The organism is Bradyrhizobium frederickii (assembly GCF_004570865.1).
GTDB classification, from domain to species: Bacteria; Pseudomonadota; Alphaproteobacteria; order Rhizobiales; family Xanthobacteraceae; genus Bradyrhizobium; species Bradyrhizobium frederickii.
In genome coordinates this window covers 57292-113565 of the sequence record NZ_SPQS01000025.1, presented here as the reverse complement: position 1 = coordinate 113565, position 56274 = coordinate 57292, and the positions used below count along the sequence as shown (strand labels likewise).

54 protein-coding genes and 1 tRNA gene (1 of these 55 only partly in view) are annotated in these 56274 nt (G+C 65.8%); 27 read left to right on the top strand and 28 right to left on the bottom strand.

Annotated features, from left to right (window positions below):
• Positions 1 to 194: hypothetical protein (locus E4K64_RS40905; protein ID WP_209311955.1), on the bottom strand; the 194-nt coding region annotated here is incomplete at its 3' end.
• A 486-nt stretch (positions 195 to 680) separates the two neighbouring features.
• Entirely contained in the window at positions 681 to 1640 is a 960-nt protein-coding gene (locus tag E4K64_RS32635; protein WP_135167063.1) for an N-carbamoyl-D-amino-acid hydrolase, read from the bottom strand.
• A gap of 274 nt (positions 1641 to 1914) precedes the next feature.
• Here E4K64_RS32635 and E4K64_RS32630 point away from each other — a divergent pair, with 274 nt between their 5' ends.
• Positions 1915 to 2139 (top strand): hypothetical protein, encoded by a 225-nt coding sequence (locus E4K64_RS32630; RefSeq protein WP_135167062.1) that lies wholly within the window; start codon positions 1915 to 1917, stop codon positions 2137 to 2139.
• A 221-nt stretch (positions 2140 to 2360) separates the two neighbouring features.
• The gene (locus E4K64_RS32625; RefSeq protein WP_135167061.1) at positions 2361 to 2687 is read left to right on the top strand and encodes a hypothetical protein; all 327 of its coding nucleotides are present in this window, start codon (positions 2361 to 2363) and stop codon (positions 2685 to 2687) included.
• Positions 2688 to 2724: 37 nt separating this feature from the next.
• Here the strand turns inward: E4K64_RS32625 and E4K64_RS32620 are convergent, their stop codons facing one another.
• From E4K64_RS32620 to E4K64_RS32610, 3 genes are all read right to left on the bottom strand, one after another.
• A complete protein-coding gene (locus E4K64_RS32620; RefSeq protein ID WP_135167060.1) occupies positions 2725 to 3468 on the bottom strand; it encodes a DUF5131 family protein in 744 nt (247 codons plus the stop codon).
• Between the two features lies 1 nt (position 3469).
• Positions 3470 to 4300 carry a three-Cys-motif partner protein TcmP gene (gene tcmP / locus E4K64_RS32615; RefSeq protein ID WP_135167059.1) on the bottom strand — a complete coding sequence of 277 codons (831 nt, stop codon included), beginning with the start codon at positions 4298 to 4300 and terminating at the stop codon, positions 3470 to 3472.
• A 241-nt stretch (positions 4301 to 4541) separates the two neighbouring features.
• A tRNA-Pro gene (locus tag E4K64_RS32610) sits at positions 4542 to 4618 on the bottom strand.
• 68 nt (positions 4619 to 4686) lie between these two features.
• Here E4K64_RS32610 and E4K64_RS32605 point away from each other — a divergent pair.
• The 6 genes from E4K64_RS32605 (at position 4687) to E4K64_RS32580 (ending at position 11008) form a co-directional block, all read left to right on the top strand.
• Positions 4687 to 5676 (top strand): L-threonylcarbamoyladenylate synthase, encoded by a 990-nt coding sequence (locus E4K64_RS32605; RefSeq protein ID WP_135167058.1) that lies wholly within the window; start codon positions 4687 to 4689, stop codon positions 5674 to 5676.
• Between the two features lie 96 nt (positions 5677 to 5772).
• On the top strand, positions 5773 to 7200 hold the full coding sequence (locus E4K64_RS32600; RefSeq protein WP_135167057.1) for an FAD-binding oxidoreductase: 1428 nt from the start codon (positions 5773 to 5775) through the stop codon (positions 7198 to 7200).
• Positions 7197 to 7640, top strand: coding sequence for a GNAT family acetyltransferase (locus tag E4K64_RS32595; protein WP_135167056.1), 444 nt, complete (start codon positions 7197 to 7199; stop codon positions 7638 to 7640). The genes E4K64_RS32600 and E4K64_RS32595 overlap by 4 nt, the downstream gene beginning before the upstream one ends.
• Before the next feature lie 9 nt (positions 7641 to 7649).
• Entirely contained in the window at positions 7650 to 8231 is a 582-nt protein-coding gene (locus E4K64_RS32590; protein ID WP_135167055.1) for an NUDIX hydrolase, read from the top strand.
• 617 nt (positions 8232 to 8848) lie between these two features.
• On the top strand, positions 8849 to 9778 hold the full coding sequence (locus tag E4K64_RS32585; protein WP_135167054.1) for a glycine/sarcosine/betaine reductase selenoprotein B family protein: 930 nt from the start codon (positions 8849 to 8851) through the stop codon (positions 9776 to 9778).
• Between the two features lie 36 nt (positions 9779 to 9814).
• A complete protein-coding gene (locus E4K64_RS32580) occupies positions 9815 to 11008 on the top strand; it encodes a CaiB/BaiF CoA transferase family protein (RefSeq protein ID WP_135167053.1) in 1194 nt (397 codons plus the stop codon).
• 79 nt (positions 11009 to 11087) lie between these two features.
• Here the strand turns inward: E4K64_RS32580 and E4K64_RS32575 are convergent, their stop codons facing one another.
• Positions 11088 to 11846: an SOS response-associated peptidase gene (locus E4K64_RS32575; RefSeq protein WP_135167052.1), complete on the bottom strand. Its 759-nt coding sequence runs from the start codon at positions 11844 to 11846 to the stop codon at positions 11088 to 11090.
• A gap of 63 nt (positions 11847 to 11909) precedes the next feature.
• On the opposite strand from E4K64_RS32575, the gene E4K64_RS32570 reads away from it, so the two are divergent.
• The 4 genes from E4K64_RS32570 to E4K64_RS32555 all read left to right on the top strand — a co-directional run bounded on the left by E4K64_RS32570 (position 11910) and on the right by E4K64_RS32555 (position 14018).
• Entirely contained in the window at positions 11910 to 12410 is a 501-nt protein-coding gene (locus tag E4K64_RS32570) for a hypothetical protein (protein WP_135167051.1), read from the top strand.
• 49 nt (positions 12411 to 12459) lie between these two features.
• Positions 12460 to 12894, top strand: a complete 435-nt coding sequence (locus tag E4K64_RS32565; RefSeq protein WP_135167050.1) for an NUDIX hydrolase — start codon at positions 12460 to 12462, stop codon at positions 12892 to 12894.
• Positions 12895 to 13103: 209 nt separating this feature from the next.
• Positions 13104 to 13481: a TIGR02301 family protein gene (locus E4K64_RS32560; RefSeq protein ID WP_135167049.1), complete on the top strand. Its 378-nt coding sequence runs from the start codon at positions 13104 to 13106 to the stop codon at positions 13479 to 13481.
• A 270-nt stretch (positions 13482 to 13751) separates the two neighbouring features.
• Positions 13752 to 14018 (top strand): hypothetical protein, encoded by a 267-nt coding sequence (locus E4K64_RS32555; protein ID WP_028134933.1) that lies wholly within the window; start codon positions 13752 to 13754, stop codon positions 14016 to 14018.
• A 193-nt stretch (positions 14019 to 14211) separates the two neighbouring features.
• On the opposite strand, the gene E4K64_RS32550 is transcribed toward E4K64_RS32555, so the two are convergent.
• From E4K64_RS32550 to E4K64_RS32530, 5 genes are all read right to left on the bottom strand, one after another.
• Positions 14212 to 14532, bottom strand: coding sequence for a cupredoxin domain-containing protein (locus E4K64_RS32550; protein ID WP_135167048.1), 321 nt, complete (start codon positions 14530 to 14532; stop codon positions 14212 to 14214).
• Between the two features lie 9 nt (positions 14533 to 14541).
• Positions 14542 to 15075, bottom strand: a complete 534-nt coding sequence (locus tag E4K64_RS32545) for a DUF4142 domain-containing protein (protein ID WP_135167047.1) — start codon at positions 15073 to 15075, stop codon at positions 14542 to 14544.
• Positions 15076 to 15161: 86 nt separating this feature from the next.
• Positions 15162 to 15854, bottom strand: a complete 693-nt coding sequence (locus E4K64_RS32540; RefSeq protein ID WP_135167046.1) for an RNA polymerase sigma factor — start codon at positions 15852 to 15854, stop codon at positions 15162 to 15164.
• A gap of 289 nt (positions 15855 to 16143) precedes the next feature.
• Positions 16144 to 17013 carry a sulfurtransferase gene (locus E4K64_RS32535; protein WP_135167045.1) on the bottom strand — a complete coding sequence of 290 codons (870 nt, stop codon included), beginning with the start codon at positions 17011 to 17013 and terminating at the stop codon, positions 16144 to 16146.
• 171 nt (positions 17014 to 17184) lie between these two features.
• On the bottom strand, positions 17185 to 18519 hold the full coding sequence (locus tag E4K64_RS32530; RefSeq protein WP_135167044.1) for a dihydroorotase: 1335 nt from the start codon (positions 18517 to 18519) through the stop codon (positions 17185 to 17187).
• A 101-nt stretch (positions 18520 to 18620) separates the two neighbouring features.
• On the opposite strand from E4K64_RS32530, the gene ygfZ reads away from it, so the two are divergent.
• The 6 genes from ygfZ (at position 18621) to E4K64_RS32500 (ending at position 25288) form a co-directional block, all read left to right on the top strand.
• Positions 18621 to 19496, top strand: a complete 876-nt coding sequence (gene ygfZ / locus E4K64_RS32525; RefSeq protein ID WP_135167043.1) for a CAF17-like 4Fe-4S cluster assembly/insertion protein YgfZ — start codon at positions 18621 to 18623, stop codon at positions 19494 to 19496.
• Positions 19493 to 20119 (top strand): DNA-3-methyladenine glycosylase I, encoded by a 627-nt coding sequence (locus tag E4K64_RS32520; protein ID WP_135167042.1) that lies wholly within the window; start codon positions 19493 to 19495, stop codon positions 20117 to 20119. The genes ygfZ and E4K64_RS32520 overlap by 4 nt, the downstream gene beginning before the upstream one ends.
• Positions 20116 to 20730, top strand: a complete 615-nt coding sequence (locus tag E4K64_RS32515) for a YfbR-like 5'-deoxynucleotidase (RefSeq protein WP_135167041.1) — start codon at positions 20116 to 20118, stop codon at positions 20728 to 20730. Before E4K64_RS32520 ends, E4K64_RS32515 begins: the two co-directional genes overlap by 4 nt.
• A gap of 144 nt (positions 20731 to 20874) precedes the next feature.
• On the top strand, positions 20875 to 21381 hold the full coding sequence (locus E4K64_RS32510) for a tyrosine phosphatase family protein (RefSeq protein ID WP_126260406.1): 507 nt from the start codon (positions 20875 to 20877) through the stop codon (positions 21379 to 21381).
• A 166-nt stretch (positions 21382 to 21547) separates the two neighbouring features.
• On the top strand, positions 21548 to 22516 hold the full coding sequence (locus E4K64_RS32505; protein WP_135167040.1) for an NUDIX hydrolase: 969 nt from the start codon (positions 21548 to 21550) through the stop codon (positions 22514 to 22516).
• A 51-nt stretch (positions 22517 to 22567) separates the two neighbouring features.
• Positions 22568 to 25288 (top strand): DUF2339 domain-containing protein, encoded by a 2721-nt coding sequence (locus tag E4K64_RS32500; RefSeq protein ID WP_135167039.1) that lies wholly within the window; start codon positions 22568 to 22570, stop codon positions 25286 to 25288.
• A gap of 3 nt (positions 25289 to 25291) precedes the next feature.
• On the opposite strand, the gene E4K64_RS32495 is transcribed toward E4K64_RS32500, so the two are convergent.
• From E4K64_RS32495 to E4K64_RS32470, 6 genes are all read right to left on the bottom strand, one after another.
• Positions 25292 to 26980 carry a methyl-accepting chemotaxis protein gene (locus E4K64_RS32495; protein ID WP_167772379.1) on the bottom strand — a complete coding sequence of 563 codons (1689 nt, stop codon included), beginning with the start codon at positions 26978 to 26980 and terminating at the stop codon, positions 25292 to 25294.
• 339 nt (positions 26981 to 27319) lie between these two features.
• Positions 27320 to 29056, bottom strand: coding sequence for a methyl-accepting chemotaxis protein (locus E4K64_RS32490; RefSeq protein ID WP_135167037.1), 1737 nt, complete (start codon positions 29054 to 29056; stop codon positions 27320 to 27322).
• Between the two features lie 205 nt (positions 29057 to 29261).
• Positions 29262 to 29507, bottom strand: coding sequence for a DUF6894 family protein (locus tag E4K64_RS32485; RefSeq protein WP_135167036.1), 246 nt, complete (start codon positions 29505 to 29507; stop codon positions 29262 to 29264).
• 164 nt (positions 29508 to 29671) lie between these two features.
• Positions 29672 to 30271, bottom strand: a complete 600-nt coding sequence (locus E4K64_RS32480) for a hypothetical protein (RefSeq protein ID WP_135167035.1) — start codon at positions 30269 to 30271, stop codon at positions 29672 to 29674.
• A gap of 113 nt (positions 30272 to 30384) precedes the next feature.
• Positions 30385 to 31371, bottom strand: a complete 987-nt coding sequence (gene acuI, locus E4K64_RS32475) for an acrylyl-CoA reductase (NADPH) (RefSeq protein ID WP_135167034.1) — start codon at positions 31369 to 31371, stop codon at positions 30385 to 30387.
• Between the two features lie 41 nt (positions 31372 to 31412).
• A complete protein-coding gene (locus tag E4K64_RS32470; protein ID WP_135167033.1) occupies positions 31413 to 32666 on the bottom strand; it encodes an MFS transporter in 1254 nt (417 codons plus the stop codon).
• Positions 32667 to 32997: 331 nt separating this feature from the next.
• On the opposite strand from E4K64_RS32470, the gene nadA reads away from it, so the two are divergent.
• The 3 genes from nadA to nadC all read left to right on the top strand — a co-directional run bounded on the left by nadA (position 32998) and on the right by nadC (position 36806).
• Complete coding sequence (nadA, locus tag E4K64_RS32465) at positions 32998 to 34104, top strand: quinolinate synthase NadA (RefSeq protein WP_135167032.1); 1107 nt, start codon at positions 32998 to 33000, stop codon at positions 34102 to 34104.
• Positions 34105 to 34320: 216 nt separating this feature from the next.
• On the top strand, positions 34321 to 35919 hold the full coding sequence (locus E4K64_RS32460; protein WP_135167031.1) for an L-aspartate oxidase: 1599 nt from the start codon (positions 34321 to 34323) through the stop codon (positions 35917 to 35919).
• An 11-nt stretch (positions 35920 to 35930) separates the two neighbouring features.
• Positions 35931 to 36806, top strand: coding sequence for a carboxylating nicotinate-nucleotide diphosphorylase (nadC, locus tag E4K64_RS32455; RefSeq protein WP_135167030.1), 876 nt, complete (start codon positions 35931 to 35933; stop codon positions 36804 to 36806).
• 164 nt (positions 36807 to 36970) lie between these two features.
• On the opposite strand, the gene E4K64_RS32445 is transcribed toward nadC, so the two are convergent.
• The 3 genes from E4K64_RS32445 to E4K64_RS32430 form a co-directional block, all read right to left on the bottom strand.
• The gene (locus tag E4K64_RS32445; protein ID WP_167772378.1) at positions 36971 to 38425 is read right to left on the bottom strand and encodes a cell wall hydrolase; all 1455 of its coding nucleotides are present in this window, start codon (positions 38423 to 38425) and stop codon (positions 36971 to 36973) included.
• Positions 38426 to 39037: 612 nt separating this feature from the next.
• Positions 39038 to 41977 carry a pyruvate, phosphate dikinase gene (gene ppdK, locus E4K64_RS32435; RefSeq protein WP_167772377.1) on the bottom strand — a complete coding sequence of 980 codons (2940 nt, stop codon included), beginning with the start codon at positions 41975 to 41977 and terminating at the stop codon, positions 39038 to 39040.
• Between the two features lie 96 nt (positions 41978 to 42073).
• A complete protein-coding gene (locus tag E4K64_RS32430; protein ID WP_008562090.1) occupies positions 42074 to 42229 on the bottom strand; it encodes a DUF3096 domain-containing protein in 156 nt (51 codons plus the stop codon).
• Between the two features lie 223 nt (positions 42230 to 42452).
• Between E4K64_RS32430 and E4K64_RS32425 the strand changes: the two genes are divergently transcribed.
• Positions 42453 to 42806 (top strand): DUF1236 domain-containing protein, encoded by a 354-nt coding sequence (locus tag E4K64_RS32425; protein ID WP_028134910.1) that lies wholly within the window; start codon positions 42453 to 42455, stop codon positions 42804 to 42806.
• Between the two features lie 268 nt (positions 42807 to 43074).
• On the opposite strand, the gene glyS is transcribed toward E4K64_RS32425, so the two are convergent.
• From glyS to E4K64_RS32395, 6 genes are all read right to left on the bottom strand, one after another.
• The gene (glyS, locus tag E4K64_RS32420; protein ID WP_135167027.1) at positions 43075 to 45174 is read right to left on the bottom strand and encodes a glycine--tRNA ligase subunit beta; all 2100 of its coding nucleotides are present in this window, start codon (positions 45172 to 45174) and stop codon (positions 43075 to 43077) included.
• Positions 45174 to 46112, bottom strand: a complete 939-nt coding sequence (locus tag E4K64_RS32415) for a glycine--tRNA ligase subunit alpha (protein WP_126260420.1) — start codon at positions 46110 to 46112, stop codon at positions 45174 to 45176. Before E4K64_RS32415 ends, glyS begins: the two co-directional genes overlap by 1 nt.
• 232 nt (positions 46113 to 46344) lie before the next feature.
• Positions 46345 to 46536, bottom strand: coding sequence for a hypothetical protein (locus E4K64_RS32410; protein ID WP_135167026.1), 192 nt, complete (start codon positions 46534 to 46536; stop codon positions 46345 to 46347).
• Between the two features lie 104 nt (positions 46537 to 46640).
• Positions 46641 to 47549 carry a S49 family peptidase gene (locus E4K64_RS32405; protein ID WP_135167025.1) on the bottom strand — a complete coding sequence of 303 codons (909 nt, stop codon included), beginning with the start codon at positions 47547 to 47549 and terminating at the stop codon, positions 46641 to 46643.
• A gap of 214 nt (positions 47550 to 47763) precedes the next feature.
• On the bottom strand, positions 47764 to 48528 hold the full coding sequence (locus E4K64_RS32400; RefSeq protein ID WP_135167024.1) for a tRNA1(Val) (adenine(37)-N6)-methyltransferase: 765 nt from the start codon (positions 48526 to 48528) through the stop codon (positions 47764 to 47766).
• A complete protein-coding gene (locus tag E4K64_RS32395) occupies positions 48521 to 48748 on the bottom strand; it encodes a putative signal transducing protein (protein ID WP_126260423.1) in 228 nt (75 codons plus the stop codon). Before E4K64_RS32395 ends, E4K64_RS32400 begins: the two co-directional genes overlap by 8 nt.
• A 132-nt stretch (positions 48749 to 48880) precedes the next feature.
• Between E4K64_RS32395 and E4K64_RS32390 the strand changes: the two genes are divergently transcribed.
• From E4K64_RS32390 to E4K64_RS32370, 5 genes are all read left to right on the top strand, one after another.
• A complete protein-coding gene (locus E4K64_RS32390) occupies positions 48881 to 49888 on the top strand; it encodes a polyprenyl synthetase family protein (RefSeq protein ID WP_126260424.1) in 1008 nt (335 codons plus the stop codon).
• A gap of 495 nt (positions 49889 to 50383) precedes the next feature.
• On the top strand, positions 50384 to 50899 hold the full coding sequence (locus E4K64_RS32385; protein WP_135167023.1) for a winged helix-turn-helix transcriptional regulator: 516 nt from the start codon (positions 50384 to 50386) through the stop codon (positions 50897 to 50899).
• A gap of 1 nt (position 50900) precedes the next feature.
• Positions 50901 to 52163, top strand: a complete 1263-nt coding sequence (gene fabF / locus E4K64_RS32380; RefSeq protein WP_135167022.1) for a beta-ketoacyl-ACP synthase II — start codon at positions 50901 to 50903, stop codon at positions 52161 to 52163.
• Between the two features lie 60 nt (positions 52164 to 52223).
• Positions 52224 to 52856, top strand: a complete 633-nt coding sequence (locus E4K64_RS32375; protein ID WP_135167021.1) for a LysE family translocator — start codon at positions 52224 to 52226, stop codon at positions 52854 to 52856.
• The gene (locus tag E4K64_RS32370) at positions 52849 to 53718 is read left to right on the top strand and encodes an alpha/beta fold hydrolase (RefSeq protein WP_135167020.1); all 870 of its coding nucleotides are present in this window, start codon (positions 52849 to 52851) and stop codon (positions 53716 to 53718) included. The genes E4K64_RS32375 and E4K64_RS32370 overlap by 8 nt, the downstream gene beginning before the upstream one ends.
• Positions 53719 to 53839: 121 nt before the next feature.
• Here E4K64_RS32370 and E4K64_RS32365 read toward each other — a convergent pair whose 3' ends face one another.
• Both E4K64_RS32365 and E4K64_RS32360 read right to left on the bottom strand, forming a co-directional pair.
• Complete coding sequence (locus E4K64_RS32365) at positions 53840 to 54724, bottom strand: 4-(cytidine 5'-diphospho)-2-C-methyl-D-erythritol kinase (protein ID WP_167772376.1); 885 nt, start codon at positions 54722 to 54724, stop codon at positions 53840 to 53842.
• Between the two features lie 129 nt (positions 54725 to 54853).
• Positions 54854 to 56274, bottom strand: partial view of a tetratricopeptide repeat protein gene (locus E4K64_RS32360; RefSeq protein WP_135167018.1) — the 3' portion only. It continues 376 nt past the right edge of the window; the window shows 1421 of its 1797 coding nt (coding positions 377-1797); the start codon falls outside the window, past its right edge — the gene reads right to left on this strand; its stop codon occupies positions 54854 to 54856.

Genomic DNA, 56274 nt, shown 5'->3' with positions numbered 1-56274 from the left:
TCGGCCTTCCCTGCGCGGTGGTCGGACGGCTTATGCCGTGCTCTCCCGGGAGCCGAACTTTCCTTCTGGCCTCCCTCGCCGGTCGAATTGGCGATGCCGTCCACCCGGTTGGGCTCGCGCGCATCTTCGATCCGGCTTGACCGTAGCAACGACGGCCAGGACCACACGGTTTTGCCGTACGCACGGCCCGCCATGTCGCCGCAGTTTTTCCAGCCCTGTCGACGGAGCCGGAAACTTACAGGCGAGACGAAGCCTAGCAGCGCCGTTCGTCCGCACGCGGCCACGGGCTCACAGGGACTACCCGCCCTGCCCGCGCCATCTCATGCCGACGCTGCCGCGTCCACCGCAAGCCCGGCTCGCGAAATTGACGACCGCATGATCGCCCCTCCTGGATGAGCCGGGATGGCCGACACATACGCCAAAACCGAATTTCGGTAAAGTGGAATATTTTCAGATGAAGGGATTGACAGAGGCCGACACAGGGGAACTCCATCACCGTCACCCTGAGGTGCTCGCCTCTTCGGCGAGCCTCGAAGGGCGACGGCCCGGCTGCATCGGGGCCGTTCATCCTTCGAGGCTCCCCATGCGCCGCGCTGCGTCGCATGTCTCGCGCCTCAGGATGACGGAACTGGCGAGAGTCGCTTTCACTGTTCGACGAAGCAAGGTGGCTAGGATCAGCCTCACCCCTTCCGCAACACCGGCGCGCCATCCGCCATCGTCGTCACGCCCTTCCGTTCGACGATCATCCCATAGGCATGCGGCTGGCGGTGGACGTCGAAATTGAAGGTGGTGCGCTTGTAGGAATTGCAGAGATCGAGATCGCAGCGGGCGAGCGCCAGCTCGTCGCCCTTGGTCGTGCATCTCGCGATGATCTCGCCCGAGGGCGCGATGATGCAGCTGCCGCCGATGTGGTCGACACCCTCCTCGACGCCGGCCTTGGCGACGCCGACCACGAAGGTGCCGTTCTGATAGGCGCCGGACTGCATCACGAGATGATTGTGAAATAGCGAGAGATCGTCATGCTCGGGCGCGGGCGGATTATGCACCGGCGTGTTGTAGCCGATCATTACCATCTCGACGCCCTGCAGGCCCATCACCCGATAGGTCTCGCTCCAGCGGCGGTCGTTGCAGATCGCCATGCCCATCACGCCGCCGAAGGCGCTGGCGATGCTGAAGCCGCTGCCCGGCTCGAAATAGCGCTTCTCCAGATGCTGAAATTTCCGCCAAGGCTCGTGCTCGGCATGGCCGGGCAGATGGACCTTGCGGTATTTCGAGACGATCGCGCCGCTCTTGTCGACGAGAATGGACGTGTTGTAGCGACGGGTGACGCTGGCCTCGACCGCAAGCTCGGCATAGCCGAGGCAAAAGCCGATCCCGAGCTCACGTGCCAGGTCGAACAGGGCCTGCGTCTCCGGGCCTGGCATCTCGCGCTCGAAGAAACTGTCGATCTCGGCCTGATCCTCGAAATACCAGCGCGGGAAGAACGTCGTCAGCGCGAGCTCGGGATAGACGATCAGGTCGCAGCCGCACGCCTTCGCCTCGCGCATCAAGGCCATCAGCCGGGCCACCACTTCAGTCCTGCTCTCGGTCCTGGCGATCGGGCCAAGCTGGCCGGCTGCAACAGTCACAAATCTCGCCACGCGTCATTCCTTCGTTGTTCGCAGTGCCTCGAGCCCGAGCCTATCGAGCGGCGCACCGCGCGCACAGGTCGGCTCGCTCGATCGTCGTGACGGGACACAATCAAATTCCATGCCTGCGGGTATCATCGTGCGGAGCCGCCCGATCATTCGCCAAGAATCGGGAACTAGTTGCGGATATGCAACGGTTCCCCGCGATCTGAAGCCGGACAAAACAAACTCCCATTCCGGCCACGAACCGCTCTCACAAAGCCGTGAGACGATCAGGGGAACGACGATGCGTGCACAACGCGTTTGGAAAGTGAATGGGGATGCCAGCATCGGGCACCTCCAATCGAGACTGGACGAACTGAACAAGCGCCTGGGTCAGCTTGAAAGCCAGCATCCGGACAGCTGGAAGATCGAAGAGCTGAAAGCGAGCGCGCTCAGCCTCTCGCGCGAGATCGACGACATCCGCTGCGCCGAGGCGACGGCGGCCTTGAGCGAATTGCTGCGGAAGTAATCGGACCTTCCGCGATTCGCGTCCCTCGCAAGGGAACCAAGCTCCACCGCCGCCATTTCCCTGAGAGCATGGAGCACGATCACGGCCAGGCACCCGACGCGGGCCGATCTCGCACGCGGGGTGGCCGGCGCGGTATCCACGCTGGTCCTGTGCGCGACGGCGGCGTTCGCCCCCGCACGCCACTTTGCACCGTGAGGTTTTAGCCCCGTGAGGGATTTCGCATGACGTCCGAGCCCGAGGAGCAGGTGCGGCTGCAAGGTTTTGGCGAGATGACGTTGCGCACGGCGGTCGCGACGCTGATGCAGCTCGCCCCGCGCGAGCGCGCGGACGCCGCGATCTTCCGCGTCCGCGACGGCGTACGGCTGGCGGAGAGCGAGGTCGCCGAGCTCGCATCACACTGGGGCATTGAATCGGCGCCGAACGTGCGGTCCCCGCGACTGGTCCCCGAGCAGCACTGGCCCGACATGGTCCGCGGCATGGTGCGCGAGGCCCCGCTGCCGGCGCTGATGGTAGCGTTTCTGGTGGGGGTGTTGGTGGCGAGAAGGTAGGCAATTCCTCAGTCAGTCTTGTAGGGCACGTCTGAGCTTAGGCTACGACAGGCATTTCATCGAACGTAGCTTCCCGATAGGTCCTTCCAGTCGCCTTCTTTCGAACACCGCCCCATTGCTTGAAGAAGAATGCCGCATTGGCCTCGCGACACGCAGCCTCGATCTCGTCCACCCATTCCTCGGCCATTGGCCGTGCACGTGGTCCGCTCTCGCCTCCCACGATCACCCACTGAATCCCCACGAGGTTCGCGCCAGCTACCGACCCCAATAGTGGCTCGAACGAAATAAACCGCACAGCCGCGGTTACCCTGCGCAGATCGTCGATCCGATTGAGATACGCAGAACTTTCAACACTTGTCCCGAGCCAGACGTTGGGCAAGACCCCGAGGCTTGCTGTGACGTCTGCCATTCGGCTGGGGCGCTTCGTGAGTATCTGAAAAGTGTGCTGTGGGTTCGACGCCATTACATCCCAAACATTTGCAACGAATTTCTCAGGCACAGATTCGTGAAATAGATCCGACATTGAATTGACAAAGACGCGACGAGGTCGCTTCCATTTTGCTGGCGCTGTGAGCACCTCTCGATCCAGCCTAATTTTCCCATTCCATTTCGCGCGGCCGCCGCTCTTACGGGTCAGACCGCGATACTTCGCCATTCCCATCGCATCGAGTCGTGCGGCCATTCGCATAGCGTAACAATTCGTGCAGCCTGGCGAGAGCACCGTACAACCGGCGACTGGGTTCCAAGTAACATCCGTCCATTCAATTGACGTGTCAGCCATGTCAAAAGCCCATTTCTCTCTGCCCACCAGGATTCCGGACAGCATTCCAAAGCTTTTGCGCTAAATCGTGAGCGGCAACGAACATCAGCCAATACAGGCGCTGTCCCTTCGATCCAACGACGAGTTCGGCTCCATGCGCAGGCATAGTTCCAAGCTTGCGAATTTCCTCCAACCAATACTCCATCAACGCAGCCCGAAAAGCATTGTTCGCTTGGTTGGGATTCACTCGGTTGCGCCAGCCGGGCGCGAATTTGTCGAGCGCGCCGCCTTGAACGCTATAACGATCGAGATTCCTCTGAAGGTCCTGCACACTCACGTGCACTAGCATATCCATATGTTTGAATCGCGCCAACTTCTCAATGAGCTCGAAGGAGAGGTACTCGAGATTGTATGGATCAAGAAATGCGAAGTGCAGCCCCGATGGGTTGAGCGCGAAAACGATGTCGTCAATTGCCTCCAGAGCGGGCTTGTTATGGACGACCGCAGCCCCTCCCAAAGCGCGAATTCGAGCATCTAAGGCGTGCGCCTTTGTAGGTTCGATATCGTTGAAGTGAAGATCAGAGAATCGAACACCGCTAGCCCGAGCAGCCTTATATGCAACGAGCGGGCTTCCATCGATATAGGTCGAAGTCCCCTCAATTCGGGACCGACCGGACGCGGAGAACAGCTCGATGTAAGAAGCTCCGCCCGTCCCCTTCGGCGGAACGAAGTTGGCACGAGCGCCCCGCGCCAGCTTGATATACTCACTCAAGCGCTGGTGCTTTTCAGACGCCCAAGGCCCAACGACGTCGACCATCAGACCATCGACGGGATCAATCTCCACTTTTGCCACGATATCACTCCCCCCAGAGGAAGCGATAGCATCGCACTACCGCGAGTTGAAAGACAACCACCTGTGCGCGGGGAGCTCGATTCAGTCGGCGCATGCAAGGGACAAGCGATGCCGCGCGCTCACGCCGCCCTGCCCGGCCAAATCGGCCGTGGACCCGATCCCGAAATCGTTGCAGAAAGGCGTTCCGAGGCGCTGGCGGCCGGTCTGCCGAGCCTCTGGAAAACGTCGATTTTTGGAAGAATGGTCGGAGTGGCAGGATTCGAACCTGCGACCCCTGCGTCCCGAACGCAGTGCTCTACCGGGCTGAGCCACACTCCGACAAGAAGGCGGCTTATAGCGTCGGGTTTGACGCACCGCAAGCGGCCGAGATGAGGAATTTTGTCCCTGTGAAAACGGGCCTTGAAACGCTGATTTTACCGGCTGGCGCGGCCGGCGCGGAGGCTGCCGCCAGGGCCTTGGCCGCCGGCGGGCTGGTCGCGTTTCCGACCGAGACGGTTTACGGGCTCGGGGCGGACGCCGCCAATGCCACCGCCATCGCCCATCTCTACGCCGCCAAGGGGCGGCCGGCGTTCAATCCGCTGATCGCGCATGTCGCTGATATCCCGGCTGCGCGGCGGATCGGGCGGTTCGACGCGCGCGCGTTGAAGCTGGCGGAGGCGTTCTGGCCGGGGCCCCTGACGCTGGTGGTGCCGAAGACGGAAGGCTGCCCGGTGGCGGATCTCGCCACCGCCGGCCTCGACACCGTCGCGATCCGTATTCCCGCCCATCCCGTCGCGCAGGCGATCCTGCGCGCCTTTGGCGGGGCCGTGGTGGCGCCGTCCGCCAACATCTCCGGCCACGTCTCGCCGACGCTGGCCGCCCATGTCGAGAGCGACTTGGCGGGGCGGATCGACCTGATCATCGACGGCGGGCCTGTGACGGTCGGCGTCGAATCGACCATCGTCGGCTGCTTCGAGACGGCGATGCTGCTGCGGCCCGGCGGCTTGTCGCGCGAGCGGATCGAGGCGGTGCTTGGGGCGACCTTGGCGCGGCCGCCGCTGGAAGCCGAAAGCGACGACAGCCAGCCGCTGGCGCCGGGCATGCTGGCTTCGCATTACGCGCCGCGCGCTTCCGTGCGGCTCAACGCGCGCGAGGTTGCGCCCGGCGAGGCGCTGCTGGCGTTCGGCTCCACGCGCCTGCCTGGCGCCGATACCGCGTCGGCCGTCATGAATTTGTCGCCCAGCGGTGATCTCGATGAAGCCGCCGCCAATCTGTTCGGCTATCTTCGCAGCCTGGATGCGACGGGCCCGCGGGCGATTGCGGTGATGGCAATTCCCGAGCAAGAGCTTGGCGAAGCGATCAACGACCGGCTGCGGCGCGCGGCCGTGGCGCGATAGCGCATGATCCGGACTCGAACGCGTTAGCACAAAGTGTGCAGCGGTTTTCCGATAAGATCATGCGCAAGGGATAAGAGTGGAAGAAGAGACACGAGAATGAACGTCAATACACCTGCCGTCCCTCCGCTTGCGCCCGAGCTGATCGAGCAATTCCGTAAGATCGTCGGCGAGCGTCATGCCATCACCGATGCGAACGACATCCAGCCTTACGTCACCGAGGAGCGCAATCTGTTCCACGGCCGCTCGCCGCTGGTGCTGCGGCCGGGCTCGACGGCGGAGGTCTCTGAAATCTGCAAGCTCGCCTCCGCGCACAGAATCGCGCTGGTGCCGCAGGGTGGCAACACCGGGCTCGTCGGCGGCCAGACGCCGCACAATGGCGAGGTCGTGGTGTCGCTGCGGCGCCTCGACAAGATCCGCGAGATCGACACCGCCTCCAACACCATGACGGTCGAAGCCGGCGTGGTGCTGCAGGTGGCGCAACAGAAGGCCGCCGAGGTGGACCGGCTGTTTCCGCTGTCGCTGGGCGCCGAAGGCAGCTGCACTATCGGCGGCAATCTCTCCACCAATGCCGGCGGCACCGCCGCGCTCGCCTATGGCGTCGCGCGCGAGATGGCGCTGGGCCTCGAGGTGGTGCTCGCCGACGGACGCGTGCTTAATGTGCTGTCGAAGCTGAAGAAGGACAACACCGGCTACAATCTGCACAATCTCTTCATCGGCGCCGAAGGCACGCTCGGCATTATCACGGCGGCGACCTTAAAACTGTTTCCGAAGCCGCGGTCGGTCGAGACCGCCTATGTCGGCCTGAAATCGCCGGACGCAGCCTTGAAGCTGCTGACGATCGCGCAGAGCGAAGCCGCCAACGCGCTGACGAGCTTCGAGCTGCTGTCGCAGATGGCGGTGGACTTCTCGGTCCGCCACGGCATCGACGTGCGCGATCCGCTCGCAGAAAAACACCCCTGGTACGTGCTGATGGAATTGTCCGCAGCCAGCGACGACGCCCGCACGCCGCTGGAGACGATCCTCGGCCGCGCCATGGAGGAGGAGATCGTCGACGACGCCGTGATCGCGTCGAGCCTTGCCCAGCGCAACAATTTCTGGAAGCTGCGCGAGGAGATGTCGGCGGCGCAGAAGCCGGAGGGCGGCTCGATCAAGCACGACATCTCCGTTCCCGTCGCCGCCGTGCCCGCCTTCATCGCCGAGGCCGACGCCGCCGTGGTGAAGCTGATCCCGGGCGCGCGGCCGGTGCCGTTCGGCCATCTCGGCGACGGCAATCTGCACTACAATGTCAGCCAGCCGATCGGCGCCAACACCGCGGACTACCTGGCCCGCTGGCACGAGGTGAACGCGGTGGTGTTCGAGATCGTGCTGCGCATGGGCGGCTCGATCTCCGCCGAGCACGGCATCGGCGTGCTCAAGCGCGACGAGCTGCCCGACGTCAAGGACAAGACCGCGATCGAGCTGATGCGCGCGATCAAGGCGATGCTCGACCCGCTCGGCATCATGAATCCGGGGAAGGTGCTGTGAGCGCGCTTGCGATCGACACCATCACCGATGCCGATGTCGAGCCGGTCGTCGCACTGTGGCAGCGCTGCGGCCTGACGCGGCCCTGGAACGATCCCCATGCCGACATCGCGCTGGCGCGGCGGCGCGACAATTCCACCGTGCTCATCGGCCGCGACAACGGCGCGATCGCAGCAACAATCATGGTCGGCCATGACGGCCATCGCGGCTGGGTCTACTACGTCGCGGTCGATCCAGACTGCCAGAAGCGCGGCTTCGGCCGCCTCATCATGGCCGCGGCCGAGGACTGGCTGCGTGCGGCCGGAATCTCGAAGCTGCAGCTCCTGGTCCGGCGCGAGAATGCCGAGGCCCATGCGTTCTACGGCTCGCTGGGCTTCGAGCTATCGACCTCCGTGATGTTCCAGAAGTGGCTCGACGGCCGCGCCACGACGCCAAGCAATTGAGATCCCGCCATGACCATTTCCGACCGCGTCCGCATCAAGGACGTCCGCGTGCTCTCGGACGGCTGGACCACGCTGAAGACCACGACGTTCGAGTACCGGCGCGCCAGCGGCGAATGGCAGACGCAGCACCGCGAGACCTATGAGCGCGACAACGCCGCCGCCGTGCTGCCGTATAATCGCGCGCGGCGGACGGTGATCCTGGTGAAACAATTCCGCCTTCCGGCCTTCATCCGCGGCTACGACGACCTCCTGATCGAGGCGGCCGCCGGCGTCTTGGACAATGCCGAGCCCGAGGAGCGGATCCGCGCCGAGGCGGAGGAGGAAACCGGCTATCGCCTGCACCACGTCCACAAGGTGTTCGAGGCCTTCATGAGCCCCGGCGCCATCACCGAGAAGCTGCATTTCTTCGTCGCCGAGTACGAGCCTGAGATGCGGGTGAGCGACGGCGGCGGCCTCGCGCACGAGGGCGAGGACATCGAGGTGCTGGAGCTTTCCATCGACGAGGCCCTGGCGATGATCGCCGACGGCCGCATCATCGACGCCAAGGCGATCATGCTGCTGCAATACGCGGCGCTGCATGTGTTCAGGTAGGTGAAGCGCTTCGCCCTCCCCTGGAGAGGCAGAGCAATCGCATATGAATGACACGGGGATTGTCTGCAGGCTTGCTCCGCCTCTCCCGCTTGCGGGAGAGGCCGACGCGCTCGCAGAGCGCGGCGGGTGAGGGCTCTCGCCGCGCAGGGACGTCCTCAGTTATTCTCAATAATCCCTGCGCGGAGACACCCTCTCCCCGACCCTCCCCCGCAAGCCAGGGCAATCGCATATGGAGCCGATCTCGCCTGTGGCCATCCTTCGAGACGCCCGCCGTTGGCGGGCCCTCAGGATGAGGATGCGGGCGCGCGGCACCAGTTTCAACGAGCACCAATGCTGTTAGCCTCATCCTGAGGAGACCGCGAAGCGGTCGTCTCGAAGGACGAGGCGCGCGCTCAGGTCTCGCAAAGCGCCATATGCGATAGCCCTGCCCCGCAAGCGGGGGAGGGAGCGATGCCGCTGCATCCTGCACACCATATGCGAATGCCCTGCCCACAAGGGGAGAGGGGAAAAACAGCACCCGCGGAGCTGCAATCCTGTCCTGCGCCGCCCTGCCCCCCGTTGAGCAACCCCAAAACTACCTCTAGTCTGGTCCCAACCAAGAACCAGGAGACGCGCCCATGTCCGCTCCGCGCGACGACGAATTCGGCTTTGCGCCCGATTATGATTCTCCCGTCCCCTACATGCAGCGCACGCGGGATTATTACGCGGCGATCGGCTACACCACGCCGTATCGCTGGGCGCATTACACCTCAGCGCCGTTCCAGCCGCTGAAGAAGCCGCTGGCGAAGTCGCGCGTGACCATCATCACGACCGCCGCCCCGTACGATCCCGCCAAGGGCGACCAGGGGCCGGGCGCGGCGTATAACGGCAGCGCGAAGTTCTACCAGGTCTATGACGGCGACACGTCGAAGCAGCACGACCTGCGCATCTCGCATATCGGCTACGACCGCAAGCACACCTCGGCGACGGACAGCGGCACCTGGTTTCCGCTGCCGCAGCTGTTGAAGGCGTCCGCCGCCGGCCGGATCGGCGAAGTGAGCCAGCGCTTCTTCGGCACGCCGACCAATCGCAGCCATCGCGTCACGCTCGACACCGACGCGCCGGAGATCCTGGCGCGCTGCCTTGCCGACAAGGTCGACGCGGCGGTGCTGGTGCCGAACTGCCCGGTCTGCCACCAGACCACGGCGCTGGTGGCGCGGCATCTCGAAGCCGGCGGCATTCCGACCGTGATCATGGGCTGCGCCAAGGACATCATCGAGCACGCCGCCGCGCCGCGCTTCCTGTTCTCGGATTTCCCGCTCGGCAATTCCGCCGGCAAGCCGCACGACGTCGCCTCGCAGGCGCAGACGCTGGAGCTCGCGCTCACGCTGCTGGAGAGCGCGAGCGGCCCGCAGACGACGATGCAGTCGCCGCTGCGCTGGAGCGAGGACGCCTCCTGGAAGCTCGACTACAACAACGTCGCGCAGCTTTCGCCGGAGGAGCTGGCGCGCCGCCGCGCCGAATTCGACAAGCAGAAGGAGATCGCGCGCGGCAACCGCGCCGCCTGACGTCCTCCGATAACCAAAACAAAAAGGGAGAGCGACGTGACGCGACCGTTCGAGGGCGTGAAGATCCTGGACTTCACGCAAGTGCTGGCCGGCCCCTATGCCAGCTACCAGCTCGCGCTGCTCGGCGCCGACGTCATCAAGGTCGAGCGGCGCGAGGGCGAGGACATGCGCCGCACGCCGCTCTCCCGGGAATGGGCCGACCGCGGGCTGGCGCCGGCGTTCCAGGCCGTCAACGGCAACAAGCGCAGCCTGACGCTCGATCTGCAGAAGCCGGAGGCGATCGCGATCGTGAAGAAGCTCGCAAGCCGCGTCGACGTCGTCATGGAGAATTTCCGTCCGGGCGTCATGGACAAGCTCGGCATCGGCTATGAAGCGCTCTCGGCGATCAACCCCAAGCTGATCTATTGCGCGGTGTCGGGTTTCGGCCAGACCGGCCCGGATCGCCTGCGGCCCGGCTATGACGGCAAGATGCAGGCGCTCTCGGGCATCATGGCGATATCAGGCCATCCGGAGACGGGACCGACGCGCGCCGGCTTTGCGGTCTGCGATGTGCTGTCGGGCGCCACCGCTGCTTTTGGCGTCTCGAGCGCGCTGTACCAGCGCGACCGCACCGGCGTGGGCCAGTTGATCGACGTCTCCATGCTGGAGGCGACGCTGGCGTTTCTGTCGGGCCAGATCGCGGACTGGTCGGTCGCCGGCCATCGGCAGACATTGTCCGGCAACCAGGCGGTGAGCCGCAGGACCACGGCAAACCTGTTCAAATGCGGCGACGGCCATATCCTGCTCGCCGTCAACAACGAGAAGCAGTATCGCGCGCTGATGGCTGCGCTCGGCCGCGAGGACACGCTGTCTGATCCTCGCTTTGCCGACTGGTTTTCGCGCAACGAGAACGAACCTGCGCTGCGCGCCATCATCGAGGCGGCGCTGGCGGCACGGCCGGCGCGCGAATGGGAGAGCATTCTGGAAGACGCGGGCGCACCTTGCGCCAGCATCTGGAAGGTCGAGGAAGTGATCGACCATCCGCAAATCAAGGCGCGCGGCGCGATCCAGGAGCTGGACACGCCCTACGGCCGGCTGCGCTTTGCCGGCAGCGGCTTCAAGCTCGCCCATGGCGGCGGCAAGCTCGATCGGATGGCGCCGGAGCTCGGCGCGGATACGGACGCGGTGCTGGGCGAGCTCGGATTCGATGCGGCGGAGATCGCGGGGTTGAGGGCAAGGGAGGTCGTCTGAACCTCCGCTGCCGTAGGGTGGGCAAAGCGAAGCGTGCCCACCATCGCGCGTTGAAGAGAAAGTTCGTGGGCACCGCGGCTTAGAACAACGAGCCCTGCCCGTCATCGGCAGGCCCGGCTGTGGCCTTCCGCACTGCCTTCTTCGGCTTCGGCGCCTCCGCCTCCATCTGCTCCGCGCTGATCGGCAACAAGAGCTGCTCGTCGTCATTGGCGACGCGGTTGACGCGGGTGGAGACCGGGTGCCAGGCGAATTCGCCGCTGCGCGGGGCGGTCATCAGCGGCAGGATCGCGTCGACCTCGTTGCCGCTGACGTCGAGCCAACGCTCGAAATCGCGCTCGCTGATGGTGACGGGCACGCGGTCATGCAGCGCGGCGAGATCCTCGCCTGCCGCGGCCGTGACGATCGCGACGGTGTCGAGCTCCTCGCCGTTCGGCCCGGCCCATGTCTCGAACAATGCGGCGAAACCAAGCGGCGCGCCGTCGGCGCGGTGGATGAAGAAGGGCTGCTTGCGGCCGCCCTCCGTCTTCCACTCATAGTAGCCATCGGCCGGGATCAGACCGCGGCGGCGGCGAATCGCGTTCTTGAAGGCCGGCTTCTCCAGCACGGTTTCGGAGCGTGCGTTGATCAGCAGCGTAAAGCCGCGAGGGTCCTTGACCCAGGTGGGCAACAGGCCCCAGCGCATCAAGCGGAAATGCCGCGCGCCGTTCTCGATCAGAACGACCGGAATCGGTTGTGTCGGCGCCACGTTGTACCGGGGCGGGAAATTCGGCTGCTCGACATAGCCGAACAATTGCCGCAAGGCCGCGGGGGCCGAAGTTATGACGAAGCGTCCACACATCCCAGGGTGTCTATATAGGGTCCGTTCAGGTCCTTTTAACCCCGAACGTTAACACTGCGGCGGATGAGCTCAACGGCCTCCAAACCCGCGCGGACGCATGTACAGACGGGCCCCGAGGCCGCCGCCTGGGCCGAGCGGCTGCGCGTGGCCAATATCAACCCGCGGACCGGGCTTGCCACCGACTATCTCAACCATTTCAATGAAGCGGTGATGCTGCTGGAAATGGTTCCGGACATGCCGGAATGCGCGGACGATTTCTTGACCTGGACGCCGCTGTCCTATGCCGAACATTTTACGGCCTCCAACTTCAAGGCGCGCGACCTCGCCATCGAGGCCTATGAGAAGGCCGATCCCAACGTGCGTGCCCAGTTCGACCACATCACCGATACCATGACCTCGATTTTGACCGCAGTCGGCTCGGCCATGCGCGAGGTCGAGAAAGATACGACCCGAATCCGCCTCGCCGAGCAGGCCGCGCTCTGGGTCAAGCCGCTGATCGCGGCCTGCGGCGGCATCATCCATGGCGGCGCCGAGGCCGACGTCGACACCATCATGGCGAACTGAGCCAGATGCTTTAAGAACAAGGTCCTTTCACAACAGGTCCTTTCAGAAAATGGCTTCGCCCGTTCAGCCCGCCCACCCCCAGCTCGCCGTCAGCGCCGCGATCTTCCGCGACGGCAAGGTGCTGCTGACCCGCCGCGCCCGCTCGCCGGCGAAGGGGTTCTATTCGCTGCCCGGTGGCCGGGTCGAGTTCGGCGAATCGCTGCACCAGGCCCTGAGCCGCGAGGTCGACGAGGAGACCGGGCTCCGAATCGAGATCGTCGGCCTTGCCGGCTGGCGCGAGGTGCTGCCCGCCGCGCCCGGCGCCGGCCATTACCTCATCATGTCCTTTGCGGCCCGTTGGGTGGCCAGGGAGCCTGTCCTGAACGACGAGCTCGACGATCACCGCTGGATCGCCCCGGACGCCCTGGCGAGCCTGGGCGGCCTCAAGCTGACCGGGGGGCTGGACGAGGTGATCCAGTCCGCCGCCCGGCTGATCGGGGCCTGACCTAGCGGCGAGCTCGCTGCAACCTCTCCCGCTTGCGGGAGAGGTCGCGCCGGAGGCGCGGGTGAGGGCTTCCTCGTCTAGGGGATTGTCCCATTGTGGAGACAACCCTCTCCCCAACCCTCCCCCGCAGGCGGGGGAGGGAGCGCACTGCCGATGCAGCGGCTACCGTACCTTGCTTCTCCGAATGGGAGGGGGCATACACCCCGCCGATGTCCACGCGATTTCTGGCCATTTTTGTCCTGATTCTCGCCTGCGCCTGCGGCCCCACGCGGGCTCAGGACGTGGCGGCGCCGTTCGACGCCGATTTGCAGCGGCTGGCCGAGATCCTTGGCGGCCTGCACTATCTGCGCGGCATCTGCGGGTCCAACGAGGGCAACAAATGGCGCAACGAGATGCAGGCGTTGATCGATGCCGAAACCCCCTCCGGGGAGCGCCGCACCCGCATGATCGCCGGCTTCAACCGCGGCTATAACGGCTTTCAGCAGACCTACCGGAGTTGCACGCCGGCCGCGACGGTGGCGATCCGCCGCTATATCGAGGAAGGCTCGAAGATCTCGCGGGATCTGACGGCGCGCTACGCGAACTGATTCTCTCCAGTCATTCCGGGGCGCGAAGTCGCGAGCCCGGAATCCATTCATCCACCATCTCTGTGGCGCGATGGATTCCGGGCTCGCGCTGCGCGCGCCCCGGAATGACGAGACAGGATCGGCGCGGCGGCTCGGCGGGAACGCTGTCATCGACTTTGTTCACAGCCGTTAACCGTTCTTAAAGATGTGGCCTAGCGGTCGTTAACGACCGTGCTAAACCTCTCGCACAGCGCATCGCCGTGGATCGCGCCCCAGCCCTGATCGAGTTTCATGAGCCAGCCGATTTCCTACGCCCCCGCCCGCGCGCCGCTGCCCGATCACGAGCAGAAGCAGGCCGCACTGAGCTATCTCAACGAGGCCTGGGCCGAGGCGCGCCATGACGGCGTCGACGGCGACTGCCTGGCACAGGCGAGCCTGTTTGCGGCCTTTGCCGAGCTGGTCGGCACCTATGGCGAGGACGCGGTCGCCAAGTTCGTCGAGGGCTTTCCCGGCCGCATCCGCAACGGCGAGTTCTCGGTCGACATCTGCAGGCAGTAGGCCCTGCCGAAAATGACCCCGCCACGCGGGCGGGGCCAGTCGACGGATGAATGACTTGGCGAAGCGGATTTGGCGAAAGGCTTCGCGAAGTCTGCCGCCTTTATCGCACGGAAGCTGTTTCCCCCCGACAAGCATTAGTCTCGCAATGGCCGGGAGATGTTCCTGCCGGAATCGGGAAGGCGCTCCTCCTCCCTCACGGCTCGACCTTGAGCGTCGCTTTCATGTTGGGATGATAGCGGCAGTAATATTCGACCGTTCCCGCCTTCTTCAGAACTGATGTCGCCGATTTCTTCGGCGGCAGTGTCGCGTCGAAATCGCCGTTCCTCGCGGTGGCGGTATGGGCGAAGACGTCCTTATTGATCCAGGTGATGGTATCGCCGACCTTGGCCGATATCTCGGCCGGTGCGATCACGAGATTCTCCATCGTGATCTCGATCGTCGCGGCGTGCGCCGGGACGACCATCGCCGCGAAGACGAGCGCGACGGGAAGCAAAAACAGCCGCCCCGGCATCATCGCTCCTCCCTATTTCAGATCGGCCGCTACGTGCTCGGCGTGTTGCTGATGACCCTGGAAGATCTTCAGGCCGGTCTGCAGCAGGCTCTTCAGCTCGGCATTGCCGGCCGACGGAATCAGCTGGGTCTCCAGCGCGCCGTTGACCTGCTTGTGGTAGGCGACCTCGTTGGCGACATAGGCCTTGTCGAAGGCAGCGCCGCTCAGCTTGTCGAGCTCGGCGAGCTTGTCGCTGGCCTGCTTGGACAGCGCTTTGCTGGTGTCGTTGTCTTCCGGGGTAACGTTCAGCTTCTTGACCAGCGCGAGCGCCTGCTTGTTGACGGCCTCGTGGTCGCGCAGCATGTCCTCGGCAAATGCCTTCACGTCCTTGCTCTTCGCCTTCTTCTGCGCCTGCTTGGCGGCGTTGATGTCGATCACGCCCGCGGTATAGGCGATATGGGCGATCTGCGCATCGGTCGGCTTGTCGGCGGCGCCGGCGCCTTGCAGCAGCGCGGGACTGGACAACAGAATGGCGGCAGCGATCGCCGCGCTCCGTCGGGTGAACATGGCCTGTTACTCCTGTGATGCCGGACCTTGGCCGGCGTTCCTTCACAGGGATTGGATGGGACTTTCGAGCTAATGTTCCCGAAAGATTACGCACCGACGCCGAGGCGCCTGAGCACGGCCTCCGTCAGGCGCTCACAGCGCTGCCCGGCGAACGGAAATGCGTCCATCACGACGGGGCCGATCTTCTTCTCGACGTTCTCGCGCAGCAATGCGCGCGCACGATGCAACCGCGTCTTGACCGTCTCGGGCTTGATAGCGAGCAGCTCGGCTGTCTCCTCCATGCTCATCCCCTCCATCACGCGCGCGATGAAGACCATGCGGAAGGCATCGGGCAATTCATCGATCGCATGTTCGACGACGCGCTGAATCTCGCGTTGGGCCATGGATTTTTCCGGATCGGTTGCGGCGGTCGAAAGGGGAAACCTGATGATCTGGGCTTCGAGCGTTGCCTCCGGCACCGATCCGAGCTCGACCTGCGGCCTCCGACTGCGCAGGCGCCCGAGCGCTTCGTTGATCGCAATGCGCGACAACCAGGTCGACAGCGCGGCGTCACCGAGAAAACCGTCGAGATGCGTGAAGGCGCGGACATAGGTCTCCTGCACCACGTCCTCGGTCTCGCTGTCGCTGCGCAGGATGCCGCGGGCGAGCCTATAGAGCCTGCGGTTGTTGGCCTGCATGATTTCGCGGAGCGCAGCCTCGTCGCGGCGCCGCGCGCGCTCGATCAGCTCGGCTTCCGATGTCCTGACAGCGGCGGTCCGGCCGGCTGCGGTCCCTGGCATGGCGGGTACCCCTATCTCCGTTGGTTCCGGACTTTGGATGCAGACCCAGGGAAAAGGTTCCCGGATTTTCTTAGTCCCGGATCTTACCTTCCCCTGGAGGAAGGGTATCGCATAGGCTGCGGGCGTTTCGGGCACGATAGTCCCACATCGTCATGGCCGGGCTCGTCCCGGCCATCCACGTCTTGCCGGCGGGCACGAAGAACGTGGATGCCCCGGGACAAGCCCGGGCATGACGGCCGCTTGTGCGGGTGCAAATGCCATCACCCACCGGTGACGAAGATAAGCAAACCTAATCCGTCTCGATCGGCAGCGTCGGATCCCGCGCCCATTCGCCCATCGAGGCGTCGTAGAGCGTCAGTCTGTCGTAGCCGAGCTGCGTCAGCAGGAAGAGGTCGATCGTCGCCGAGATGCCGCCGCCGCAATAGACAATCACGTTCTTGTCACGCGTGACGCCCGCAGCAGTGAATTTGGCTTCGGCATCGGCAGGCGTCGTCAAGGTCTTGTCGGCATTGACGAGCGTCGCAGCGGATACGTTGACGCTGCCGGGAACACGGCCAGGCCGGCCGTAGCGGCTCGGCTCGAGGCCGCGATGAAACTGCGGCCCGAGCGCGTTGACGATGACCGTCGAGGGATCGCCGATTCGCGCCTTCACCGCCTCCTTGTCGACGAAGAAGCCGGCGCGCGGCGCGGCCTTGAAGGTCGTCGCGGGATAGCCTTTCGGTGCGCCCGTCTCGATCGGCCGTCCCTCCTGTGTCCATTTGTCGAAGCCGCCGTCGAGCACCAGCGCATCGACGCCGAGCGAGCGCAGCATCCACCAGAACCGCGTCGCCCACATCATGGTGCCGATGCTGTAGAGCACAACGGTCTTGCCCGCATCGAGGCCGTGGCGGCCGAAGGCGGCCTCCAGCTGGGCCACACCAGGCATCATGAAGAACTGTCGTGCCGAAGCGTCGGAGAACTCGCCCTGCAGGTCGAGGAAATCGGCCCCCGGAATGTGCCCGGCCGCGAAGGACTTGTCGCCGGGCACCGCGCGATAAGGCACGTCGCTGCCGGCGGGCACAGGTTCGTTGTAGGTCGTGCAGTCATAGAGGCGGAGATTGGGATCGGCGAGGATGGCGGCGAGCTGCGCGGTGGTGATGAGGGCGGCTGGCTGGGACATTGCTTTCTCCCAATTTGCACTTGCGCTTCGTGGCACACTGTCATTGCCCGCGAAAGCGGGCAATCCAGTATTCCAGAGGCTGCAGTCGTATCAACCAACTCTCGCCGCGGCGTACTGGATGCCCCGGTCAAGCCGGGGCATGACAGCGGAGGCAGAAACTTGACCTGCCCTCTACGGCTTCAGCGTCTCCAGAAACCGCACCGCCTCGCCCTGCGAAGGCGTCACCAGCTCGCCCTGCCACATCACGCGGCGGCCGCGGATGAAGGTGCCGACGGGCCAGCCGGTGACGCGCACGCCGTCATAAGGCGTCCAGCCGGCCTTGGACGCGACCCATTGATTGGTGATGGTCTCGCTGCGCTTGAGGTCGACGATGGTGAAGTCGGCGTCGTAGCCGGCGGCGATGCGGCCCTTGCAGGCCATGTTGTAGAGGCGCGCGGGACCGGCGCTGGTGAGGTCGACGAAGCGCGCCAGAGAGAGCCGGCCCGCGTTGACGTGGTCGAGCATCAGCGGCACCAGCGTCTGCACGCCGGTCATGCCGGAGGGCGAGGCGGGGTAGGTCTTCTGCTTCTCCTCCAGCGTATGCGGGGCATGGTCGGAGCCGAGCACGTCGATGATGCCCTGCTCGATGCCGCGCCAGATGCCGGCGCGGTGATCGGCGCCGCGCACCGGCGGGTTCATCTGCGCTAGCGTGCCGAGGCGCTCATAGCATTCGGGAGCGGCCAGCGTCAGGTGATGCGGCGTCGCCTCGCAGGACGCGACGTCCTTGTGGTCGCGCAGGAACTCGATCTCTTCCTTGGTGGAGATGTGCAGCACGTGAATGCGCCTGCCGGTCTCGTGCGCGAGCTTGACCAGGCGCTGCGTCGCCATCAGCGCCGCGGTTTCGTCGCGCCACACCGGATGCGAGCGGGCATCGCCCTCGATGCGCAGCGATTTGCGGTCGTTGAGGCGGTACTCGTCCTCGGCATGGAAGGCGGCGCGGCGGCGGATCACCTGGAAGATGCGGCGCAGGCTTTCGTCGTCCTCCACCAGCAGCGCGCCGGTCGAGGAGCCGATGAACACCTTGACGCCGGCGCAGCCGGGCGCGCGTTCCAGCACCGGCAGGTCCTGCACGTTCTCGCGGGTGCCGCCGATGAAGAAGGCGAAATCGCAATGCATGCGGTGATAAGCGCGCTTCACCTTGTCGGTGAATTCGGCCTCCGTCACCGTCAGCGGCGCGGTGTTCGGCATCTCGAACACGGCGGTGACGCCGCCCATCACGGCGCTGCGCGAACCGGTCTCGAGGTCTTCCTTGTGCGTCAGGCCGGGCTCGCGGAAATGCACCTGCGTGTCCATCACGCCGGGCAGGATGTGCAGGCCCTTGCAGTCGATCACCTCGGCGGCACTGCCTTGCGACAAAGGACCCAGCTCGGCAATGCGGCCGCCGGTGATGCCGATATCGCGAACACCCTCGCCGTCCTGGTTGACGACGGTGCCATTCTTGAGGATCACATCGAAGCGCTGGGTCATGGCTGAAGGCCTCTCTCGTCCCCAAGCGCAGAGCTCGAGGTCTTGTCGTTTATGCCTCGCGGGCTTACGTTCCGGAGCAACATGTCGCAAGAGATTTTCGCATGAAATCAGCGTTTCTTCCCGACCGGGGCGTGGTCAAGGTCGCGGGCGAGGATGCGCGCAACTTCCTCAACGGCCTGGTCACGACCGACGTCGACAGGCTGAAGCCGGGCCTGGGGCGATTCGGCGCCTTGCTGACGCCGCAGGGCAAGATCATCGTCGATTTCCTGATCACCGAGGTGCCCGCGGGCCATGGCGGCGGGTTCCTGATCGACTGCCCGAAAGCGCTGGCAGACAACCTCGCCACCAAGCTGAAATTCTACAAGCTGCGGGCCAAGGTCACGGTGGAGACTCTCGATCTCGGCGTGCTCGCGGCCTGGGACGGCCAGCCCGCGGCGCAGCCGGATCTTGCCTTCGCCGACCCACGCAACGATGCGCTCGGCTATCGCATCCTGATCCCTGAGGATCTCAAGGAGAAGCTGTCCGACCTCATCGGGGCCGAACTGGTCGATGCCGCCGAATACGAGGCGCACCGCATCGCGCTCGGCGTGCCGCGCGGCGGGCTCGATTTCATGTACAGCGACGCCTTCCCGCACGAGACCAACATGGACCGTCTCGCCGGCGTCGATTTCGACAAGGGCTGCTATGTCGGCCAGGAGGTCGTCTCGCGCATGCAGCATCGCGGCACCGCGCGCACCCGCAGCGTGAAGGTGCTGCTCGACGGCGCCTCGCCGGAAGCCGGCGCGACCATCCTCGCCGGCGACAAGCCGGTCGGCACCATCGGCTCGACGTCCGGCGGCAAGGGCATTGCCCTGGTGCGCATCGACCGTGTCGCAGACGCGCTCGATGCCGGCCAGCCTCTCACCGCGGGCGGGCTCGCCTTGAAACTTGCGGACCCCGACGTCGTGCGCATTCCAACCAAGCCCTCCATCGCATGAGCCGCGCTCCCCGCCTGCATCCCGACGGCCTGACACGTTGCCCCTGGCCGGGCGATGATCCGCTCTATGTCGCCTATCACGACTCCGAATGGGGCGTGCCGGAATATGACGACCGCGCGCTGTACGAGAAGCTGATGCTCGACGGTTTTCAGGCCGGCCTGTCCTGGATCACGATCCTGCGCAAGCGCGACAATTTCCGCAAAGCCTTCGACGATTTCCAACCCGAGAAGATCGCGCGCTACACGCCCAAGAAGGTGCATGCGCTGATGAACGATGCCGGCATCGTCCGCAACAAGGCCAAGATCGACGGCGCGATCCTCAGCGCCAAGTCCTATCTCGACATCATGGAGAAAGGTCCGGGCTTCTCGAAGCTGCTGTGGGACTTCATGGACGGCAAACCCAAGGTCAACCATTTCAAGACCACGGGAAGCGTGCCCGCCTCGACGCCGCTGTCGGTGCAAATCTCGAAGGAGCTGTCCTCGCGCGGCTTCAAGTTCGTCGGCCCGACCATCGTCTATGCCTTCATGCAGGCGACCGGCATGGTCAACGACCATCTCGTCGACTGCCACTGCCACGCGACCTGCGGCAAGACGCAGCGCAAGCCGCGCCTCAGGGCCAAATGACCGCGAAGAAGACCGCGCGCGAAGCGCAGTCCCGCGCCTGGCAGCGCATGCTGTCGGGCCGGCGGCTCGATCTGCTCGATCCCTCTCCGCTCGATATCGAGATCGCCGACATCGCGCACGGGCTGGCGCGCGTCGCGCGCTGGAACGGGCAGACCATCGGCGCGCATATCTTCTCGGTCGCGCAGCACACGCTGCTGGTGGAGATCGTGCTCCGGCACGAGATGCCGCGCGTCGATCAGCGCATGCGGCTCGCTGCCCTGCTGCACGATGCGCCGGAATATGTGATCGGCGACATGATCTCGCCGTTCAAGGCGGTGCTCGACGGCCATTACAAGGCCGTGGAAAAACGCCTGCTCGGCGCCATCCATATCCGCTTCGGGCTGCCGCCGGTACTGCCGGAGGAGATCACGCAGGCCATCAAGGCCGCCGATCGCGGCGCGGCCTATCTGGAAGCGACCGAGCTTGCCGGCTTCAGCGAAAGCGAGGCAAGGCGCCTGTTCGGCAAGGATCCCGGCCTCACCGACAGCGTCCGGCGCGACTACCTGACGCCCTGGACCGCGGCGCGGGCCGAGAAGCAGTTTCTGGAGCGGTTCGGCGCGGTGTTTGCGTAGGTTCATCCCTTCGTAGGGTGGGCAAAGCGAAGCGTGCCCACGAGACCAAGCGGGATGCGCGCAAGTGCGAGATGGTGGGCACGGCGCTTTGCGCCTTTGCCCACCCTACGAGCGCTTGTTATAGTCGCGGCAAAAAGGTCCGCCATGATCCACGTCTGCTCCCTCGCCGCGCTTCCCGAAACCGTCCGTCTCACCGGGGCCAGCCATGTGCTGACCGTGATGGCCAATGTCGAGCAGGTGGCGCGGCCGGTATCGGTGCTGCCGGCCAATCATCTCAAGGTGTCGATGGACGACATCACCGAGGAGCTGGACGGATTCGTCGCACCGTCCGAGGCGCATATCGATCAGGTGCTGAATTTCGTGCGCGGCTGGGACCGCAGCGCGCCGCTGGTGGTGCATTGCTATGCCGGCATCAGCCGCTCCACCGCGAGCGCGTTTGCGGCGGTCTGCGCGCTCAATCCAAACCGCGACGAACTCGAGATCGCCAGGAAGATCCGCGCGGCCTCGCCGATCGCCTCGCCGAACCGGCGCATCGTCGGCCTTGCCGACCGAGCCCTCGGCCGCAACGGCCGCATGCTGCGCGCGCTCGACGAGATCGGCCCGGGCGCGATGATGGTCGAGGGCCGCCCCTTCGTGATCGAGCTCGAATGACAGCTGGGCGCTACATTGCAGGTGCGCTCGTGCCCGGATGTCTCCGCATCGTCATGGCCGGGCTCGTCCCGGCCATCCACGACCTTTGTCGCTGCACCAAGAACGTCGATGCCCGGGACGAGCCCGGGCATGACGGGTTTGTGGCAACATCTGCGATCATCATCGCATGAGCGAGGCGCTCCTGACGCCGATCGAGATCGGCCTGACCGCGGCCATCGTCGCGATCGAGGGCCATGAGCCGCTGATCCTCACCGCGCGCGGCAGTGACGGGCTGGCCGGCCTGCCGTTCGGCCCGTTCGACGCACTCGCGCACCGCACCTTCGAGATCGGCCTGCGCGCCTGGGTCGAGGAACAGGCGGGCTTGCGGCTCGGCTATGTCGAGCAGCTCTACACCTTCGGCGATCGCGGCCGTCATGCCGAGGCTGGCGACACCGGGGCGCATATGGTGTCGATCGGCTATCTCGCGCTGACGCGTGCGGTGGATGGCGAGCTCGCAGCCAACGCGGCGAGCTTCGCGCCATGGTATCGCTTCTTCCCCTGGGAAGACTGGCGCGAGGAGCCGCCGGCGATCATCGCCCGCGACATCATCCCCGCGCTGACGGAGTGGGCCGCGGAGGAGACGCCGGAGACGATTCGCGCGCTGCCGCGCAAGGATCGCGTGCGGTTCTGTTTCGGCCTCGACGGGGCGGCCTGGGACGAAGAGCGCGTGCTCGACCGCTACGAGCTGATGTACGAGGCCGGGCTGGTCGAGGAGGCGCGGCGCGACGGCCGCCCTGCGGCATTAGCGCGCAAGACGCTGCCTCCGCTCGGGACCTCGATGCGGTTCGACCACCGCCGGATTCTCGCCACAGCGATCGCGCGGCTGCGTGCAAAACTGAAGTATCGTCCTGTCGTGTTTGAACTTTTGCCGCCCGAATTCACACTTACCGAACTGCAGCATACGGTGGAGGCGATCTCCGGCCGGCATCTGCACAAGCAGAATTTCCGCCGCCTGGTCGAAATGGAAGCCCTGGTCGAACCGACCGGGGTGATGTCGACACAGACGGGCGGACGGCCGGCGGCGCTCTACCGCTTCCGCCGCGACGTGCTCCAGGAGCGGCCCGCACCGGGCTTGCGCGTACGCTCCCGGCGCTAGATCCTGGGATTTGCGCGATCGGCCCCTGCCCGCCGGTCGCCCGGAGGCTTCATGTTCGACGGTCCGTTTGACGTCTTTGCGCTGATCATCGCGATCGTCGCCTTCCTGATCGCAATCAAGGCCTCCAGCCAGGCGGCCGAGCTGCGCCGGCGACTGAACGGGCTCGAAGAGAGATTCTACGCGCAACGGCCGGTCCAGCCGCCGCCGCTCATGCCGGTGCAGGAGCAGGCGCCCACCTCCGCGACGATGGCCGCCGAGCCGCCGCCGCTTGCGCCTGAGTCCGAGCCGGCGCCGCCTCCGCCCGTCACCGAACAGGCGTCCCCGCCGCCGCTCGCAGCGAGCGTCTCCGCCGATGCACCGCCTCCCCTGCCTGCCGACGCGCCTGATAGTCGAGAACCTGGCTTCGAGGAGCAGCTCGGCACGCGCTGGGTGGTGTGGATCGGCGGCCTTGCGCTCGCGCTCGGCGGCTTCTTCATGGTGCGCTATTCGATCGAGGCCGGCCTGCTCGGCCCCGGCGTGCGCGTGTTCCTGGGCGGCCTGTTCGCCGCCGCGCTGCTGGGCGCCGGCGAATGGACCCGGCGCAAGGAGAGCATCTCCAACATCGCGGCGCTGCCGATCGCCAACATCCCCGCGATCCTCACCGCGGCCGGTACGGCTGTGGCGTTCGCCACCATCTATGCCGCCTACGCGCTCTACGGCTTCCTCGTGCCCGCCACCGCCTTCGTGCTGCTCGGCATCGTGGCGATGTGCACGCTCGCTGCCGCGCTGCTGCACGGACCGGCGCTCGCCGGCCTCGGCGTGGTCGGCGCCTTCGTGACGCCGGTGCTCGTCTCCAGCGGCAAGCCGGACTATTGGGCGCTCTACGTCTATCTCGCCGTCGTCACCGCCGCGAGCTTCGGCCTCGCCCGCATCCGGCTGTGGCGCTGGCTTGCGGTCACCACGATCGCCTTCGCCGTGCTCTGGCTCTTCCCCGGTCTCGACGCCGAGCAGGTCCAGGTCGCGCCGCACGCCTTCCATGTCATCGCGGGCTTCGTGCTGGCCGCGCTGCTCGTCGTCTGCGGCTTCATGTTCGGACCTGCCATCGAGGACGGCGAGATCGAGCCGATCTCGTCGGGCTCGCTCGGTGCCTATCTGTTCGGCGCGATGCTGATCGTGCTGTCGAGCGCGCATGCCGACCTGGCGCTGATCGCCTTTGCGCTGCTGGTCGGCGGCACGCTGCTCGTCGCCTGGCGCGCGCCGGCGGCGACCGGCGCGCTCGGCGCGGCCGCAGCGACGGTCTTCATCGTGTTCGCCGAATGGGCGGTGCGCGCCAATCCTGACATGCTGGTGCTGCCGGGCGGTGCGATGTCCGGCGTCGGGCCCAGCGCGACCGACAGCTCCGTGACGCTGCATCTGGTGACGGCCGCGATTTTCGCCGCCGGCTTCGGCATTGCCGGCTTCCTCGCGCAGGGCCGCTCGAATTCGGCGATCATCCCCGTGGTGTGGTCGGCTGCTGCGGTCGCAACACCGATCGCGATCCTCGTGGCGCTCTACGCGCGTATCGCCCATCTCGACCGCTCGATCCCGTTTGCGATCCTCGCGGTGCTGCTTGCCGCGGCCTTTGGCGCGGCGACCGAGGCGCTCACGCGCCGCGAGACCCGGCCGGGCACCATGATCGCCACCGCCTTGTTCGCGACCGGCACGCTCGGCGCACTGGCCCTGGCGCTGACTTTCGCGCTGGAGAAGGGCTGGCTGACGATCGCGCTGGCGCTGATGTCGCTCGGCACCGCCTGGATCTCGCTGCAGCGGCCGATCCCGTTCCTGCGCTGGCTCGCCGCAATCTTCGCGGGGCTCGTCACCGCGCGCATCGCCTATGACCCACGCATCGTCGGCGATGCCGTCGGCACCACGCCCATCTTCAATTGGCTGCTCTGGGGCTACGGCCTGCCGGCGGCCTCGTTCTGGGGCGCGAGCATCTTCCTGCGCCGCCGCGCCGACGATCCGCCGCTGCGCATGGTCGAGACGGCCGCGATCCTGTTCACCGCGCTGCTTGCCTTCATGGAGATCCGGCACCTTGCGACCAATGGCCGAATGACCTCGCCGCCGTCACTGCTCGAATTCGCGCTGCAGGTCTGCGTCACGCTTGCAATGGCGATCGGGCTGGAGCGTTTGCGACTGAGGAGCCACAGCATCGTGCACAATGTCGGCGCGGTCGTGCTCACGGCGATTGCCGGGTTCATCAGCGTGTTCGGTCTCCTGATCCTGGAGAACCCGATGCTGCTCTCCAGCGTCAATGTCGGCGGCCTCGTCTTCAACCTGCTGCTGCTCGGCTACGCGCTGCCGGCGGTGCTGATGCTGCTGCTGTCCTATGCGGTGGCGGGCCATCGCTCCGTCGCCTACGCCAACACGATCGCTGGCGGCGCGCTGGTGTTCGCGCTGAGCTATGTGACGCTGGAGATCCGCCGCTTCTATCACGGGCCGGTGCTGCTCTACGGCGGCACCACGAGCGCCGAGCAATACACCTATTCGATCGGCTGGCTGGCGTTCGGCGTGGCGCTGCTCGGCGTGGGAATCCTGGTCAACTCGGAGCGGGCGCGGCTGGCCTCTGCCGCCGTCATCGCGCTGACCATCCTCAAGGCCTTCGCCGTCGACGTATGGACGCTGACAGGCGTCTACCGCGCGCTGTCATTCATGTGCCTCGGCGTCGTGCTGGTGGCGATCGGCTGGCTGTACCAGCGCATCCTGTTCCGGCGGCAGGTCGTTCCGCCGCCGGCTCCGCAGCCGAACGTGTAAAAATCAGGCCGCGCGGACCGATTGCAGGAACTGCGCGACCTCGACCTTCAGGCGGGTGCTGTCGGTTGCCAGCGACTTCGCTGCCGAAAGCACTTCACCCGAGGCCGAGCCGGTGTCGATCGCACCGCGCTGGACGTCGGTGATGTTGGACGAGACCTCCTGGGTGCCGAGGGCGGCCTGCTGGACGTTGCGCGAGATCTCCTGCGTCGCGGCGCCCTGCTCCTCGACAGCGGCGGCGATGGCTGAGGCCACCTCGGACAACCGCTCGATGGTGCCGCCGATCTCCTGGATGGCGCTGACGGATTCCTGCGTCGCGGCCTGAATCCCTGTGACCTGCGCCCCGATCTCGCCGGTGGCCTTCGCGGTCTGCTCGGCCAACGCCTTGACCTCGGATGCGACGACGGCAAATCCGCGGCCGGCTTCGCCGGCGCGCGCCGCCTCGATGGTCGCATTCAGCGCCAAGAGGTTGGTCTGGCCCGCGATGGTGTTGATCAGCTCGACGACGTCGCCGATGCAGGAGGCCGCCTGCGACAGCGCGTTGACGCGGTCGTTGGTCCGCGCCGCCTGCTCGACGGCTTCCGCGGCCATCCGCGCCGAATCCTGCACGCGGCGGCTGATCTCGGTGATGGACGACGACAGCTCCTCCGAGGCGGACGCCACGGCCTGGACGTTGGTGGAGGCTTCCTCGGACGCAGCCGCAACGACGGTTGCGAGCTGCTGGCCGCGCTGCGCCGTACCGCTCAGCGTAGCCGCGGAGGCCTCGAGCTCGGTCGAGGCCGACGACACCGTCTCGACGACCTCGCCGATCATGGCCTCGAAATTGCGCGTGATGGCATCGACGCGGCGGCCGCGTTCGATCTTGGCCTCGGCGTCGCGCGCGGCCGCCTCGTCGGCGGCCTTCTTGGCGATCAGCGCCTCCTTGAAGATCTGCAGCGCATCCGCCATCGAGCCGATCTCGGTCTTCTCGCCGCGATGCGGCACCTCGGCCGAAAGGTCTCCTTCGCCGAGCGACTGCATCGGTCGGATGATCGAGGCAATGCCACGAGAGACGTCACGCACGAGATAATAGGCGGCGCCGATCGCGATCACGACGGAGACGACGATGATGCCGACCAGCACGCGGAAGATCAACGCGTAGCTGTCGGCCGCCTGCTTCGTCTCCAGCTCGGCGCCCTGATTATTGAGCTCGATGCCCTTCTGGAGCAGCGGATCGGCGGCCTGGGCCATCTTGGCGACCTTGGTCTGCAACATCTCGTTGGCATCGGTCGGGAAACGGCCGACGCTCTTGCGCGACAGCGCCATCGTCTCCTGCACGCCGTTCAGATACTCGGCCCACGCCTTGCTCCACTGCTCGTAGAGTGCGCGCTCTTCCGCGACCGTGATCAGCGGCTCGTAGACCTTGCGCGTCTTCTCGATACGCTCGCGCAAGCCTGCCAGGCGCTTCTCGGCGGCCTCCTTACCTTCGGCGGTGTCCTGCATCAGGTGCAGACGGAGCGCGACGCGCAGCTCGTTGATGTCGGCACGCATCGAGCCGAGCGCACGCACGCTCGGCAGCCAGCTCTGCGCAATCTCGACCGTGTGGGCGTTGATGTTCTGCATGGTGCCGATCGCCGTCACGCCGACACCGGCGAGCGAGAGAACGAGGACCGACAACACGGTCAATAGCTTGAAGACGATCGACAATTTCGACATCACACGAATCCTAACGATGCTGGCAACGCGCACGTCACCCGCGCCACAAGCGTCCCGATGGACGACCGAGCGGAGGTCAGTTCAACAATGCTGGCTGGTTCTCATCCCGTAAGATTGGACCCATAATTGCAAACAGGCGTTAACAGGAAGCTACGTTGAATTACGGAATTCGGCAGCGCCGCCATCATATGTTCGGCAACCATCTGTTGCAGGACGGCAGCGATCGCGCAGCGCCATACCACGACACCGCCCCCGGGTATTTCGAACAAGGATGGCTGGCGACTCAGGCCGCCCGCACCGCCTGAAGGACGCGCGCGATCTGCCGAGGGAATATCGCCGTCAGGCGGCGCGCACGGTGTCGAGAAACTTGCCGACCTCGAGCTTGAGGCGGTTGCTGTCGCCGGACAGCATCTGGGCGGCGGACAGCACCTGCGAGGAGGCCGAACCGGTCTCGCTCGCGCCGCGCTGCACGTCCATGATGTTAGACGACACCTGATGCGTACCTGCCGCCGCCTGCTGCACGTTGCGGGAAATCTCCTGCGTCGCCGCGCCCTGCTCCTCGACGGCAGCCGCGATCGTCGAGGAGATCTCCGACAGTTTCTCGATGGTGTGACTGATGTCCTTGATCGCGCCGACGGAATGCTCGGTGGCAGTCTGGATGCTCGCGATCTGCTGGCCGATCTCGCCGGTCGCCTTCGCGGTCTGCTCGGCCAGCGCCTTGACCTCGGAGGCGACGACGGCAAAGCCGCGGCCCGCCTCGCCGGCGCGCGCGGCCTCGATGGTTGCATTGAGCGCCAGGAGATTGGTCTGGCCGGCGATGGTGTTGATCAGCTCGACCACGTCGCCGATCCGCGCCGCAGCGGCGGAGAGCTCCCCGACGCGGTCGGTCGTGGTGCGGGCCTGGCTCACCGCCTCGCCCGCGACGCGGGCGGATTCCTGCACCTGGCGGCTGATCTCGGTGATCGACGACGACAGCTCTTCGGTCGCCGAGGCCACCGACTGCACATTGGTGGACGCTTCCTCGGAGGCGGACGCAACCATGGTGGTGAGCTCCTGTCCGCGCGACGCGGTCGATGTGAGCGTCGACGCCGAGGCTTCCAGTTCGGTCGCAGCCGAGGACACGGTATCGACGATCTCGCCGATCGCTGCTTCGAAGCCGTCAGCGAGCTTGTGCATCTCGGCCTTGCGCTGCGCGGCCGCGATCTGATCCTGCCTGATCTTGGCCTCGGCCTCTTCGCGCGCCTTCTGTTCTGACACGATCTTGAATTTCTCGACGGCCGCAGCGACGCCGCCGACCTCGTCCTTGCGGCCGAGCCCGGGCAGCACCACGGAGAAATCGCCGCCGGCGAGCTTGTCCATGGCCACGGTGAGCGACCGGATGGGCCGGGCGATGGTCAGGAACGACATCAGCCAGGAGCCGACGAGGACGAGCATGGCGAGGGCGCCGACCAGCATCGCAAGCTGCTCGCTCGATCTCATTTGGTAAGCGGCCGCAGCATTCTTCTCTTCGGACCTAAGGTTCGCGTAATCGGCGATCTGGCTGATCAGCCCGTCCAGTTGGGCTGCGATCGGCAGCGTGAGCTCGCGCGCCATGCGAATGGCATCTTCATTGAGCTTCGCGGCGCGCGGCGCGGCGTCTGCACCGCTCGCGGCCAAGGCTTCGCCACGGACGGCGGCGATCTGCTGGGCAGCCTTTCCGTAGTCCGCGGCCAACGATCTCAGTTTCTCCATCCGGGCGCGGTTCTCGGCCTCGTGAGAAAGTCTCAGCATGGCATCGACCAGCAAGCCCATCGAGGTCTGCTGATCGCCCAGAGCCTGGATGGCCTTCTGAAGATCTGCCGCGTTGTTGGCGAGACGAAGGTCTCGCACGGCGAGTTGCATGCCGCGAACCGCAACTTCGGCCCGGATTGCGTCGCGGGCGATTTCCCGCTGCGCAAGTGCGCTCTGACTGGTCTCGCGGACGCTGGCATTGCCGAGCATCTGGCTTGCGATCATGGCACCAACCAGGAACACCCCGAGCGCCGAAGCAATCGCCAGCTTGGTCCCGATCCTCAAATTCTGAGCAAGGCTCAACATGGGTCTCTTCCCCCGAAGGAAATGCGCAGCCGAGTCGTTGTCGGCTTCCCTTGGCGTTGATCGCGCCCTTGCCCAAAAATTGAGCGCCTCACATTCCGATTTGGTTAACGAGGTCCCCCGCAGAAATACTGATTTTTACGCCAAGCGATTGAGCGCGAAGAGAATTTCTCTCGCCTTGGTTGTAAATTGCAGCTGGAGGTCGGGTTCAGGATGCCTTGCATCCGGCGCTCTCGCCGACGAGGCTGATGCGAAAGACCGGCTTCTTGTTCTCGTCGAGCAGCTCCATGCACCACTCGGCGTTCGGCTTCAGGCTGCGCGCGATGCCGCCGAGCAAGTTGGCGCAGACTTCCGTCATCTCGGTCCAGGCGGCCGCGCGATCCTCGAACTCGTACGGCTGGTCGGCGGCGCCGGAATAGCGACCGGTACTGATGCGGAAGAAGTACAGCGACATCGTTGAACCCTTATATCGGGCCGCGCCCCCCGGCCGTACGCAAACTGAAGCGCGAACAACTACCAACGCATGAAAGCCGCCGTCCGTATGACTACGGCGCGGCGGCTTCGTGTTCGATGGAGGTCTTTATCGACAAAGTGTGCGGGCCGTCCCGCAGGGCCGTCTCACTGGGTCGAGCGGCGCAGCTCCAGCGGGGCCTCGCTCTTGGCGGGCTCGGACCTGACTTCGGCCTTCACCGGCTCGAGCCGGCTGCTCTCGACACGCGGCGTCTCCACGCGCGCGGCGACCTCGGTGTTGGCCGGGCCGACCGAACCGGTGTGCTCCGGCCTGTGCAGCGAGCGCGGCCGCGCCGCAGCGCGCGCCATCAGCATCTGGTTGCCGCCCTGATGATGGAAGTCGCAATAGGCGAAGCCCATGCCCGACACGGAGCCGCGGAAGCTGCGATCGTCGGTCTTTTCCAGGTTGAAACAGGGCTCGAACGGAATCCCCTTGATCGAGGCGCAGACGTTCTGGCCGCGGATCTGGAGCGTATTGCCGGGCAGGCGGAGATGCTTGACCGGGCCTGCGCCCGAGAACTGCACCGCACCGGCGGCGCCGAGATCGTCAAGGATGCGGCCTGCACCGCGGGTCCCGTCGAAACAGGTGAAGGCAAACACTTTGCCGGCGACGAAGCGACGGGCCTCGTCGGCGTTCATGCTGCCGGCAATGGCCGGCGCAAACGTTGCTGCCGCCGTGACAGCCCCCAACACAATACGCGCAAGCATGCTCAACTCCGAACCGACCCCCGCAGCGGGCGATGCCTTATCTCTTTACCCGCTGCTTACCATACTAACCATGGCGACATTGAAGCAGCTTGGTTGGTAAAGTCTGAACGCCGTTAGACAATTTTTACCACGATGCGGCCGCGCACCTCGCCGGCCAGGATCTTCGCGCCCCAATCCGAAACCTCGGCCAGCGAAATTTCCTTTGTAATTTCAGCAAGTTTTTCCCGATCCAGATCGGATGCGAGGCGCTGCCAGGCAGCCCTCCTGGGCTCGATCGGGCACATCACGGAATCGATGCCGAGAAGGCACACTCCGCGCAAAATAAACGGTGCGACGGAGGACGGCAGGTCCATGCCCGCCGCCAGGCCGCAGGCCGCGATCGCTCCGCCATATCGCGTCATCGAGAGCAGATTGGCGAGGGTGGTCGAGCCGACGCTGTCGACGCCACCGGCCCAGCGCTCCTTGGCGAGAGGTTTGGCCGGCGCCGACAGTTCGTTGCGGTCGATGATTTCGGCAGCTCCCAGGTGCTTCAGATAGTCGGCCTCCGAGGCCCGGCCGGTCGAGGCGATGACGTGATAGCCGAGCTTCGAGAGCACGGCGATCGCGACCGAGCCGACGCCGCCGGCGGCACCGGTCACCACCACCGGGCCGCTCTTCGGCGACAGACCGTGCTTCTCCAGTGCCAGCACCGAGAGCATCGCCGTGAAGCCGGCGGTGCCGATCGCCATGGCATCGCGCGCCGAGAGCCCTTGCGGCAACGCGACCAGCCAGTCGCCCTTCACCCGCGCCTTCTCGGCATAGGCGCCGAGATGGGTCTCGCCCATGCCCCATCCGGTGCAGACCACCTTGTCGCCGGCCTTCCACTGCGGATGCGAGGAGGCTTCGACCGTGCCGGCGAAGTCGATGCCGGCGATCATCGGGAAGCGGCGCACCACCGGCGCCTTGCCGGTGAGCGCAAGGCCGTCCTTGTAGTTCAGCGTCGACCATTCCACCCGGACGGTGACGTCGCCGTCCATCAGCTCGGCTTCGTCGAACTGCGTGAGCGCGGCGGTGGTGCCCTTGTCCGCCTTGTCGATCCGGATCGCCTTGAATGTGGCCACGACTGACCTCCCTGACTTGTTTGTCGTGGATGTTTAGCCGATCAGGCCGGCTGCGCAACCGCCCGAGCCACCGGTTTCTCCACGATCGGAAGATTGATCAGCGCGGAGAGCACACCGAACAGGATCGAGAGCCACCAGATCGGCGTGTAGGAACCGAATTTCTCGAACACGATGCCCCCTAACCAGACACCGAGGAAGCCGCCGACCTGATGGCTGACGAAGGCGAAGCCATAGAGCGTGGCAAGCCAGCGCGTGCCGAACATCAGCGCCACCAGCGCCGAGGTCGGCGGCACCGTGGAGAGCCAGGTCAGGCCGGAGATCGCACCGAACGCGATCGCCGAGAACGGCGTGATCGGGAACGAGATGAAGGCGAGCGTCGCCAGCGCGCGCGTGAAGTAGATGGTCGAGAGGATGTAGCGCTTGGGCACTGAGTTCTGGAGATAGCCGACGCTCAAGGAGCCGATGATGTTGAACAGGCCGATCGCCGCGATCACCCAGCCGCCGGTTTGCGCGGAGATGCCGCGATCGACCAGGAAGGCCGGCAGATGCACGGTGATGAAGGCAAGCTGGAATCCGCAGGTGAAGAAGCCGAGCACCAGCAGCACATAGGAGCGGTGGCCGAACGCTTCGGCAAGCGCCCTGGTGAAGCTCTGCTCATCCGCGGGCGCGGCGTTCGCCGCCTGTGCCACCGGCGGCGTCGAGAGTGCCAGCGACAGCGGGATGATCAACAGCATCAGGAAGCCGAACACGGAGAGCGCCTGCTGCCAGCCGAAATTGTCGATCAGCGCGACGCCGATCGGGGCGAACAGGAATTGGCCAAACGAGCCCGCGGCGGTGCCGGCACCGAGCGCAAGGCCGCGCTTCTCGGCAGGCAGGAGCTTGCTGAATGCCGACAGCACCAGGTTGAACGAGCAGCCGGCAAGACCGAAGCCCACCATGACGCCGGCACCAATGTTGAGCGAGAGCGGCGTCGACGAGTAACGCATCAGGATCAGGCCGCCGGCATAGAGCAGCGCGCCGACGCACATCACCCGGAACAGGCCGAAGCGATCGGCCACGGCTCCGGCGAAAGGCTGGCCCAAGCCCCACAGCAGGTTCTGCACCGCGATCGCGAGCCCGAACACGTCGCGGCCCCAGGAGAATTCGTGGCTCATCGGCTGCACGAAGAAGCCGAGCGCCGAGCGCGGACCGAAGCCGAGCATGCCGATCGCACAACCGCACAGAATGATGACGGCCGGGGTGCGCCAGTTGGAGGAACGGGGGGCCGGAGCAAGTTCGCTCGCTGATGTCGACATGGTGCTCCTCGTCTGTCATGGGCGGAGTGACAAAGCCGCCGCCGCGAGCGTGCCATTTAATGCACTTGCATGAAAATCCCAAGCTAAAAACGGTTGCATTCCACGAGGAGCTGTCGCGGGAGCATTGCATTTCGATGTGGCCTCGAGGCATCGGCCCGGCCTGACGGAAATGTGTGCGGCCGGATCTGGCGATCCCCGGCAGAGCATGTTATGTTTGATTTGCTCAGACTGAGTATATTAAGCCCAATGAAATCCGCTGGCCTCTCGGCCAGCATTTTCGGGCCTTATATATACTCAAATTGAGCATAATTACTCTGCAAGGGAGGCTTCGATGCCGATCGCTGGAATTTACGGCCCCGACGACTTTGCCAACCGGCCCCCGGGCCAAGTTACCGCCTCCTCCCGTGCCGCACCGGCACGAACGGGAGCCGCGCTGCCGACGCCCTCACTGGCATGGACACCGGAGGTCGCACGCGCCACCGCGCCGCTCTATGAGCGCGTGAAGCACGTGATCCCGCCGATCGAGTGGCCGCTGATGGCGCCGACGATCCTGGCGATCAACGAGCTGAAGCGCGCCCGCGGCGCGGTGATCCTCGCGCACAATTACCAATCCCCCGAGATCTTCCACTGCGTCGCAGATATCGGCGGCGACTCGCTCCAGCTCGCCGTCGAAGCCACCAAGGTGAAGGCCGGCATCATCGTCCAGTGCGGCGTGCATTTCATGGCGGAGACATCGAAACTGCTCAATCCGGACAAGACCGTTTTGATCCCGGATTCGCGCGCGGGCTGCTCGCTTGCTGCCAGCATCACCGGCGCCGACGTGCGGCTGCTCCGCGAGCGATTTCCCGGCGTTCCTGTCGTCGCTTACGTCAACACCTCGGCCGAGGTGAAGGCCGAGGTCGACATCTGCTGCACCTCGTCGAACGCGGTGCAGGTGGTCGAGAGCCTTGGCGCTCGAAGCGTGATCTTCCTGCCCGATCGCTATCTCGCAACTTACGTGGCCTCGAAGACCGACGTGAGGATCATCGCCTGGAAGGGCGCCTGCGAAGTGCACGAGCGCTTCAAGGGCGAAGAGCTGCGTGCTTTCCGCGAGGCCGATCCTTCGGTGCAGATCATCGCGCATCCCGAATGTCCGCCGGACGTGCTGGCGGAAGCCGACTTCACCGGCTCGACCGCGCACATGATCAACTGGGTGCGTGAGCGGCGGCCGCGGCGGCTGGTGATGATCACGGAATGCTCGATGGCCGACAATGTGCGCGCCGAGATGCCCGACGTCGAGATGCTGCGGCCCTGCAATCTCTGCCCGCATATGAAGCGCATCACGCTCGCCAACATCCTGGGCAGCCTGCTGACGCTCCGTGAGGAGGTGACGATCGATCCCGCGCTCGCGGCGCGCGCGCGGCGTTCGGTCGAGCGGATGATCAATCTGAAGAACTAGCAACACATGTAGCGTCACACACCGCTGTCGTCCCGGACAAGCGCGCCTCAAGCGCGCGCCGATCCGGGATCCCCGCGCGAGCGCTCGCGCTCGTCGCGCTGACCACAGGAAGATGTTTGGCGACGACTCGGAGTGACGAGTTCGCGTCACGACTCCTCCCTGGGGTTATGGGTCCCTGCTTTCGCAGGGACGACGGAGGAGCGAATGGAGAGAACGATGAATGACAACAACTTCACCCGCACCAACGACGTCGTCATCGTCGGCGGCGGTCTTGCCGGATTGTTCTGCGCGTTGAAACTTGCACCGCGGCCGGTGACCTTGATCTCGGCCGCACCGCTCGGACAGGGCGCCTCATCCGCATGGGCGCAAGGCGGCATCGCCGCGGCGGTGGCCGAGGGCGACACGCCGGAGGCGCATGCTGCCGACACGATCGCGGTTGGCGGCGGCCTCGTCGATGAAGCAGTTGCGCTTGGAATTGCACGCGAGGCCGTGCCTCGCATTCACGATCTCCTGTCCTATGGCGTGCCGTTCGATCGTGATCTCGAAGGAAAGCTCGCGGTCGGGCGGGAAGCTGCGCACTCGGCACGACGCATCGTGCATGTGCGCGGCGACGGAGCGGGCGCCGCGATCATCGCGACCTTGAGCGAGGCGGTGCGCCGGACGCCGTCGATCCGCGTCATCGAAGGATTAGTCGCCGAAGCCCTCTTGACCCGGGATGGCGCGGTCACCGGGCTTCAGTTGCGCGACGCCGGAAATCCCGCCGCACGGCCGCTCCTGCTCGCCGCGCGCGCGGTGGTGCTTGCCACCGGCGGCATCGGACATCTCTATGCCGTCACCACCAATCCGCTCGAGGCCAGCGGCTCGGGCCTTGCCATCGCCGCCCGCGCGGGTGCCGTGATCGCCGACCCCGAATTCGTCCAGTTCCACCCGACCGCCATCATGACCGGGGGCGATCCGGCGCCGCTCGCCACCGAAGCCCTGCGCGGCGAAGGCGCAACGCTGATCAACGCCAACGGCGAGCGCTTCATGGCGGCGCGCCATCCGCTCGCGGAGCTCGCGCCACGCGACATCGTGGCCCGCGGCGTGTTCGCCGAGATCGCGGCCGGGCGCGGCACCTTCCTCGATGCACGGGCGGCGCTGGGCGCGCGCTTCGCCGACAGATTCCCGACCGTGCATGCGAGCTGCATCGCCGCCGGCATCGATCCGGCGAGGCAAGCCATCCCGATCGCGCCCGCCGCGCACTACCATATGGGCGGCATCGCGGTAGACGCGCGCGGCCGCAGCTCGATCGACGGGCTCTGGGCCGGCGGCGAGGTGTCGTCGACCGGCGCGCATGGCGCCAACCGGCTGGCCTCGAATTCGCTGCTCGAGGCCGCGGTCTACGCCGCGCGCATCGCCGACGACATCGCCGGCCGTGTGCTCCCCTCGCCTACCCGCCTTCCCGATGCACCGATCGCCTCGGGCGGTGGCACGCCGGATGCCGCGACCGTGAAGCGGCTGCGGACGACGATGAGCTCCTGCGTCGGCGTGATCCGCGACGATCACGGCCTTATGGAAGCCGTGCACCACTTCGCCACGCTCGAACGCGAGGCAACCAGCATCGCGCTCGGCAACATGGCGACGTCCGCCCTGCTTGTCGCAGCCTCGGCGTGGAGCCGGCGCGAAAGCCGCGGTGCGCATTTCCGCATCGACCACCCGACGGATGTTCCCGCGCTGGCGCAGCGAACGATGACCACGCTCGCCGCGGCGCGCGAGGTCGCCGAAAGCCTGAGCGCGCGGCCATTGCCGCGCAGCGCCCAGCCCCTGATTGCCTGAAGGAAGCCCCGATGACCCCGACCTCACTGCTCTATCCCGACGCCTTCCTCTCGCCGCTCGCAATCGACGCGGCCGTGCAGCGCGCGCTCGATGAGGACCTCGGCCGCGCCGGCGACATCACCTCGCTTGCGACGATACCTGAAGCAACCAGTGCCCGGGCGGTCCTGGTCGCGCGCCAGTCCGGCGTGATCGCCGGCTTGCCGCTCGCGCTCGCGACGCTGCAAAAGCTTTCGTCCGACATCGAGGTGCGCGCCCATGTCCGTGACGCCGCACGCGTCGCACGCGGACAGCAGGTGCTGACGATCTCAGGCCCCGCGAGCGCCATTCTCACCGCGGAGCGGTGTGCGCTGAACTTCGTCGGCCGCCTGTCGGGCGTCGCAACGTTGACGGCGGATTATGTCGCGCGCACCGAAGGCACGAAGATGCGCATCTGCTGCACCCGCAAGACCACGCCGGGTCTCAGGGCGTTGGAAAAATACGCGGTGCGCTGCGGCGGCGGCTTCAACCACCGCTTCGGCCTCGACGACGCGATTCTGATCAAGGACAACCACATCGCGGTCGCCGGCGGCATCCGTCCGGTGCTGGAGCGCGCCCGCGCCCACGCCGGCCATCTCGTCAAGATCGAGATCGAGGTCGACACGTTGTCGCAATTGCGCGAGGTGCTCGACACCGGGCTGGCCGACGCAGTGCTGCTCGACAACATGGATCTTGCGACGCTGCGGGAGGCCGTCAGGCTCAACGAGGGCCGCCTCAAGCTGGAGGCGTCCGGCGGGGTCACGCTCGATTCGATCGCCGCCATCGCCGCGACCGGCGTCGATTACGCGTCGGCCGGCGCCCTGACGCATTCAGCGCCGAATTTCGACTGCGCGCTGGATATCGAGGCGTGATTGGCACTCTAACGCCTCCACAACGTCATGGCCGGGCTTGTCCCGGCCATCCACGCCTTGCCACACTGCACGGAGAACGTGGATGCCCGGGCCTTCGCCGCGCCGAAGCGGCTACGGCCGCGCAGGCGGGACAAGCCCGGGCATGACGACCTCTTTTTGAACGGCTACCTGCGCTCGCTCGCACCCAACTCCGCGGAGCTCTTGGCTTCCTGGGCGAGTTCGGCGGAGAGCGCGGCGGTCTGGGCCGGCGTGCCCCAGCTTGGCTCTTCGCTGCCGTCGCCCCAGGCGCGCGGGCGGTAGAAGGTGTGCACGCCGGTCTTGTACATCTTCTTCATCTCGGCGACCCAGGACGGGCGCACCCAATAGGCGTGATAGTGCGTGGACTTGCCGACCTCGGGCAGCCAGATCTGGCCGTCGAGCATGGCCTTGGCGATCTTCTTGGCGCGCTCCCACATCTCGGGCTCGCGGATCACGTCGGCATTGTTGTCGCAGGCAAAGGTGAACTGGCAGGCAAGATGACGGTGCTTGTTCTGATAGACCGCGCCGCACACGGTGTCCGGATATTTGCCGGAGAACACGCGGTTCATCACCACTTGCGCGACGGCCATCTGGCCGCGGACGGCCTCGCCGCGGGACTCGAAATAGACGGCTTCGGCGAGGCACTTCTCGGACTTGGCGCGCGATTTGTCGTCGAGCGCGAGCCGTTCCGCCGGCGACCTCGTGCGCTGGTTGTCGGCGTTGACCTCGCCCTTCGGCGCAACGCTCTCGCCGCTCTCGACGTCCTTGGCAATCTCCACTGTGGGCGGCGTCAGCGCGGCCGTCACCTTCATGTCGGGATCGGGCATCACGATCAGCGGCTCGGCGCCGGGTTGCCAGCTCTCGATGCTCTCCAGATTGCCGCCGAGCGAGGAGCTGCCGAAGAACAGGCTCGAGGTCTTGACGCTGAAGGCATCGCGCGACGGCGCGGGCGCCGTTGCAGACCGCTTGAACGCCTCGAGCGGCGCGGTCGCGAACGCGCGCGCGGCATCGCTGGCCTGCGGCGCATTGGTGTATTGCGGCAGCGGCGGCGCGCGCAGCGCTTCCTGAAGCTCGGGGTCGAGCGCAGCCGCTGATTCCGGCGACATCGGCCGTGGCAGGGCGGCGGTCTTGGCGCCGAACACCGAGCTGTTCGACGTCGCAGGATCTTCCTGCGCCGGCGCCGCAGCGGGCGCGGCCGTCTCCGGAGCCTGGCCCGGCGTAACAATTGCGAGGCGATCGCCCTTCATGGAGCGATCGACCTTGGGAAAATCGGACGCCTGATAGCGCGGCGCGGTCTGCAGCGCCGGATTGCGGCTGATCGCGCCGGTGACGTCGCGGCCATCGAGGCTCGCGAGGCGCACCATCGCGCTCTGCGGAACCGAGGTGCCGATGGGACGCGAAAAACTGTAGGTCGCGAGCTGGATCGAGGACGCCGCGGAGAATACCTGCTTCTGCCAACGCTCGGCAACGCCGGGTTGACGCGCCAGCAAAGAAGCAATGTCCTGATAGCCGGTCTCTCTCGGCATCAATGCGAAGATGCAGAGACCGATGCCGAAGGACGCGAACCGCGCGCCCTTCGGATGGTTACGCAACACTGACATCAACACGCTCACGCTACGCTTACGCTCGTCTGATCGAACTCAGTACATCCGTGCAATTCGATCCTTATCGTAAGTATCTAATTTAGGTTGCCGGGGCGTTAATCCGCGTGGCGCATACGGCACACTCAAGCGAACACAGGGGTTTTCACGGGGCGATGTCGCGCATTGGTAAATGCGGCCTCACGTGAAGCGGTAAACAACCGGTCAACGCGAATGGTGAAGGAACTCTTGACCGCGCGTATCATGACGGGGCGCGCGCGGTTCCCGGTGTTGCGCAAAGCGCGTCCGCATCACCAACGGAGTCATGCTCCGCGAAAGCGGGGCATCCAGTACGCCGCGGCTTCTCGATTCAATCAGCGCCGAGTGCGAGAACGCACCGCGTCGCCGTCACCCTGAGGTGGTCGCTTCTTCAGCGGCCCTCGAAGGGCAACGGCCCGGCTGCATCTCGGCCGTACATCCTTCGAGGCTCCCGGCGCGGTGCTGCGCACCGCGCCGCTCGCACCTCAGGATGACGGGGCTGACAACTTCGCGGACCGACACGTCAGAGTGCCACCTCAAACGAAAAGAGGCGGGGTTGCCCCCGCCTCTTTTATTCCAGCATTTTAACTCTGCTTACGCCTGGCTTGCGATCTCCTTGCCGAGCGCGGCTTGTGCGGCGGCAAGGCGGGCGATCGGCACGCGGTAGGGCGAGCAGGAGACGTAGTCGAGGCCGATATGGTGGCAGAAGGCGACCGAGGCCGGATCGCCGCCGTGCTCGCCGCAGATGCCGACCTTGAGCTTCGGACGCGTCTTGCGGCCGCGCGCGACGCCGATCTTGACCAGCTCACCGACGCCTTCCTGGTCGAGCGCGATGAAGGGATCGACCGAGAGGATGCCTTTGGACACGTAGGTCCCGAGGAAGCTCGCCGCGTCGTCGCGGCTGATGCCGAAGGTGGTCTGCGTGAGGTCGTTGGTGCCGAACGAGAAGAACTCGGCCGACTGCGCGATCTCGCCCGCGAGCAGACAGGCGCGCGGCAGCTCGATCATGGTGCCGACCTGATAGGCCAGCTTGGTGTTGGTCTCGCGCATCACCGCCTGTGCGGTGGCATCGATCCGCGCCTTGACGAGATCGAGCTCGGCCTTGGTCGCGATCAGCGGCACCATCACCTCGAGGCCGACGGCCTTGCCGGTGCGCTTCTCGGCCTCGACCGCCGCCTCGAAGATCGCACGCGCCTGCATCTCGGCGATCTCCGGATAGGCGATCGCGATACGGCAGCCGCGGAAGCCGAGCATCGGATTGAACTCCGAGAGCTCGCGCGCGCGGTCGGCGAGGCGCCGCGGGTCGGTGTTCATGGCGCGCGCCACTTCCTCGACCTCGGCGTGGGTGTGCGGCAGGAACTCGTGCAGCGGCGGGTCGAGCAGGCGGATCGTGACGGGCAGGCCCTTCATGATCTCGAACAGCTCGACGAAGTCGGCGCGCTGCATCGGCAGCAGCTTGGCGAGCGCGGCGCGGCGGGACTGCTCGTCCTCGGAGAGGATCATCTCGCGCACCGTGCGGATGCGGGTCTCTTCGAAGAACATGTGCTCGGTGCGGCAGAGACCGATGCCCTCGGCGCCGAACTTGATCGCGGTGCGGGCGTCGTCCGGCGTGTCGCCGTTGACGCGGACGCCGATCTTGCGGACCTGGTCGGCCCAATTCATCAGCGTGCCGAACTCGCCGGACAGCTCCGGCTCGATCATCGGCATGCGGCCGGCGAGCACCTGGCCGAGCGAGCCGTCGATGGTGATGACGTCGCCGGTCTTGAATGTGCGCGAGCCGATGCTCATGGTGCCGCGGCCGTAATCGACGCGGATGGTGCCGCAGCCGGATACGCAGGGCTTGCCCATGCCGCGGGCGACGACCGCCGCGTGCGAGGTCATGCCGCCGCGCGTGGTCAAGATGCCTTCGGCGGCGTGCATGCCGTGGATGTCTTCCGGGCTGGTCTCGATGCGGACCAGGATCACCTTGCGCCCATCGGCCTGAAGCTTGGCCGCTTCATCCGAGGAGAACACGATCTCGCCGGAGGCCGCGCCGGGCGAGGCCGGCAGGCCGGTCGCGATCACGTCGCGCTTGGCGTTGGGATCGATGGTCGGATGCAAGAGCTGATCGAGCGAAGCCGGATCGATCCGCGTCACCGCTTCCTTCTTCGAGATCAGGCCTTCATTGGCGAGCTCGACCGCGATGCGCAGCGCGGCTTTCGCGGTGCGCTTGCCGCCGCGGGTCTGCAGCATCCACAGCTTGCCCTGCTCGACCGTGAACTCCATGTCCTGCATGTCGCGGTAGTGCTTTTCGAGCAGCGTGTAGATCCGCGTCAGCTCCTTGAAGGCCTCCGGCATCGCCGATTCCATCGACGCCTTGTCGGAACCCGATTCCTTCCGCGCTTCCTCGGTGATGTCCTGCGGCGTGCGGATGCCCGCCACCACGTCCTCGCCCTGCGCGTTGATCAGGAACTCGCCGTAGAGCTTGCTCTCGCCGGTCGAGGGGTTGCGGGTGAAGGCAACGCCGGTCGCCGAGGTCTCGCCCATGTTGCCGAACACCATGGCCTGCACGTTGACCGCGGTGCCCCAGGATTCCGGAATGTCGTGCAGCTTGCGGTAGGTCACCGCGCGCGCGTTCATCCAGGATGAGAACACCGCACCGATCGCGCCCCAGAGCTGGTCGTGCGGATCCTGCGGGAAGTCCTTGCCGGTCTCGCGCGCGACCGCGTCCTTGTACTTGCCGACCAGATCGACCCAGTCGTCGGCGGAAAGATCGGTGTCGAGCGTATAGCCCTGGCTGTCCTTGAAGGTATCGAGGATCTCCTCGAAGTGATGATGCTCGAAGCCGAGCACCACGTCCGAGTACATGGTGATGAAGCGGCGATAGCTGTCATAGGCGAAGCGGCGGTCGCCCGACAATTCGGCCAGCGCTTCCACGGTCTGGTCGTTGAGGCCGAGGTTGAGCACGGTGTCCATCATGCCCGGCATCGAGGCGCGCGCGCCGGAGCGCACCGAGACGAGCAGCGGGTTCTTGGTGTCGCCGAAGATCTTGCCGGTCAACTTGCCGACATGGTCGAGCGCCTTCTCAACCTGCGCCTGCAGCTCCTTCGGATAGGTTTTGCCGTGGGCGTAGAAGTAGGTGCAGACCGAGGTCGGGATGGTGAAGCCCGGAGGCACCGGCAGGCCGAGATTGGCCATCTCGGCGAGGTTGGCACCCTTGCCGCCGAGCAGGTCGCGCATTTCCGTCCGGCCTTCGGCCTTGCCGTCGCCGAACGTGTAGACCCATTTGCCGGCCTTGGCCGCGGCTGGCGCCGCCTTTGCGGGCGCGGCCTTCTTCGGTGCGGGCCTGGCAGCGACCTTCGGCAGAGCCGCCTTGGTCACAGCCTTTGCCGCCGGCTTTGCTGCGGGCTTGGCAACAGCTTTGGCGACCGGCTTCGGCGCGCTCTTGGCCAGCGCCTTGCGGGCCGGCGGCGCGGCCTTCGCGGCGGCGGAGGACTTTGATTTCGCTGGCATTTTCGCTGGGATTTTCTTGGGCTTCGAGGCGGCTTTGGCCATAGCTTGCACACAACCTGCGAGAGGAATGGGAAATCGCGGGCCTTACACCACTTTGGGCGGGCCCGCGCAAGTCGGACAGTTCCGAAAAGTGAACGCCTAGAAGCGGAGCCACTTCAGGAGCCCAAGCCCGATCGCGCCGTTCACGATGAGGAAGATCGCGACGATCAGGTTCAGAAGCCGCGGCATGATCAGGATGAGCACACCCGCAATCAACGACAGGATCGGCGAAATGTGGGCGACGGTGATGTGCATGAACTATCTTTCTGTGGAGGGGGCGAATCGCGGGCGGATCATAGCCCTCCCGGTTCCGCGAGTAGAGACGCGCAACAGGCGATGCAGGTTCCGGCGCCCACGAAAACTGCCTGAAATTGCCGCGAATGCGGCAGGGCTTTTCCCGGAACATTGCCAACACGCACGCATTGGCAACCGGTCGCGCCACTTGCGCGTCCGAACCATCACCTCGAAGGAGTTGTCCATGCGGAACAGGATTCTTGCTCTTGCAGCGCTCGCGGCCGCGATCGGCTCGCCTCTGGCGGCGCAGGCGCAAACCAGTGTCACCGTCGGACGCGCGCCCGCCGTGGTCGACAGCGGCCCAACCATCGCAGTCGAGCAGCGGCCGGCTTTCCGCGATTACGTCGTCGAACAGCGTGTGCCGGCCTTCAGCATTCCCGATCGCGTCGTGGTCGGCACCACCTTACCCGAGGCGGGCGTCACCTATTATGACGTTCCGCAACGTTTCGGCGCCACCACCTATCGCTACACCGTCGTGAACGGCGAGACCGTGCTGGTCGAGCCGCGCTCGCGCCGCATCGTCGAGGTGCTGGACTGAGACCGACCAAGTGAGTTCGACAAGTGAGTTCGACTAGATGTCCGGCGCGTCACATCAGGCTGGCGCGAGCAGTTCAATCGGACATCAGGCCCCGCCCGGTCTTCCCCCCGCCGGGCGGGGCACTTTTTTTGAGCGATTGTCATTCCGGGGCGCGCGAAGCGCGAGCCCGGAATCCATCGTGCCACGCGTGATGAGGAAAAATGGATTCCGGGCTCGCGCCAAGTGGCGCGCCCCGGAATGACGGTTGTGCTTGTTGCGCTGCTGCGCCTCAATCCTGGATCTTCGAGAAATCCGCGACCGCGCGCGTGGCGCTGCGGATCTCGTTCAGCAGCTTCAGGCGGTTCTCGCGCACCCTGGAATCGTCGTCGTTGACGCGAACCTTGTCGAAGAACGCATCGACCGGCGGACGCAGCTTTGCCATCGCGCTCATCGCGGCGGCAAAGTCTTCCTTGGCGACCGCGGCGCCGGCTTCCGCCTTCACCTCGTCGATCGCCTTCGCCAGCGCCTTCTCCTCAGTGAGGCCATAGAGCGCGGCATCGGGTGCGCCGTCGAAGGTCCGTTTATCCTTCTTCTCCTCGATCGCAAGGATGTTGCTGGCGCGCTTGATGCCGGCGAGCAGGTTCTTGCCGTCGTCCGAGTCGAGGAACTTGCCGAGCGCCTCGACGCGGCGGACGATCATGAGGAGATCGTCCTGGCCGCCGAGCGCGAACACGGCATCGACGAGATCGTGCCGCGCGCCCTGCTCGCGAAGCTGAACCTTGAGGCGGTCGGCGAAGAAGGCGAGGAGATCGCTCGGGAGCTTCGAGGCTTCGGCCGGCTGTACCGACAAGCCGGCGAGCGCGGACGCCGCCACCTTCATCAGCGAGAGACGTAACGCGTTCTCGGCGATCAACCTGATCACGCCCAGCGCTGCGCGGCGCAGCGCATACGGGTCCTTGCTGCCGGTCGGCTTCTCGTCGATGGCCCAGAACCCGACGAGCGTGTCGATCTTGTCGGCGAGCGCCACCGCGACGCTGACCGGATCGGTCGGCACCCGGTCCGCAGGACCTTGCGGCTTGTAATGCTCCTCGCAGGCGGCGGCGACGGAGGCATCCTCGCCCTGGGCCAGCGCGTAGTACTTGCCCATCAGCCCCTGCACCTCCGGGAATTCGCCGACGACCTCGGTGAGCAGGTCGGTCTTGGCCAGACGCGCGGCACGCGTGGTCTTGGCGACATCGGCGCCGACCAGCGGCGCGATCTCCGCGGCGAGCCGCTCGATGCGCTTGATGCGCGCGGCCTGGGTGCCGAGCTTCTCGTGGAACACGATCTGCTCGAATTTGGGCAGCCGCTCCTCGAGCTTCGTCTTCAGGTCGGTTTCGTAGAAGAACTTCGCATCCGACAGCCGCGCGCGAATGACGCGCTCGTTGCCGGCGATGATGGTCTTGCCGCCATCGCTCGCCTCGATATTGGCGACCAGGATGAACTTGTTGGCGAACTTGCCGGTCTTGGGATCGCTGACCACGAAGCATTTCTGGTTGTTGCGGATGGTGGCGCGGATCACTTCGCCCGGCGTCGCCAAAAACTCCGGCTCGAACGAGCCCATCAGCACGACCGGCCATTCGACGAGGCCGGCGACCTCGTCGAGCAGGTTCTGGTCCTCGACCAGCTCGAAGCCTTGCGCGAACGCGAGCTGCTTGGCGTCGGTGAGGATCGCGTCCTTGCGGCGCTCGGGGTCGAGCACGACCTTGGCGTCGAGCAGCTTTGCCTCGTAGTCCTCGAAGCGGCGCACCTGAATCGGCGCCGGCGCGAGGAAGCGATGGCCGTACGTGGTCTGGCCGGTCTCGATGCCGTCGACCGAGAACTTCACGACATCCGGCTCTTCGGTCTCGAGCCCGAACGTCGCGGTGATCGCGTGCAGCGGACGCACCCAGTTGAGCGAGCCGGGCTTGCCCGAGCGCGCGCCCCAGCGCATCGATTTCGGCCAGGGGAAGGTGCGGATGATGACGGGAAGGATTTCGGCGAGCACGTCGATCGCATCGCGGCCGGGCTTCTCGATCAAGCCGATATAGAAATCCCCCTTGGGATCGCGCTGGATTTTTGCCTCGTCCAGCGACTTCAATCCCGTCGCCTTCAGAAAGCCCTGCACAGCCGCATCGGGCGCGCCGACTTTCGGTCCGCGTCGCTCGGTCTTCAGATCCGGCTGACGCGCCGGGATGCCGTGCACGGTGAGCGCGAGGCGGCGCGGCGTCGCGAACGCCTTCGCGCCCTCGTAGACGAGGCCTTCGGCGACGAGCTTGTCGGTGACCAGGCGGCGCAGATCGTCCGCCGCCTTGGCTTGCATGCGCGCGGGAATCTCTTCGGAGAACAGTTCAAGCAAAAGATCGGGCATCAGGCCGCTCCGCCCGCTTCAGTATGGATCCAGGCCTCGCCGCAGGCTTTTGCCAGCTCGCGCACGCGAAGAATGTAGCTCTGCCGCTCGGTCACCGAGATCACGCCGCGCGCGTCGAGCAGGTTGAAGACATGGCTCGCCTTGATGCACTGGTCGTAGGCCGGCAGCGCCATCAGGTGCTGCTTCCGGTTGCCGCCTTCGCGCCAGCCGGCGTCGAGATATTTCTTGCAGGCCGCTTCCGCCATCTTGAACTGCTCGAACAGCATCGCGGTGTCGGCATATTCAAAATTGTGCCGCGAATATTCCTGCTCCGCCTGCAGGAAGACGTCGCCATAGGTGACCTTCTGATCGCCATCGCGGCCGTTGAAATTGAGGTCGTAGACACGGTCGACGCCCTGCACATACATCGCGAGGCGCTCGAGCCCGTAGGTGAGCTCGCCCGCGACCGGCGCGCATTCGAAGCCGGCGACCTGCTGGAAATAGGTGAACTGGCTCACCTCCATACCGTCGCACCAGCACTCCCAACCGAGGCCCCAGGCGCCCAGCGTCGGGCTCTCCCAATCGTCCTCGACGAAGCGGATGTCGTGCACGGCGCTATCGATGCCGATCGCGGCGAGCGACTTCAGGTACAGCTCCTGAAGGTTCGGCGGCGACGGCTTCATGATCACCTGGAACTGGTAGTAGTGCTGCATCCGGTTCGGATTCTCGCCGTAGCGGCCGTCCTTGGGCCGGCGCGAGGGCTGCACATAGGCAGCGTTCCAGGGCTTCGGCCCGAGCGCGCGCAGCGTGGTCGCCGGATGGAAGGTACCCGCGCCCATCTCCATGTCGTAGGGCTGCAGGATCACGCAGCCCTGCTCGGCCCAGAACCGCTGGAGCGCGAGGATGAAGCCCTGGAACGAGCGTTCCGGGCGCATATGGGCGGGCAAGGAGGCGTCCATCGTCAGATCAGGCTCTCGCGGGGGTTTTGAATCGCGCGGGACCGTATCGACGGCGGGGGTGGGAATCAAGGCAAAGGGGGCGGAAATGGGCTCAACGGCCTACCCTCCGGGGACAGTGCCGTAGGGTGGGCAAAGGCGCAAAGCGCCGAGCCCACCATCTTTCGATCAATTCGATACTGCTACGTGGGCACGCTTCGCTTTGCCCACCCTACGGCAGCGGTTTGTGGAGCGGCTAACCCGGCCGATACGCTCCGGTCACGGGGTCACGTTTTAGCGTCTGGATATCCCCCATGCGGGCGGTCTCGGCGACGCGCGACAGGCGCATCTCCTCCAGCTCCTGGTTGATTTTGACGGCGGTCTTGTAGGCCCAGCGGACCACGGCAAGCCCACCCAGCACGCCCGCGAAAGCGACGAACGGCGGCATCGGTCGATCCTTGTCTAGTGCTCAGCCCCCGTGAGCATTCTCGCGCAGTCCGGGCCGCGCCGCAATTGGCATGGCACGGGCGAAATGGCGCGGGACGGCGCCGGCTAGAACCCGAATTTCGCCCAAATCGCCCGCGTCTCGACCGCCGAGATCAGATCGTCCGGCAACCCGGCCATCGATTCCAGCGCCGAAAGCTGCCCCGCGCCGGGCGATTTCCGTCCCAGGAGACCGGACAGCAGCCCGGTCGGCTGCGCGATCACGGGGGTGAGAACCTTCTCGCCGTAGCGGGCACGAAGAGTTGAGCGCAGATCGCCGATGCTGTCGGCAAGCCCCAGCGCGACCGAACTGTCGCCGGCCCAGTATTCGCCCGTGAACAGCGTATCGTCGGAGCCCTTGAGGCGCGCACCCCGGCTCTCCTTCACCAGCGAAATGAAGATCTGATGGATCTCGCGCTGGATCGCCTTCAGCTTGGCGACGTCGTCCGGATTTTCGGGCAGGAAAGGGTCGAGCATCGCCTTGTGCTCGCCTGATGTGTAAAGGCGCCGCTCGATGCCGAGCCGCTTGATCGCCTCCTGGAAGCCGAAGCTGCCGCCGACCACGCCGATCGAGCCGAGGATCGATGAGGGATCGCAGATGATCTCGTCGCCGGCGCAGGCGATCATGTAGCCGCCGGAGGCCGCAACGTCCTCGACGAACACCAGCACCGGCAGATTCTTCTCCGCCGCGAGCTGCTTGATACGCAGATAGATCTGGCGCGACTGCACCGGCGAGCCGCCGGGCGAATTGATCACCAGCGCCACCGCCTTGGCGTGACGATACGAGAACGCGCGCTCCAGCACTCTCGCGATTCCCGCAAGCGTCAGACCGGGGCGGAGCGGCGTCACCGCGCCGATCACGCCCGATAGCCGCACCACCGGCACCACTGTGGTGCCGGGGCGGAAGCGCGCCGGCAGATATTGCATGAGCTTGTCGGCCAGGCCGGAACTCTCACGATCGTTCAATTGTTCGGCCATGCCATTACCTCTGATTAACCATTTCTTATCACGCGACTGTCATTGGAAGTGCCTGGAACGTGTTTTGCAGATTTTCCCTTGGGAGGCTGCAATGAGGCGGTGGAGAACACCATGAAAATCTATCTGCTGATGCTGCTGATCGGCGCGCTGTTCATGGCGATCCGCCTGACGTCTCCGCAAGAGCAGCAATCGGAATCGCTTCCCCAGTAAGCCGTCAAGGTTCCCCCAGCGGCAAGGCCGCTCTCCCCTCCAGAATCTCCGTCATCTCGTTTTTTGATACGCGCGTCTCGTCGTTGAGCATGAGGCCCGGCAGCAATCGCGTCGGGGCCCGGCCACCTTTGACCGCACGGACCAGCACGCGGATCGCGGGCCGCCCCGCTTCGCCGTGAGCCGGCAGGATCGAGAGGCTGCCGAAGCCGCGCGACAATGCCGCCAGGACATCGGCGATGCCATCCGCACGCCAGATCAATGTCAGCACGCCGTTCGATCGGAGGATGCGGCGCGCTGCATGCACCCACGCATGCAGAGTCTCCTCCGTCGCCACATGCGCGATGTGACGCGCCTGATCGGGCGAGCCGCGATGCCGGGCCGGATCGTTGAAGGGCGGATTCATCAGCACCACGTCGACGCTGTCGGGCGACAGTCCATTCGACGCAAAGGCCTCGGCGCCGGCCGTGACGTCGAGCACGATCGTCTCGGCAGCAATCGCATTTGCCGCCGCGTTGCCGCGCGCGAGCTCGGCCAGCTCCGGATCGATCTCGACCAGGCTGAGGGCGATACCAGGGACGCGGCGGGCCAGCGCCAGCCCGGCCGTACCGACGCCGGCTCCGAAATCGACCACGCGATCTCCGGGGCGGGCCTCGGTTGCCGCCGCGAGCAGGATGGCATCATGCCCGGCGCGATGGCCGGACCGCTTCTGCTTCAGGCGCAACTGTCCGCCGAGAAAGGCGTCCTCGGTAATATCTGCCGCCTCACTCATCGCCGCGCAGTTCGTGGCTGAGGCCGGCTTGGGTGAGGAGTTCCCTCGCCTCCTGGGCGTCATCCTCATGGACGAGGATCCGCCGCGGCAAGATACCGAGCGAGCCCTCGATGATGCTCATGTTCTGGTCGAGCACCAGATGATGGATATTGGCGCCATCGAGCAGCGCGCCGATCGCCGACACCAGCACCATGTCGTTGGTCCGAACCAGTTCACGCAAATCGCAGGTCTCCTGCCTGAAAACGCGGCAGCGGCAAATGTCAATGGTTCCGCAGCACTTGCCGCATCCGCCGCCAGTTTCTATTGTCTTTCCGTCAGAATAGCCCTTCCGGGGCAAATATTGGAGACCGGCGTGGCCGTCATCGTACCTTTCGAAACTCCCGGCGCGTCGATCGAACAGCTCGTTGCCCTTGTCGCCCCTGACATGGAGCGCGTCAACGCCACGATCCTGTCGCGGACCGGTTCCGACGTGACCATGATCCCGGAAGTCGCCAACCATCTGATCTCCTCCGGGGGCAAGCGGCTGCGGCCGATGCTGACGCTCGCCATGGCCAACCTCGCCGGCTACACCGGCGACGGCCACATCAAGCTCGCTGCCTCCGTCGAGTTCATGCATACCGCCACGCTCCTGCACGACGACGTCGTGGACGAGAGCGAGATGCGCCGCGGCAAGCTGTCGGCGCGCATGCTCTGGGGCAACGAGGCGAGCGTCCTGGTCGGCGACTTCCTGCTCGGCCAGGCCTTCCGCATGATGGTCGAGGTCGGCTCGCTCCGCGCGCTCGACATTCTCTCCGCGGCGGCCGCCACCATCGCCGAGGGCGAGGTGATGCAGCTTGCCGCCGCCAAGAACACCGCGACCACCGAGGACGAATATCTCGCCGTGATCCGCGGCAAGACCGCCGAGCTGTTCGCCGCCGCTTGCGAGGTCGGCCCCGTCATCGCCAACCGCCCGAAGGCCGAGCAGACCGCCTGCCGCTCGGTCGGCATGAATCTCGGCATCGCCTTCCAGCTCGTCGACGACGTGCTCGACTATGGCGGCAAGAGCGCCAAGCTCGGCAAGAACACCGGCGACGATTTCCGCGAGGGCAAGATCACGCTGCCCGTCGTGCTCGCCTTCCGCCGCGGCAACGACACCGAGCGCGCCTTCTGGATCCGGGCGCTGGAGCGCGGCGAGATCGGCGACAGCGATCTCGATCATGCCCTCGGATTGATGAACAAGCATCGCGCGCTGGAGGACACGCTGAGCCGCGCCCAACACTACGGCGCCATGGCCGTCGACGCGCTGGCGCTGTTCCCGTCCTCGCCGATGAAGAGCGCGCTGGAGCAGGTGGTGGCGTTCTGTCTGGCGCGGTCGCACTGAGCGCGGCGCTTCGGCCGCATGCGCAATCCGCTCTTGCTCTGTAATTAGCCCCGTCATCCTGAGGCGCGACGCCTGGGACGCAACGCGTCCGAGGCTGAGCCTCGAAGAATGCACGGCTGGGCTGCAGCCGGGCCGTCGCCCTTCGACGGCCGCTGAAGCAGCGGCCGCCTCAGGGTGACGGTGATGGATTGGAGCTCGCGGCGACAACGCCGCTCCCCTCCCCGTGTCCGGACGCGCTGCAGCGTGCAACGCTGCTGCGCAGAGCCGGGACCCAGGAGCTGCGAGGACGCGGCGCCATGGGCCCCGGCTCTGCAGCGCACCGCACCGTACGATGCTCCCGCATCGCCGGGGGCGCTGCGCTGCGTCCGGGGCACGCGAGCGTCGTTCCAGCCACTGCTTTTCATCCCACCACCAGGACCCAGCTTCAATTGCTTGCAGACTTGAGCCAGCACCTAGTCGCTTGCATTTTGCAAGCCACTTACCTACCTTCCCGTCATGCAGCCCAAATCCCCCTCCATCCTGGAATGCCCGGTCGGCCGTGCCGTCGAGACGGTCGGCGAATGGTGGAGCATCCTGATCCTGCGGGATGCATTTCAGGGCGCGACGAAATTCGACGAATTCTCGCAGAGCCTCGGCATCGCGCCGAACATCCTGTCGCGGCGCCTCGCCCATCTCACCGCATCAGGCATGTTCGTCCGCCGCCGCTATCGTGAGCGGCCGCCGCGTTACGAATATGTGCTGACGGACAAGGCGCGGGACTTCTTTCCCGTGGTCGTCGCGCTGCTGGCCTGGGGCAACAGGCATCTCGCGCCCAAAGGCGAGTCCATCGTGCTGGCGAACCGCAACGATCGTCGCCCGCTTGACCCGGTCGTGGTCGACGCCGCCGACATGCAGCCGATCACGCTCGCCAATGCGGTCGTCATCGCAGGTCCCCGCGCCAGCCGCGGGATGCGCACACGGCTCGCTTCGCTCAAGGCCATGAACCCGGCCGTCGCGCCGGCTGGAGACTGACATGCGTCGTATCGTCGTGACGGGAATGGGCGCGGTGTCGCCGCTGGCATGCAGTGTCGAACTGTCCTGGCGCCGGCTGCTCGCCGGCCAAAGCGGGTTGCGTCCGCTGCCCGAATGGGCGCAGGCGCTGCCGGCACGCATCGCCGGGCTCGTGCCTGACAAGGCCGACGATGCGGAAGGTGGCTTCGATCCCGCGCAAGCTGCCGCGCCAAAAGACCAACGCAAGATGGACCGCTTCATCCTGTTCGCGCTGCTCGCCACGGGAGAAGCAGTCGCGCAGGCGAAATGGACGCCGCAGGACGCAAGCGCGCTCGAACGCACGGCGACGATCATCGGCTCCGGCGTCGGCGGCTTCCCGGCGATGGCGGAGGCGGTGCGCATCACCGAGCAGCGCGGCGTGCGCCGGTTGTCGCCGTTCACGATCCCCTCGTTCCTGGCCAACCTCGCCGCCGGCCACGTCTCGATCAAATACGGCTACAAGGGTGCGCTGGGCACACCGGTCACCGCCTGCGCCGCCGGCGTGCAGGCAATCGGCGATGCCGCGCGCATGATCCGATCGGGCGAGATCGATGTCGCGATCTGCGGCGGCGCCGAGGCCTGCATCGACATCGTCAGCCTCGGCGGCTTTGCCGCGGCCCGCGCGCTGTCAAGTGGCTTCAACGACGAACCCGCGCGTGCCTCGCGCCCGTTCGACCGCAAGCGCGATGGCTTTGTGATGGGCGAAGGCGCCGGCATCCTGGTGATCGAGGCGCTCGAGCATGCGCTTGCGCGCGGCGCGACGCCGATCGCGGAGATCGTCGGCTACGGCACGACGGCGGACGCCTACCACATGACATCGGGTCCGCCCGATGGCGAGGGGGCCCGCCGCGCCATGGAGATCGCGCTCCGCCAGGCGGATCTTGCACCCACGGATCTGCAGCACCTGAATGCGCACGCGACCTCGACGCCCGCCGGCGACGAGAGCGAGCTCGGCGCGATCGCCGCGCTGTTCGGCCGCAACCGCGGCATTGCCGTCAGCGCGACCAAATCGGCCACCGGCCATCTGCTCGGCGCCGCCGGCGGCCTGGAGGCGATCTTCACCGTGCTCGCCTTGCGCGACCAGATCGCGCCGCCGACGCTCAATCTCGAAGACCCCGATGCGGGCGCTGAAGGGATCGACATCGTTGCCGGCAGCGCGCGGCCGATGCCGATGCGGCATGCCATCTCCAACGGCTTTGGCTTCGGCGGGGTGAATGCCAGCGTGATCTTCCGCCGCATGGATTAAGCGAGGGGGCCTTCGAACCTGAAGGCTTGCAATCGCGGTCCGCTGCGCTACGAAAACAGGATGATCGAAACCAATATCTGGCTGTTCCTGGCCGCAGCCTGTCTCATCGCCGTCGTTCCCGGTCCCGGCATCCTCTACGTCGCGGCACGGACCTTGTCCGAGGGCCGCGCCAGCGGCTTTGCCTCGACCGCGGGCACGGCGCTGGGCGGACTGGTTCATGTGGTGGCGGGCAGCCTCGGCATCTCCGCAATCATCCTCGCCAGCGCCGAGCTGTTCGCCGCCGTCAAATTCGTCGGCGCGCTCTATCTGGTCTGGCTCGGCATCAAGACGTTTCGGAGCGCGGGCCAAGCGCTGTCGCTCGAGAGTGAACCTGTCGGCGATGAGCGCGCGTTCCGCGCCGGCGTGCTGGTCGAGGCGCTGAACCCGAAGACCGCCGCGTTCTTCCTCGCGTTCATTCCGCAATTCCTCGATCGCGCGGGATCGAGCCCCACGCTGCAATTCATCATGCTGGGTGCGATCTCGGTGGCGTTGAACACGCTCGCCGATGTCGTCGTGGTACTGATGGCCTCCGCAACCCGCACGCAGCTGATCGGACGGCCGCATCTGATGCGGCGTCTCGCCCAGGGCTCCGGCGTCTTCATCGCGGGCCTCGGCCTGTCGCTTGCAATGGCGCGGCGGCCGGCCAATGGCTAGCACCCCGCAGAGCCGCTTCTATGAATCGCACGGCCTGCGGCTGCATTACGCCGATTGGGGCAATGAGAGCGCGCCGCCCCTCATCCTGGTTCACGGCGGCCGCGATCATTGCCGGAGCTGGGACGTCATCGCCCGGTCGTTGCAGCCGCATTTCCACGTGATCGCACCGGACCTGCGCGGCCACGGCGATTCGGACTGGACCAAAGGCGGCAGCTACGCCCTGACCGAATATGTCTACGATCTCACCCAGCTCGTCCGCGTCATCGCAGCACCTCAGATCACACTGATCGGCCATTCGATGGGCGGCATGGTGAGCTTGATCTTTTCAGGATCATTCCCTGAACAGGTCTCGAAGCTGGTCGTGCTCGACGGCGTGACCATGCTGCCGGACACGCCGAAGCCGCCGGCGCATGAGCGCATCGGCAAATGGGTCGGCCAACTCGACAGACTGCACGACCGCATGCCCCGCCGCTACGCGACCCTCGAAGACGCTGCGGCGCAGATGATGCTTCACAACAAGCGGCTCGCCCGCGACCTCGCGCTGCATCTCGCCACCCACGGCGCACGACAGAATGAGGACGGCAGCTACAGCTGGAAGTTCGATCCGTACCAGCGCGCATCGGCGCCGCACCGGCTCTGGCCGGACGATCACCTCGCGCTGTGGTCACGCATCGCCTGCCCGACCTTGCTGCTCAATGCCGGCGAAAGCTTTCTCGCCGGCGCCAGGGCCGCAGGCCTGGAGCGCTATTTCCGAGAGGCGCGGGTCGAGACCATCGCCGGTGCGGGCCATTGGCTGCAGCACGACAAGCCGCGGGAGGTGCTGGGCGAGATCAGGCGGTTTCTGGGACTGGCTGAGGGCTAGCTCGAGTGCCGTAGGGTGGGCAAAGCGAAGCGTGCCCACCACTCTCATCGCGCATCTTGGATGGACGTGGGCACGGCGCTGTGCGCCTTTGCCCACCCTACGGCACTACGCAGCTTCGCTACTAGCTCAACGTCCCCGCATGCACCCACCAGCCGGGGTGATCGCGACGAATCTTTTCGGCGGCGGCATGCGCTTCGTTTGCACCGCCATAGATCGCAAAGCAGGTCGCGCCCGAGCCGGACATGCGGGCGAGCTTGACGCCGGCGGAGTCGCGCAAGGCCTCCAGCACCTCGCCGATCACGGGCAGGATGCGCAGCGCAGGCGCTTCGAGATCGTTGGGAACGCGTTCGAGCACTGCGACCCAATCGGCGATCGATCCGCCCTCTTCCGGCCAGGCCGGAGCGCGGATGACGTCGGTGACGCCGACCAGCAATTCACCGTTGCGCAGCCCCAGTGCCTGGAACACGTCCTTGGTCGCGACCGGCACGCGCGGATTGACCATGACGCAGGCCATGCTGGGCAACGCGAGCGGCAACAGCTGCTCGCCGACGCCGGTCATGTCGCAGGCGCGCGAGATGAGGCACACCGGCACGTCGGCGCCGGTCGCGAGCGCGACCTTCTGAACGCGGGGATCGTCGAGCGAGAGATCGTTGAGACGCGCCAGGAGCCGCAGCGCCGCCGCAGCGTCGGCCGAGCCGCCGCCGATGCCGGCGGCCACCGGCAGCACCTTGTCGAGCGCGAACGCGCCGAGCTTCAGGCCAGGCACCGCCTCGGCGAGCAGCCTGGCGGCCTTGACCACGAGATTGTCGGACGTCTCCCCGCAGGCCGCGGCCAGCGGCCCGGTGGTGGTGAGCTTCAGCTCGCCGCCCGGCTCCAGCGTCAGCCGGTCGGCGCAATCGGCAAACGCGACCACGCTTTCGAGATCATGATAGCCGTCGGCACGACGGCCGACCACGCGAAGGCTCAAGTTGACCTTGGCCCGTCCTTCTTCGATCAACGCCGGCATCCGCGACACGCCCCCAACTTCGCTCAGACTAAAGCGCGATGCGATTAGGATGAATCGTCATCGCGCTTTAGGTTGTTGTTTACGCATGATCTTTTCGGAATACGGCTGCGCACTTTTCCGGATCATGCTTTAGCCGCCCTTGCCGTCGTCCTTCTTCTTGTCCGCCTGCGCGGCCGAAGAGTTCGAATTGTCGTCGGCGAGACCATTGGCGATCTTGGCCTCGATCTTCGGCAGCTCTTCCGGCTCGGGCTTGAGATCGCGGGCGTGCGACCACTGGAATTTGGCTTCGAGCGTGCGGCCGACGCGCCAATAGGCATCGCCGAGATGGTCGTTGATGGTGGGATCCTCGGGCTTGAGGTCGATCGCGCGCTCGAGATTCTTCACCGCCTCGTCATAATTGCCGATGCGGTAATAGGCCCAGCCGAGGGAGTCGACGATGTAGCCGTCGTCGGGACGCTGCTCGACGGCGCGCTTGATCATCTTCATGCCTTCGTCGAGGTTCACGCCCTGGTCGATCCAGGAATAGCCGAGATAGTTGAGGACGTGCGGCTGGTCGGGCTGCAGCTCGAGCGCCTTCTTCATGTCGACCTCGGCCTTGGCCCACTGCTTGGAGCGCTCCTGGCAGATGCCGCGGTAATAGTACCAGACGCTGTTGGCCTTGTCGTTGCCGGCGGGCAGCACGTCGATGCCCCGCGAATAGGTCGCGCCGCAGTCGCCGAACTTCTTGCGGCCGCGCTCGATGTTGCCGAGCGCCATGATGGCTTCGAGATCCTTGGCATCCTCCGCGGTGACGCCCTTGAGGATCTTGATCGCCTCTTCCGTGCGATCGGCGGAATCGAGATCGATGGCCAGCTGGATTTGCGCGTTGCGCTTGAGCGGCGAGGTCGCGGGCACACGCTCATAGACCTTGATCGCCATCTGCGGCCGCTTCACCGATTCATAGAGATCGGCGAGCGAGAGCAGCGCCAGCGGATGCGTCGGCTGGAGGTAGAGCGAGAGCTGGAGATAGACCAGCGCCAGATCCTCGCCGCCGCGGCGGGTCAGCGTGGCGCCGATGCCGTAGAGCGCTTCGGCGGCGCCGGCCTGCGCGGAATCGACCAGCGGCGGCATCTTCTTGCCGGCCCTGGTCTCGCGCAGGCCTTCCTGGATCAGCGGATGGCGCGCGAGCTTCTTGTCGAAGGCCTGATAGACATTGGTCGCGGCAGCCGAGTCCTTGTTGCGCGACAGCCAGCGGCCATAGGCCTCGGTCACGCGCAGCATGGAATCGTCGAGCTTGTAGGCGCGCTCGAAACGGGTGCCGGCGTCCTTCTCCTTGCCGGAGAGTTCGAGGATCATGCCGGCGTGAAGGTCCTTGAACAGCGGATACCATTCGGGACCTGCCAGCTTGTCGATGGTGGCGACACCGCCCTTGGCATCGCCCGCACCATAGGCGGCCCATCCCGACAGCAGCGTGGCGACGAGATCGGTGATCGGACCGCGGATCGACTGGTTGATGTTGGTCTGCGCGGCGGCGTACTTCTTCACTTTGAGATCGTGGACGCCGACGACGA

Coding starts and splice junctions, on each gene's coding strand:
- E4K64_RS32370 (WP_135167020.1), top strand. CDS start 52,849: ATGGCTAGCACCCCGCAGAGCCGCTTCTATGAATCGCACGGCCTGCGG.
- E4K64_RS32575 (WP_135167052.1), bottom strand. CDS start 11,846: ATGTGTGGACGCTTCGTCATAACTTCGGCCCCCGCGGCCTTGCGGCAA.
- E4K64_RS32535 (WP_135167045.1), bottom strand. CDS start 17,013: ATGTCCCAGCCAGCCGCCCTCATCACCACCGCGCAGCTCGCCGCCATC.
- E4K64_RS32430 (WP_008562090.1), bottom strand. CDS start 42,229: ATGCACATCACCGTCGCCCACATTTCGCCGATCCTGTCGTTGATTGCG.
- ygfZ (WP_135167043.1), top strand. CDS start 18,621: ATGAAATCAGCGTTTCTTCCCGACCGGGGCGTGGTCAAGGTCGCGGGC.
- E4K64_RS32415 (WP_126260420.1), bottom strand. CDS start 46,112: ATGGACGCCTCCTTGCCCGCCCATATGCGCCCGGAACGCTCGTTCCAG.
- E4K64_RS32550 (WP_135167048.1), bottom strand. CDS start 14,532: ATGATGCCGGGGCGGCTGTTTTTGCTTCCCGTCGCGCTCGTCTTCGCG.
- E4K64_RS32590 (WP_135167055.1), top strand. CDS start 7,650: ATGACCATTTCCGACCGCGTCCGCATCAAGGACGTCCGCGTGCTCTCG.
- E4K64_RS32460 (WP_135167031.1), top strand. CDS start 34,321: ATGAATGACAACAACTTCACCCGCACCAACGACGTCGTCATCGTCGGC.
- E4K64_RS32410 (WP_135167026.1), bottom strand. CDS start 46,536: ATGCCGCCGTTCGTCGCTTTCGCGGGCGTGCTGGGTGGGCTTGCCGTG.
- nadC (WP_135167030.1), top strand. CDS start 35,931: ATGACCCCGACCTCACTGCTCTATCCCGACGCCTTCCTCTCGCCGCTC.
- E4K64_RS32425 (WP_028134910.1), top strand. CDS start 42,453: ATGCGGAACAGGATTCTTGCTCTTGCAGCGCTCGCGGCCGCGATCGGC.
- E4K64_RS32620 (WP_135167060.1), bottom strand. CDS start 3,468: ATGGCTGACACGTCAATTGAATGGACGGATGTTACTTGGAACCCAGTC.
- E4K64_RS32515 (WP_135167041.1), top strand. CDS start 20,116: ATGACCGCGAAGAAGACCGCGCGCGAAGCGCAGTCCCGCGCCTGGCAG.
- E4K64_RS32530 (WP_135167044.1), bottom strand. CDS start 18,519: ATGACCCAGCGCTTCGATGTGATCCTCAAGAATGGCACCGTCGTCAAC.
- E4K64_RS32500 (WP_135167039.1), top strand. CDS start 22,568: ATGTTCGACGGTCCGTTTGACGTCTTTGCGCTGATCATCGCGATCGTC.
- ppdK (WP_167772377.1), bottom strand. CDS start 41,977: ATGGCCAAAGCCGCCTCGAAGCCCAAGAAAATCCCAGCGAAAATGCCA.
- E4K64_RS32505 (WP_135167040.1), top strand. CDS start 21,548: ATGAGCGAGGCGCTCCTGACGCCGATCGAGATCGGCCTGACCGCGGCC.
- E4K64_RS32405 (WP_135167025.1), bottom strand. CDS start 47,549: ATGGCCGAACAATTGAACGATCGTGAGAGTTCCGGCCTGGCCGACAAG.
- E4K64_RS32445 (WP_167772378.1), bottom strand. CDS start 38,425: ATGTCAGTGTTGCGTAACCATCCGAAGGGCGCGCGGTTCGCGTCCTTC.
- E4K64_RS32540 (WP_135167046.1), bottom strand. CDS start 15,854: ATGCCAGGGACCGCAGCCGGCCGGACCGCCGCTGTCAGGACATCGGAA.
- E4K64_RS32385 (WP_135167023.1), top strand. CDS start 50,384: ATGCAGCCCAAATCCCCCTCCATCCTGGAATGCCCGGTCGGCCGTGCC.
- E4K64_RS32400 (WP_135167024.1), bottom strand. CDS start 48,528: ATGAGTGAGGCGGCAGATATTACCGAGGACGCCTTTCTCGGCGGACAG.
- E4K64_RS32560 (WP_135167049.1), top strand. CDS start 13,104: ATGTCCACGCGATTTCTGGCCATTTTTGTCCTGATTCTCGCCTGCGCC.
- fabF (WP_135167022.1), top strand. CDS start 50,901: ATGCGTCGTATCGTCGTGACGGGAATGGGCGCGGTGTCGCCGCTGGCA.
- glyS (WP_135167027.1), bottom strand. CDS start 45,174: ATGCCCGATCTTTTGCTTGAACTGTTCTCCGAAGAGATTCCCGCGCGC.
- E4K64_RS32490 (WP_135167037.1), bottom strand. CDS start 29,056: ATGTTGAGCCTTGCTCAGAATTTGAGGATCGGGACCAAGCTGGCGATT.
- E4K64_RS32625 (WP_135167061.1), top strand. CDS start 2,361: ATGACGTCCGAGCCCGAGGAGCAGGTGCGGCTGCAAGGTTTTGGCGAG.
- E4K64_RS32365 (WP_167772376.1), bottom strand. CDS start 54,724: ATGCCGGCGTTGATCGAAGAAGGACGGGCCAAGGTCAACTTGAGCCTT.
- E4K64_RS32485 (WP_135167036.1), bottom strand. CDS start 29,507: ATGTCGCTGTACTTCTTCCGCATCAGTACCGGTCGCTATTCCGGCGCC.
- E4K64_RS32630 (WP_135167062.1), top strand. CDS start 1,915: ATGCGTGCACAACGCGTTTGGAAAGTGAATGGGGATGCCAGCATCGGG.
- E4K64_RS32480 (WP_135167035.1), bottom strand. CDS start 30,271: ATGCTTGCGCGTATTGTGTTGGGGGCTGTCACGGCGGCAGCAACGTTT.
- E4K64_RS32585 (WP_135167054.1), top strand. CDS start 8,849: ATGTCCGCTCCGCGCGACGACGAATTCGGCTTTGCGCCCGATTATGAT.
- E4K64_RS32520 (WP_135167042.1), top strand. CDS start 19,493: ATGAGCCGCGCTCCCCGCCTGCATCCCGACGGCCTGACACGTTGCCCC.
- E4K64_RS32570 (WP_135167051.1), top strand. CDS start 11,910: ATGAGCTCAACGGCCTCCAAACCCGCGCGGACGCATGTACAGACGGGC.
- E4K64_RS32600 (WP_135167057.1), top strand. CDS start 5,773: ATGAACGTCAATACACCTGCCGTCCCTCCGCTTGCGCCCGAGCTGATC.
- E4K64_RS32510 (WP_126260406.1), top strand. CDS start 20,875: ATGATCCACGTCTGCTCCCTCGCCGCGCTTCCCGAAACCGTCCGTCTC.
- E4K64_RS32545 (WP_135167047.1), bottom strand. CDS start 15,075: ATGTTCACCCGACGGAGCGCGGCGATCGCTGCCGCCATTCTGTTGTCC.
- E4K64_RS32470 (WP_135167033.1), bottom strand. CDS start 32,666: ATGTCGACATCAGCGAGCGAACTTGCTCCGGCCCCCCGTTCCTCCAAC.
- E4K64_RS32495 (WP_167772379.1), bottom strand. CDS start 26,980: ATGTCGAAATTGTCGATCGTCTTCAAGCTATTGACCGTGTTGTCGGTC.
- nadA (WP_135167032.1), top strand. CDS start 32,998: ATGCCGATCGCTGGAATTTACGGCCCCGACGACTTTGCCAACCGGCCC.
- E4K64_RS32375 (WP_135167021.1), top strand. CDS start 52,224: ATGATCGAAACCAATATCTGGCTGTTCCTGGCCGCAGCCTGTCTCATC.
- E4K64_RS32555 (WP_028134933.1), top strand. CDS start 13,752: ATGAGCCAGCCGATTTCCTACGCCCCCGCCCGCGCGCCGCTGCCCGAT.
- E4K64_RS32565 (WP_135167050.1), top strand. CDS start 12,460: ATGGCTTCGCCCGTTCAGCCCGCCCACCCCCAGCTCGCCGTCAGCGCC.